The following is a 43,066-nucleotide window of genomic DNA, read 5'->3' on the forward strand; positions in this document are numbered from 1 at the left end:
TTTCCCAACTTCAGCAACTCCGCGTCTTCGCTTCGTTCCGTCCGCTGCACCGTGTCTGCTTGTCTGCGTCTCCGGTAAGGGGGCTTTTAGTGTTACCTCCCGAGAGCCGCAAGCAGTTTTTTGAAGAAAATCCAAAAACTTTCGTATTATTATTTTAACACATGAAAACAACGACTTACAGGAACACCCCAGTCAGCGCGTCACGAAAACATCGGCGAAGAACCAGACATCACCTCAACATATAGACTTATCCACAGATCTACCCACAATACTGACGAGACTCACCTTCGTTTTCCACCCAAATACGAGTCGCATCTGTCCCTCTTGCCCCCCGTTCGGTAGAACAAGGCACCAAAAAGAAAGAGAACTGACATGATCATTGGTCACATTGGCGCGCGCGGCGGCAGCAAGGGCGTTCCGGGCAAGAACTTCAAACAACTCCACGGCAAACCCCTGATCGATTGGTCGCTGGACCAATTGTTCGCCTCTCAAGACGTCGATCATGTTGTCGTCTCTTCTGATGATCCCGAAATCTACGAACACGGCCTGAAACGTGGCGGTTTGGATATTGGCATCCGCCCCGCCCACCTTGCCAACGATACCGCTGGTAAATGGGATGTTTGGCAGCATGCATTAGAAGAGGTTGAGAAGATCACTGGACCCGTCAGTACCTTTATCGATCTCGACTGCACGTCACCGCTGCGATTGCAGGAAGATCTGGAAGGCGCACTGACACTATATAAGACCGAAAAACCTGACATGGTGATGTCGTGCTGCGAAAGCCGGAAGAACCCCTATTTCAACATTCTGGAACTGGACGAGACCGGTAGCCTGCATGTGTCCAAACCATTGCCCGGCGGGGTCGTCGCAAGGCAGCAAGCACCGAAGGTCTTGGATCATGTCGGGTTGGTCTATGTTTTGAACCCCGACTATCTACGGAAGGCCAAGTCGTTATTCGACGGGCGTGTCATCCCTTACGAAGTACCAAACGAACGCGGCCTTGATGTAGATAGCCCCATCGACTGGGAGATCATCGAATTCCTGATGGGGCGTCAGATTGCGAATGGGCTGAAGGGCTAGGCTTACCAGCCTTCCCACAGTTTCTGTTTCGCCTTCATCGCGGCATAGCCCGCTTTGGTTTCGTCTTCGTCATATTCAGTCTCGACCCAAGTCCGAATATCAATCGGGTCTTGGGCGCGACGGGCAAGATAGGTTTCGAGTACATAGTCCAGAATGCCGGTCGAAGACTTGCGTATATGAAGGTAACGGAAACTCAGCTGCGCGCGCACCGTGTCGTCATCTACATCGCTATAGGCCAGCAGATAGAACGCAGACGCCAGACCGGTCCGGTCCGCGCCTGACTTGCAATGGATCAGAAACGGTTTTTCAATCGTCTCGAAGGCCTCAAACAACTGGATCAGCCGGATCTTCTGCGGGGCTTTGCGCGCGCTTAGCCCAACTGTCACGATCTTCAGGCCCAGCGCATCGCAGGCTTCTTTCTCAAACAGGTAAAACGGTTCTTTCAAACCGCCGCGCAGGTTCAAGATCGTTTTGATCCCCATTTCCGCGTAAGCCGCAAATCGATCCGGTGACGGCTGGTTCGACCGATAGACGCCATCGGCCACCGCTTCAAAATTGTGCCACTTCCGACGCAGGACGTCGTGGTCCTGCCAATCGAACTGGCGCAGCGCACGCGCGCGACCTTCTGGGGTATCGATTTCGTGGGGCCGCTTCGCCATGGTACCGTCCTTCGTTCAAGGTCTCGCTGATGCAATATTCCACGCTCTTTGACAATAAACGCCCCTCTCCTTCTTTTGGCCCTCAATATCCCGGGGGTTTGGGGGCTGGCCCCCAATTGCTCTACCCGCGCAAACCTCGTAGACCAAAGCAAAGCAGGATAAGTGAGAAACACACATGGATATCGCAGGCCGCAAAATCGGACCATCGCACCCGCCTCTCGTGATCGCAGAAATCGGGATCAACCACGGCGGTGATCTTGAGGTGGCCAAAGAAATGGTGCGCCTCGCCGCGGGTAGCGGATGCGAAATGATCAAGCATCAGACCCACATCGTCAGTGACGAGATGACGGAAGAGGCCAAGCAAATCTTCCCGCCCAATGCGGATGTGTCGATCTGGGACGTGATGGAGCGTTGCGCCCTGTCGTTGGAAGACGAAGCAGAGCTGAAACGCTACACCGAAGAACTGGGTATGATCTGGATTTCGACGCCGTTCTCACGCGCTGCTGCTGATTTTCTCGAAACGCTTGATGTTCCTGCCTATAAAATCGGGTCGGGCGAAGCGGACAATCTGCCGCTGATCCGCCATATCGCCGCCAAGGGCAAACCGGTCATCATGTCCACCGGCATGCAAACTATCGAAACGATCCGCGCATCAGTTCAAATCCTTGAAGATGCCGGCATTGAATACGCGCTTCTGGAATGCACGAACCTTTACCCGTCGCCGCCAGAAATTGTGTCGCTGCAAGGTGTCACTGATCTCAAGGCCGCCTTCCCCAACGCGATTGTCGGCTTTTCGGATCATTCAATTGGGCCGGAAATGGCGCTTGCCTCTGTCGCCCTTGGTGCGTGTATCTTGGAACGCCATTATACAGACAGCCGTTACCGCGCAGGTCCCGACATTATCAATTCCATGGACCCGTCCGAATTGCGTCACATCATTGACCGGTCTCGCGAAATTCACACGGCCCTTCATAACCCCAAACAACGCACCGATGCCGAACGTCCGGTTTATGCCTTTGCACGCGCCTCAGTCGTGGCCGACCGTGATCTGGACGCAGGCCGCGTGATCCGCGAATCCGATATCTGGGCACGCCGCCCTGGATCAGGTGAAATCGCAGGGTATGAGTTTGATAGGGTCGTGGGCAAAACGCTAACACGCGCAGTCACCCGCAACACGCAACTTAAGTGGAGCGATCTTTCTTGACCCATACCCGCGCAGATATCGGGGTTTGGGTCATCAATCTGGATCAAGACAGCGACCGCATGTCAGCGATGGCAACCCAGCTTGATGCGATGGGCCTGCCTTTCCAACGCTTTGCGGCTGTCTACGGGAAAGACCATTACGACACATTGATCCAAAACGCCGATGAAGCCGCTTACCAACGCAATATGGGGTCCAACCTATTGCCTGGAAAGCTGGGCGTTTTTGCGAGCCATACAAAGGTGTGGGAAGATTTCATCGCGTCCGATCACGAGATTGCGCTGATCTTGGAAGACGATGTCGTGTTTCACGATGATTTTTGCGACAGTCTTGATCTGGCTTTGGCGCAGTCTGGCAAATGGGACACTCTGCGCTTCAACTGCATTCGCGCAAAAATGCCCGTCGCGCAGGGCAAGATCGGGCCGTACACGCTGAACGCTTATGCCGGCCCATTTACGGGCAACGCGGCTTATCTGATCCACAAATCCGTCGCGAAACGTGTATTGCCGGGCCTTTGGCCGCAAACCCGCGCGTTGGACCACGAACTGAACCGGTTCTTCAAACACAACTTCCGTCAATTCGGGCTAGAGCCCTTCAGCAGTCACGTTGATGATGGCGGCACCAGTTCCATCACAGGCACAGCACATGGGTTGCGCCGGAAATTGCCGCCTTTGCAGCGGCTTCCCCATTACAGGTTGAAGGCCGCGAACTATTTCCGCCGCTTCTTTTGGCTTGCGAAGAATGGCTACATCTTGGGACGCAAGTCATGAAGCTGCATTTTCAACACCTGCGCGAAACTGACAATATCGGGGATCGATCCTGTTCCCCATTTGATTACTTCGATTGGGGCGATGCGACTGTTTCAGATGTGCGCAACGACGACACGCCTGACTACGATGTTGGGATTTATGGTGGCGGTAAGATATTTGGCGGTCTGTCAAAATACGCAGGCGTTCGGCGCGACAAGGGGTCGGTGAATATCGCATGGGGCGTGGGCACCGTGCAATCGTTCCCGCTGTCTTGGCGTTACATGAAATCGCGCCGATCCATGGACCTGATCGGCAGCCGCGACTTCGGTGACAAACGGTACACCTATGCGCCCTGCCCGAGCTGTATGGCCCACCAATTTGACGCGCCCGACGCACCAGAACACGACGTCGTCTTTTACGCGCACGGCGGCAAGACCGCGAAGATGGGCTTGGACATTCCGGACCATATCCCTGTGCTGACAAACGAATGCAAAGACTTGGACACCGCCCTGCGTTTTATTAGCAGTGGCGCGACAGTTATCTCGAATTCGTATCACGGTGTTTATTGGGGTCTATTGATGGGCCGCAAAACGTTGTGCCTCCCGTTTTCGAACAAGTTCGGCGGATATCGGCAATCACCGCATTACGCCACGCCAGAGAACTGGCAAAGCGAGATTAAAAACGCCATCGCCCGCCCCGAGATGCGTGATATCGTGCGTGATGCGACACATGCCTTTAAAGCCAAAGTAGATGCACGGATTGCTGAACATGTCTGACCCTAAATCAATCCTGTTTGTCACCGGAACCCGCGCTGATTTTGGTAAGCTTGAACCGCTCGCGATTGCTGCGCGGGATGCAGGTCTGACCGTTTCATTCTTTGCTACGGGGATGCACATGCTGTCCCGCTACGGTTTGACCAAGCTGGAAGTGCAACGCGTACCGGGCGTGACCGTGCACGAATACCTCAATCAAAGGGAAGGCGATCCGCAGGACATTATTCTTGCGAAAACCGTCACCGGCTTTTCCGACTTCGTCCGCGAAGCGAAACCCGATCTTGTTGTTATTCATGGCGATAGGGTCGAAGCATTGGCCTGTGCATTGGTTTGCGCCACAAATTACATTCGGTCTGCCCATATTGAGGGCGGCGAAGTCTCTGGCACGATTGACGAAATTTACCGCCATTGTAATTCGAAACTGGCCAGCCACCATTTCGTCAGCTCCGAGGACGCCGCCCGACGCGTGAAAGCACTGGGCGAAGATACAGGTGCGATCCATGTGATCGGATCACCAGAGCTTGATTTTCATGCGGGGCCGTCGGGTGTGTCATTGGACGAGGTCAAAGATCGCTACGCCATCCCGTTCGACGAATTCGGTATCTGCGTGTTCCACCCCGTCACATCCGAAGCGGATACAATGGCCGCCCAAGCCCGCGACATGTTCGGCGCATTGGACGCGTCGGCCCGAAATTTCGTCGTGATTGCACCGAACAACGACCCTGGTAGCACAGGCATTTTCGACGCAATCGCGTCACTGCCAACCGACCGTTTCCGCGTTCTACCTTCCATGCGGTTCGCCTATTTTTCGGAACTGATGAAGCACGCGGCATGTATGGTCGGCAATTCGTCAGCGGGAGTGCGTGAAGCGCCATTCTTGGGGCTGCCGTCGCTCGACATTGGCACCCGCCAAACCGACAGGGCCAAGGCCGCATCAGTGCATTTCGCCAATGCGAACGAAACCCAAAAGATCGCGGATTTCTTGCAAGATCATTGGGGCGAACGCCACCCGCGTGATGAAGGGTTCGGAGCAGGATCAGCCGCTGCGCGGTTCGCCGATATTCTGCAATCAGACACGTTCTGGTCTGGCGATCTGCAAAAGCGGTTCCATGACGGCGACTAAAATGCCCCTGAGCCTGCGGGCCTATCTGGGTGCGACGCGGGTTGTGCCCTTGATCGCGACACGGCACCTCAAACGACGGGTCGCGCGCGGTAAAGAACACCCGACCCGATGGACCGAAAAACGCGGGGAACCCAGCATCGCGCGGCCACGTGGCACCCTGATTTGGCTGCATGCGGTAGGTTTGGGCGAAGTTCTGTCGCTGCGCGGATTGATCACCGAAATGGCACAAAACTGCGACGCGCATTTCCTTGTGACGTCCAGTACACGGGCAGGCGCGCAAGCATTTGCCGACAATGCCCCCCCTCGCACGATCCACCAATTCCTGCCGTTGGATGCGCCCACTTACCGACGTCGTTTTTTGGACCATTGGCAACCTGATCTCTGCATCTGGGCGGAACAGGACATCTGGCCCGGTTTTGGCGTTAATTTGGCGGAACGCGGCATCCCGCAATGCCTGATTGCGGCGCGGATGGATGCCAAAAGCTACGCAAAACACGCGCAGTCGCAAACAACATTTGCATTTATTTACGAACAGATGCGGATGATCTCGGCGCAAGATGCCCAAACGGCCGATCATTTGGCGAAACTGGGTGCGAAGGCTGTGACGATCACGGGATCATTGAAATCAAGCGCACCGCCACTGCAGTGCGATGCGGCAGAATTTGAACACCTTCGCGAGATCACGGCAGGTCGTTTCATTTGGGCGACCGCGCCAGCACATCCCGCGGATGTGGTGCTTGCATTGGCCGCTCACGCCGACTTGATGCAGACAAGGCCCGACGCGTTACTGATTATCGCGCCGCGCTTTCCAAATGAACCCATCGACATCGCATTGCCGCACACCAATCGCGCGGCAGGCAAAGGGCCAACCGCTGCCGTTTGGGTCATGGATACGTTTGGCGAACTTGGGTTGGTTTACCGCTTGGCGCAAGCGGCCCTGATCGGCGGCACAAACGACGACACCGAAGGGCACAATCCGTGGGAAGCCGTAGCGCTGGACACCGCGGTCCTGCATGGCCCGCGCACCGCGAATTTCGCCTCTGACTTCAACGCGTTGGACGATAACGGCGCAATCAACGTCATGTCCGTCGGTGAAATTGTCGATGCCTTGAATAGTGACCTTCCCGCACTGGCCGCCGCATCAAATGATCTGCGTCAGACACTAGCAGACCAAACAAAAACCTTGTCGCATGCGCTTTCAGAAATGGTGTGTAATCATGTCTGATTTCCGAACACCTGCGCTACGCCGTTTCTTCGTTCTGTACAAATTGCTGTGGATTGTTGGGCTACCGTTCGCGATTGCCTATCTGTTTTGGCGCGGTCGCCGCGATCCGGACTACAGACGGCACGTTGCGGAACGCTTTGGTTTCTACCGCAAAAGCCTTGATAGCCCTGTTTGGGTGCATGCCGTTTCACTAGGCGAATTACGGTCCGCCGTGCCGCTGATCCAACGGTTGCTGGATGAAGGCAACACCATCGTCACGACGCATTTCACGCCCGCAGGCAGACGCGAAGCCGAACGGGTTTTCGCGACCGAAATTGCTGAGGGACGCGTGCAGGTGATCTGGATTCCGCTTGAGTTCAAATGGACCTTTCGCCGTTTCTTTTCCACCTTCCGCCCACGTTACGGGTTGGTCATGGAAATCGAAATTTGGCCAGAAATGATCCGTAGTGCTGCGGAAAACAGCATCGCCCTTTTTGCATGTAATGCGCAATATCCGCTTAAATCCTTCACCAGAGATCGTGAAAAATCAAAATGGCGTTTTGATCTACACAGCGGCGTTGCTGGTGCTTTCGTGAAATCCGATCTGCAAGCCGACCGCTTTGCGCAGGCCGGTTGCCCACACATTCATATCACCGGGGAGCTGCGTTTTGATCAGCCGGTCCCTGCGGATCACGTTTCAAAAGGTGTAGCGATCAAGGCGGACATCAATCGCCCCACCGTGACCATTACAAGCGTCGTGAAAGGCGAAGACGACACTTACGTCCAAGCCATCAAAGCAAACAAAGACCGCTTGTATATCTATGTTCCCCGCGCGCCCGAGCGCTTTGACGAAACCTACGACATGCTGACCGAAGCGGGCCTGAAGGTCGCGCGCCGCTCTGACCTATTTGATGATAATCTGACGCTTATCGGCGATCCAAATGTCGATGTCATTTTGGGCGACAGCATGGGCGAGATGTATTTCTACCTTGCCCTGTGTGACGCCGCGATCATCGGCGGCAGCTTTGTGACGAAGGGTGCGCACAACATTTCGGAACCCTTGGCGCTTGGCAAACCCGTCATTGTCGGGCCGCACACATGGACGATTGAATTCCCGATTGTCGAAGCGCTTGCCGCGGATGCCGCAGTTCAGGTTACTGATTCAGAGGCTTTGAATGCGCTCTTACGATCAGACGCAATTCCCACGTCGCAGGCCGCAACCGCCTTTTTTGCCAGCCAAAAGGGTGCAGTCGCCCGCACCCTTGCCGCGATCAAGACTGAGACGCAGCAGCCCGAATAGCGCGCATATTCTCGCCGTATGGGGCCGGATCAGCGACTGATCCACCACGGAACACCGCGGACCCTGCGACCAAAACATCGGCCCCGGCTGCTGCAACCAAAGGTGCAGTTGTCGGGTCAACCCCGCCGTCAATTTCGATGTGGATCGGACGGTCACCAATCATCGCCCGCAGTTTTGCAATTTTTGTGGTCATATCGATGAACTTTTGCCCGCCGAAACCGGGGTTTACGGTCATCACGCAGACCAAATCGACCATGTCCAACAGATCGGCGACAGCCTCTGCCGGGGTGCCGGGGTTCAGAGCGACGCCCGCTTTGCAGCCCAAGGCCCGAATGTTTTGCAATGTGCGGTGAATATGCGGCCCCGCTTCGACATGGGCAGTAATCACATCGGCACCAGCTTGCGCAAACCCTTCAAGGTAGGCGTCAACAGGTGAAATCATCAGGTGCACATCCATCACGGTTTTAATGTGCGGGCGCAATGCCTTACAGGTCTGTGCGCCAAAGGTGATCGCAGGGACAAAATGCCCGTCCATCACATCAACGTGGATCCAATCCGCGCCCTGTGCCTCGACCGCTTCGCATTCCGCGCCGAAGTTGGCGAAATCGGCGGCAAGGATCGAAGGGGCAATCTTGATGGAGCGATCAAAAGTCATGGCAATGTCCGGTCTGTGTCAGGTTCGCCCTGCCATAAACTGCGGCGTTTGAAATGTCATCGGTTCCGTTTGCGCAAACATCAATGGGCTTTGCGTTTTACAGTGATCTGCTAGGTTTACCTTATGACACATACCATGCGCCAAAAATCGATTCTCGCAGATGGACAAGCCGTTCATTTAACACGTGCAACCGTCCTACCACGCCGCCCGAAATCTTTGCATACACACGACTACGTCGAAATGTTTTGGGTGCAAAACGGGATCATCCGGCATCATGCGGAAGACGGCGTCGACACTCTTTCCGAAGGTACGCTCGTCGTCGTACCAAAGGGGCAAACGCATGCGCTGCAGGGGAAGGGTGAACATGCCATGGTCGTCATGCTATGTTTGTCGACAAAATTGACCAACGGCATCGTGAAACGCCATGCCCCCTGTGCAAACATCTTGCAGGTTCCGACGATCCGCACATTTTCGCGCGATACGCGCCAGTTGGCTGCGCTCAATCAAGCAGCCATGCGCCTTGAACGCAGCCCTTGCGATGCCTTTGCTTCAGAAGCATTTTTGCTACCTTTGCTCGTTGATCTGTTAGATGCGCCCGAATTCACGGATGCACCAGCGTGGCTGACCAAAGCCTATACCGACGCCCAAGATCCCGACGTTTTCCGGCAAGGGGCAGCGGGGTTTGTCGCACTGACAGGAAAGGCGCATCCGCACGTCAGCCGGACGATGAAGCACTTCAGCGGTTTGACACCTGTGCAATATATCAACGACTTACGTATGAAGCACGCGGCACGGTCTTTGACAGGCTCTAGCGATCCACTGTCGGAAATCGCATCGGAAATTGGCCTGCCGAACCTGTCGCATTTCCACAAATTGTTCCGCGCAAAATACGGTGTCACACCCGCTCAATATCGGGCAGACAAGCAACGTCACGTCGTCCAACCAGAATAGCATTTGACCAAAAGGTCAAAACTTGCCAAGACAGGACCTTCATGCAACGCTCGCATGACGTATCGGAGGCACTATGCAAACGCTTAGCCAAACACACACGACGCCCGATCAGCTCCCTCAGGTTCACGAACCCCGTAACGACGGTATTCCGTTGGATTTGGAATGGGTGAAATCTGTTCAGGCAAACACGTCCGCCATTGAACGCCGCGCAGCAACCTTGCCGGGGCGGCGGTCCGTCAAAAAAGATTATCAGGCCGCGTGGCTATGCAAAGCGATCAGCGTCATGGACCTGACCACGCTGTCCGGTGACGACACCGAGAACCGCGTGAAGCGTTTATGCGCGAAGGCCAAACAGCCCGTGTCCCCTGCCCTGCTGGAAAAGCTGGGAATGGAAGGTCTGACGACGGGTGCCGTTTGCGTTTACCATGATATGGTCGAAACTGCTGTGAAAGCGCTCGATGGCACGTCTATTCCTGTGGCTGCAGTGTCGACGGGTTTCCCTGCTGGTCTGTCCCCATTCCACCTACGTATTCAAGAAATCCGCGAAAGCGTTGCTGCCGGTGCCGAAGAAATCGACATCGTGATCAGCCGCCGTCATGTTCTGAACGGGAACTGGCAGGCGTTATACGATGAAATGGCCGAAATGCGCGAAGCCTGCGGTGAAGCACATGTGAAGGCGATCCTTGCAACGGGCGAACTTGGCACATTGCGCAATGTCGCCCGTGCCAGCCACGTTTGCATGATGGCCGGTGCTGACTTCATTAAAACATCGACAGGTAAAGAACCTGTCAACGCGACCCTGCCCGTCACCTTAACCATGATCCGCGCGATCCGTGCCTACCAAGAACGGACAGGCATCAAAGTGGGCTACAAACCTGCGGGTGGCATTTCCAAAGCAAAAGACGCGCTGGTGTACCTCGCCATGATGAAAGACGAACTTGGCGATCGCTGGTTACAACCCGATCTGTTCCGCTTCGGCGCATCATCTTTGCTCGGCGATATCGAACGCCAACTCGAACACCACGTGACCGGCGCATATTCCGCCCAATACCGCCACCCGATTGGATAAGCCGATGACCATCAAAGAAATTTTCGACACCATGGACTACGGCCCAGCCCCTGAGTCCTCAGCCGAGGCCTTGCAATGGCTGTCTGACAAGGGCGGTATCGCTGGACACTACATCAACGGGAAATGGGACGCGTTGCGTGATGATTTCGCGTCGACGAACCCCGCGACAGGCGAACGCCTTGCTGGTGTGACCAAAGGCACCGCTGACGAAGTCGCCGAAGCCGTCAAAGCAGCGCGCAAGGCCCAGCCTGGATGGGCCAAAGACGGCCACAAACGTGCGCGCGTTCTATACGCCATTGCCCGTTTGATGCAGAAACATTCCCGTCTTTTGGCGGTGATGGAGGTGCTCGACAACGGCAAACCGATCCGCGAAGCCCGCGACATCGATGTGCCGCAAGCAATCCGCCATTTCTACCACCACGCAGGGTTCGCCCAGTTGATGGATGACGAACTGCCCGACCGCGAAGCGCTCGGAGTTTGCGGCCAGATCATCCCATGGAATTTCCCGCTGCTGATGCTCGCGTGGAAAATCGCGCCGGCGCTTGCGATGGGCAACACGGTTGTGTTGAAACCTGCCGAATATACGTCGCTATCGGCGATGGTTTTCGCCGACATCTGCACCCAAGCGGGTGTGCCTGCGGGTGTCGTGAACATCGTGACCGGCGACGGCGACACGGGTGCGGCTTTGGTGAACGCAGATGTCGATAAGATCGCCTTCACAGGCTCCACCGCCGTGGGCCGGATCATCCGCGAACAGACGGCCGGCAGCGGCAAAGCGCTGTCTCTCGAACTGGGGGGCAAATCGCCCTACATCGTCTTTGACGACGCGGATATCGATTCTGCCGTCGAAGGGTTGGTTGACGCGATCTGGTTTAACCAAGGTCAAGTTTGCTGTGCGGGTTCGCGGCTTTTGGTGCAGGAAACTATCGCTGACGCGTTTTACGCCAAGCTGAAGGCCCGCATGCAAGGCCTGCGGATCGGCAATCCCTTGGACAAATGCATCGACGTGGGCGCAATTGTGGACCCGATCCAGTTGCAGCAGATCACCAAAATGGTCAGCGACAACACGGATGGGGAAACGTTCCAAACCACAGCACCCGAGGGCTGTTTCTACCCACCAACCTTGATCACCGGTCTTTCGCCCGCGTCCACCTTGATGCAGGAAGAAATCTTTGGTCCGGTCCTCGCGGCAACCACATTCCGCACGCCATCCGAAGCAGTCGAAATTGCGAACAACACCCGCTACGGGCTTGCGGCATCGGTCTGGTCCGAGAACATAAATCTGGCGCTGGACATGGCCCCCAAACTGGCCGCAGGCATCGTCTGGATCAACGGCACCAATATGATGGACGCCGCAGCAGGTTTTGGCGGCGTGCGCGAAAGCGGTTTTGGCCGTGAAGGCGGCTGGGAAGGCCTGGCTGGCTACACGAAGCCGAAAACAACCGCGAAACCGGTAAAAGCGATTGCTGCGTTTACTGGCGACGATGCACCTAGTGATCCGCTGGATCGGACTGCGAAACTGTATATTGGTGGCAAACAAGCACGTCCCGATGGCGGCTACAGCCAAGCGGTCTTTGCACCCAAAGGGGCGCGTCTGGGTGATGTGTCACTTGCGAACCGCAAAGATCTGCGCAACGCGGTTGAAGCCATGAATGCGGCCAAAGGCTGGTCCAAGACGACGGGCCATCTGCGGGCGCAAATCCTCTACTACATCGCCGAAAACCTGTCCGCGCGGGCTGACGAATTTGCAAACCGGATCAAAGCTATGACAGGCAAATCCGGCACGGCAGAGGTCGAAGCATCCATTCAAGCGCTGTTCACAGCTGCGGCTTGGGCGGACAAATACGACGGTCAGGTGCACGGAGTGCCTGTGCGTGGCGTGGCCATCGCCATGAAAGAACCGGTCGGCAAAATCGCAGCACTTTGCGACGACACACCTTTGCTGGGCCTGATCCAAGCGATGGCACCTGCAATCGCGATGGGCAATCGGATCACGCTTGTGGCCAGCGGCCCATTCCCGCTCGCGGCAACGGATTTCTACCAAATCCTGGAAACGTCTGATGTGCCAGCTGGTGTCGTCAATATCATCACGGGCGACCATGCCGAACTGGCACCGCATATGGGCAAACATATGGACATCGACGCGGTTTGGTCGTTCTCACCACAGGACCTTGCGGCGACGATCGAAGCGGGCAGTGCGACCAACCTGAAACGGACATGGATCACGCAGGCACCGACGACCAAAGAAACGTTGATGCAGGCGACGGAGGTCAAAAACGTCTGGGTGCCTTACGGCGAATAAAGCCAGCAGGTTTCAGCTAGATAAATAAAGGGGTGGGAGGCTGCAAAGCCCCCCACCCTTTTTTAATTATGTCGTAGGCGCAGCCTACATTAGGATCAACGCTGGTTGTCTTTGGACCGCCATGTGTTCATCCAGCGCTTTACCCCGCTTTGACGCTTGGCAACACCCGCTTGGACCTCGTCCAACCGATGACCCGCGCTATCCAGCAGTGGATCGACTGACCGTTCACGCAGTTGCATCCACATTGCCCGCACAAAGAAAAAGCCGATGATCAACGCGATGAAGAAGAAGATGTTAAACCACGGGATGACCTGATGATCCGGCCCTGTCGCGGGCTTTACACTGACCGCGTTCGGGAAGATCGACAGGAACGGAATACGCCAGCCGTAATGCGTGACCACCGACCAATTCCCGTTCTCTGATGATGCATCCCTACGCGCAAGGCTCGCCGCCTCAGCCTGCAGGTTAGAGCTGTCGAACTTGAAATACGGCGGCCAAATCCAGCCCGTATCTTCGTTCCGGTAGACGCTTACCCCGATGGAATCACGTTGGACGAGACCAAAGAGAAACGTCTTCTTGCGATCAGCATAAATGTAGAAAATATCGCGGTTTTCCAGCACGGCACTGCCGATGTCGGCTTGCGAATAGAACCATTTGTTAAAGCCACCAAAGTCGGTCCGCTTGGTTTCCACTTGCGTGATTTGCACCACGTCATGTTGCGGCAGCACGTAGTGGAAAAATGACCCAAGGATCACGAACAAAAGGACACGAAAGATGATACGGAAACGGCGCATATTGGACCTCAATTCGCGTTTGTTAAGTAAATGATTGTCGCCACAAAAAGCGGCGGGATCACAAAGACCAGAGCAATCAGTTTCGGCCGAAAGCTGTTGTTGTAGGCTTGAACGCCCTTATCGACAAATTCCTTGCGCGTCATGTTCGCAATCGGGTTTTCGTCGTATTCATTTTCAAGCTTTTCGCGGCGCACTGACCGTGAATAGACTGAAATAGAAAGATAAATAACGCCAAGCGCGATAAATCCAAAAACGACTAGCCTGACCAATCCCATTGTCTATTTCCTTCCCACACGGCCCCACGGGCTTACGCGTTCTATCACGTCGTGGCGGATTTCATACCCACCCTTGTTTGTCCATGGTCCCGCAGGTCGTGCGGGTGCGGCCTTCGGTTCTTCCATCGGCGCCTCGTGTCCAAACAATGCCTCGCGCGTTCCGGCCTTATCGACCTGATATTCACGAACCAAAAAGTCGACGACGTAGGCGCGTTTTTTGTCCGACCACGTGGCATAGGTTTGGTAGAACGCCTCTTTGTGGCAAATGAATAATTGCCGGATATCCAGTGGCGATAGTTCGGCAAGCAGCATGTTTACCAGATCAGCGTCTGCATGATCTTTGGCCCGCAGCGTGTAGAAATAGGCAGGATGATCCGCCGTGATCTTGGGCCAAGGCCCGTCTTCTTCGGCCCAACGTGCAAGTGCAGCAAGCCCCTGCCACGCCTCCGGCAACAGTTTGGCATAGCGTCGCCCCAAATTGCGCAGATCTCGGCGGGTCGCACCTGTCAGGTCCTCTTCCATGGTCGCCGCAACTTCAGCCACCATGAAATCCATTTTCTGGTGGAGGATCGCAGCCGCATCCACGCCGCGTGCTTTCACGATGGGTTCCACCAGATCATTCAGTTCGAGGAACTTCGCGATCCCGCGCCGTTCGTCGAAATCAAATTCAAACGCGATTGGGAGATCTTTGAGCGCCGTCTTATCGCCGTGAATGATCGCGGCTGGATGTTCGACGCCACGGAAAATGTACATCCCGCCGAAATGCGCTGTCCAAAAGTTATCCTGCCCAAATTCAGCAGAAGCCAGCGTGACCGGATTGCGCGTCACGTCACCTGTTTCCTTGGCCAAGCTGATCATCCGGCCGATCAGAACATCGTCAAACCACGCGTCTTGTTTGGTCTTAAAGTCGTCGATCATTTCGCGCAGCTTGTGCGCCGTTGCCACCGTCCCTTGGGTCGTATCCGCTTCGACAGTGACTTTGCGAATATCAAACAAGCGCGCAGGCTGTTCGACGTGATAAACCGAATTCACCAACTCGCCTGCGACCGCGTCCCGTGTCGTCAGGGCAAACAACTGGCTTTCGTTATCCAAAATGAATTGCTTGAGAATACCGCGCGACGTCGAAAACTTCGCGTTCAACAAAGGCGCGGTTTTCTGTTCAGTGGTCAGCAATATGAACTGACGGTTCACACCTGCGTGGTTCAGATATTGGTCATCACCCAACTCATCCCCGATCTCGGGTGAATAGCCCGATATGTCGATGTGAAAGTCCGTCAGCGTCGTCTCGAACCGCGTCAGATGTTTCAGCGCACGGTTATACCTTTCCACCAAAATCGGGCTATCCACCCGGATCAGGTTGCCGAACATCAGGCCATTTTCGATAAGTCTATGCATTGCTTAGTAATTCTCGTTGCACGTTACCATTCCACCGATGTCCATGTTCGCGGCAGTCCCGCAATCGACAGCACCATGATCGGTGCCCAGATGATGCCCGCCGAGACGGAAAGACGGACGAAAAACAACAGTGTCTGCCCGATGCCGCCCACTGTCAGCGCAGCCAGTGATGCCCCTTGGATCATGTAGAGCAGCAAGAATAGCCCGCTTGTCAGCGCCAACATGATGACGAACGACAGCAAGGATAAGATGACCAAGGGCTTCACCCCTTCGGCCATAACCGTCGATAGCAATTTCGGCACGAGCCATCCCATCAACGCCAAGAACAGCGCGGGGAATAAAAGACTGGAGCCGAATGCCTCTGCCATTATCCTTTGTCTTTCAGGTAGCGGCGCTTGGCTTCTTCTTGGCGGCCAAAGTCGCGCACCATGTTTTCAATCGCCACTTCGTCGGATTTATCAGCGTAGCGGAATTCACTGTCGGCGTAGCGGTTGATTTCTTGCAGCACCATATCCGTCGTAATCGGCTGACGCAGGTCCGCGATCATTGCCTTTTTGGCATCGTAGTCTTTGAACAGGAACAATTCCGGATTTTCCATCCATTCGTCCGGCAATTCAAAGTCCATCGCACGGACTTTGACCGCGTCCGTGATGTTCTTGATCGCCCGACCGGTAAAGCGTTCATCCGCCTCTTGGATGCCTTTAAGATAGGTGCCCATTTTCGCAATCGTATCAAGTTCACCGACCTGATCGCGCACGCGGTCGAACACCCGCATCAGGCCTTCTTCGTGCGGTTTTGCGTGGCCTTCGAATGACGCGGCAACCGCCTTTTTTATCTCTTGTGCGCTGAACACGTCGTGGTCGCCCACGGGAATGTCGTGGTTCTTACCCATCAAAAGGTAAAGAATATCGATGTAGTCGTCCCGCGTCTGCGGCCCGTCCACAAGGAACCGTGCCCCTGCCCGTTGGCGCAGCGCATCATCGACGTTTTCCGGATAGTTCGAAAACATCCCGAAGGTACAATTGCCGCGCACGACGGTATTGGCCCCCGCGAAGCTTTCCATCAGGACGGCGGTAATCTCAAGCTGACCCGCAGATGACTGCCGATCCCCGCGTTTACCGGCAAGCTGGTCGATGTCGTCGATTGTGCCGAAGCCAATCGCATTGGGGTCGAGCACGTTGTTGATGAACGCCTTTGCGTTCTGCCCCGATTTACCCTGATAGCTGTCGATATTGTCGGTGCTTAGGTTCTGGTAACGGAACGGATAACCCGCGACCTGACAGTAATCATTGATCAATCCGGCCATCATTTGGATCAGCGTTGTTTTACCCGTCCCCGGTTTACCGTCGCCCATAAAGGTAAAGATGAAACCGCCCAATTCGGCGAACGGGTTCAATTTACGTTCGAAATCATAGGCCATCACCATCTTGGCCAGCTTCATCGCCTGATATTTAGCGATGTGGTTACCAACGACTTCGTTCGGTTTCTTGAACTGCATCGTCAGCTTGGTGCCCTTCGCCTTTGTAGCGGGGCTGAATCCGTCGACGGTGAAATCATCCGCTTCAACGTGCCAGGACGCGGCGATGAACGGCTCTAACCGCGTGGCGGTGCTGGCGCGTGCTGCGACCTTGTCCATCAACGCCTCGGCGAAGGCGAGGATTGTGGCGACGAGTTTAGGTTCGGACGTCGCATGGGTCGCGATGTCTTGGTCTAACTCCCAAAGCACGCCGTGTAGCGCAAGCTGGCCGTTGTCGGTGAGAACTTCATCGACTTCGCCGACCTCAACGGTGTCTTCGGTCGCATGAGATGCCAGCAGAAACGCGGTTGCGGAGCCGAATACATAAAGCGTTACCAAGGCTTCCGCCGTCAGCAATTCGGAAAATTCAGCGCGGTTCGCGTCAGACAAACCACCTTCCAAATTCGCGCGTTTCAGGTCTTTTAACGCCGTGCGTTCTGCGAACTGATCAGCCACGCCCAGCGCAATCGCGATCGCGCGGCGCAGGCTTTGTAAGACCGTCGCTTGCAACGGTGACGTCAGGCCATCGCCGCCTTCAACCGCTTCAATGCGTGTGGTCAGTTGGATACCTTCGGCGCGCACTGTGCGGCGCGTAGCCAGACCGGGCGTGGTAGACCGGAACCTGCGGCGTGTCCCGACACCCGACGATTTTTCAACCGGCGCGTCAGCCGTTGCCGTCGCGATGCGCGGCGCGTGATCGAACCCGTCAATCAGGTCGAGTGCGGCGGCATAATGGCTGCGAATATCATCTTCGCGTAATTCCATCTGATCACTGGTTTGGCTCATCGGTCAAATACTCACTTTATCAAAATCTTAGCGGTGGCTCAGCACGCGACCGCGGTCGCTGACCACAAATTTACGCACGTCACGAAACCCCGGTGGGTTGCGTTCGGCAAGCGCCTGATAGGGCCGTTCGGGCATAATCAACGACCGTTCCATCCGCGTCGCCCCCGTATCCGCGCCCTGCCCCGCAAACGGATCAAGCGCGAAGATTTGCCGTTCAACCGTGCCGAACCAACCGGATTTCACGCGTTCCACACGGTCCGCGACCAGTTCTTCTTCGGTCCAGACCAGCGCCCAATCTTCGCCAACGGGGCTGTTCGCGGCGGCAAGGACTTCGCGCAATGGGCCCGTTTGCCGCGTGAACGCGTTCGAATACATCGGTCCAATATGAAAACGGCGCAACCGCACAGGATGCAGATCGTCAAAATCTTCGTCAAAGCCCTTGGCAATCGTCAGCAGTTTCAGATGCGCGACAGACTGCGCCATCAGATGCGCCTGCACTTCGGGCCAACGGCGTTCGTCTTTGGGCAAGCCGGTGCGCCCGCTGTCTTCGACATCCATCAGATAGATCGTCGGCAGGTTCACTTGGCTATCATAGACCGCCCAATGGATTTGGAACGTCCGCCTGTCGCCTTCATTGCCGATCCAAACAGCTTGTGGATCGTTGCGCGCCCAGAACTGGTGCCCCTTGAGCAGTTCTTCGTAATAAAGCCGCTGCGACAGCGCATATTGCAGCTTCGTCGGGATTTTCTGTTCGCCAACAATCGTGCGGACCATCTGGTCTTTCAGGTCCTCTGCAGAGGGCATGGTCGCGAGATGCCGTTCGGCCTGTAACGCATCATTCGCCATCTCAAGCAGCTCTTGATACACCGGAAAGCCGCTTTCGACGCGATCAAAGGTCAGCTGCCCCGCATGTGAAAAGCGACCCGAGAAATGGTATTTATGCGCGAGGGAGCGGAAGGTGATGTTCAACCCCACAAGGTAGCGGGCCACGGCATCAATATCGCGCTTAGACAAACTGCGTTCAGCCTGCATCGTTGCCGCAACCTTGTTGAGGTACTGCGTGATCCGTTCAAACTTGCCGAAGTAGCGCCGCGTGACGCGGGTGTCTTCGAGTTTGAAGTGGTCGTCGGAGAGGTCAGTCACAACCACCTCCGCCGTCTACACAACCTCCCCCGACGACGTTACTGCCAGCGGCTTGATCGTGGACGTTATTATTAGATTTGCTTGACGTAAAAATCATAAAGAAAAAGCCGACCACTACGCTCGCGACCCCAACCACGAGCGGAACGCCGAAACCAGTCCCGCGAAAAAAACACCATAAAAGAACAAATGCGCCAAACAACAACATCCAAAACGACCAACTTTCAGCTAGGTGCGCTTTGAAGATAGCCCAACGAATACTCATCAAGCCCCGTACTCATTGCTATCATGCTTCTCCACAATCTTCGCAAACCGCCGCACGAACCGCTCGTCCGCTTTCGCTTTCTGCTCGAGCACTTCACGCGCGAACACCATGTGGTCTTCGTGGGCTTCCAGCATGTCGGCCATCCGGTTGTTCGTCGCGGCGCCAATCGCGGCCATGGCTGTCTGGGCCTCTTGGTCCGTCTTCACGCCGATCTCGTTGATCTGGTGGGCGACGTCCTGCTGTTGGGCGGTCTTCAAGGACTTCGACAGGGCGTCATACAGCACAACCCGCTGCTTCGTGTCAGTCTCAAGCTTGTTGATCAGCACCATCTGGGTCGCGGCTTGGTTCTGTAGTGAATCGATCCAGGTCTTGCCCTTCTCGATGTAGCGTTCCAGCGTTTGGGATTTGGCGACCAGAACCTGTTCGGCCTGCACCAGTTCGTTGTATTTCTGGTTCGCAGCGGCCAGTTCGCTTTCCAGCTTTGTGCGTGCTGCGGCGTCTTGCTCCACGGAAATCTTGTTCTCAAGCGCGATGATGTCTGGATCCATCGCAAGGATATCCGCGCGGGCGGCTTCGAGTTCGCCAACCGTCACTTCACGTTCATCCAGCGTACCAGTCAGGTTGTTCTCAACGCTGACCTTTTGTTCGTTCAATTCCGCCAACTGCGTTTGCAGCAGCTTGGTGATCACGTCGGATTTGGAAATCAGGTCTTGCAGCTTGTCATCGACAGACGCGGTGCGCATCCGTTCCTGACGCATGCTGTCCGCCTTCGCTTTCGAAAAAATCCCGATGAAGGTTTCCATGCCCGTTTTGTTGCGCATTTCGTCAAAGTCTTTGGAAAACGCAGACGTCACATCATCCAAGCCCATGATCAGTTCGGCGATGTTGGCGTTCATCAATTCAGTGTGCGCGTGAACTTCGTCCAGCGACGCGTTTTCGATATCGACGGAAATGTCTGTCCCTGCCGCCATTTTCTGACGTGCAGTTTCAATCCGGCTGGTCAAAGCGGCAATCTTGTTTTGCGCCTCTGCGACCTGTTCTTGTGATTGTTGAATTTGCGCGTCGAAATCGGCCATCTGAAAATTCCCTGAGGTTAGTCTTGTTACAACTAACCTAGGAAATGCAGGACCGATTTACAAATGCAGATCACACGCTTGGCGCGATTTTGGGGGAATACCTTACCCCAAAAATCGGATCAGCTATCGATGAACAGTTCCACATCGTCCGCGTTCGGTTCTTCCGTGCCAAATAATTCCTCACGGGACAGGATTTTCGGCGGAAGTTCGACACCACGTTCGTAGTTTTCTGGATCAACCCGCAGGGATTCTTCGCGGCTGCGAATGTGGACTTTTGTCGGCACATCCACCTCTTCGTATAGATGGATGATGTCGTGGTTGAACATCCGGATACAGCCCGCAGATCCGGAATTACCGATTGATTCCAGATCGTTGGTGCCGTGGATGCGGTAATACGTGTCACGCCCGCCACGGTACAGATACAACGCGCGGCTTCCCAAGGGGCTGCTTAGACCACCTGGCACACCGCTGGCGAAAGGCCCGTAAACTTCGGGTTCGGTGCGCAGCATGTTCTGGGTTGGCGTCCAACCGGGCCATTCGCGTTTTAGCTTGATTGTCGCACCACCGTTGATGGATCGACCTTGACGACCAACACCAACAGGATACCGCACGGCGGATCCATCGGATTTAATGTTGTACAAAAACTTGGCGTAAGGATCGACGTCGATCGTACCCGGGCCTTGTTCACCAAGATATTGCCCCACCATCCGGCGGTTGATCCCTTGGGTGTACGTATCGGGGATGCCCGGCAGGCTATATTCACCGTCTTGGATCGGACCGTAGCCTTCCATGAAATTGATCTGTGGCTCAAAATCTTCGGCCGCATTCGATGCAGGAATACGTGGACCGCAGGCAGCCGTCGAAGCAAGAAGCATGGCGCCGAAAGTGCGTCGATTGAAAATAAAAGAATCGGGCATGGCAGCACCTTTTAGAATTAATTCAAGCGGTCTAGCACAATCACCGGTTAGCTTGAAATCACCATAATGTGGGCAGCCAAGAGTGGTGTGTGAACGCAACAGTCCAAGTCAGAACCAATTCCAAGGTAGAAAGTTCCCCCATAAAACCGGGGAAACTCGTGATGTTGGTGCGTCAGCCGATTACGTTGTGGTCAGGCCCATAGGGGTAGCCGGTGATGTTTTCTGCCCCGTTTTCGTCGATGATCAGGATATCATGTTCGCGATACCCGCCTGCGCCTGCCTGACCTTCAGGAATTGTCAGCATGGGTTCCATGCTGATCACCATCCCCGGTTCGAGCACTGTATCGATATCTTCACGCAGTTCTAATCCCGCTTCGCGCCCGTAATAATGGGACAGGACGCCAAAGGAATGCCCGTAACCAAAGGTCCGGTATTGCAGAAGATCGCGCTCCGCGAAGAAGTCGTTGATCTTGTGCGTCACCTCGGCGCAGCTAACGCTGGGTTTTAGTAACGACATGCCATATTCATGCGCCCCGACGTTGGCTTCCCAAATGCGGCGGCTTTCGTCGTCCACTTCGCCAACGAACAACGTCCGTTCAAGCGCGGTGTAGTAGCCGGAAATCATCGGGAACGTGTTCAGTGACAGGATATCACCATGTTCCAATTGGCGCGATGTCACCGGATTATGCGCCCCGTCTGTGTTGATCCCTGACTGGAACCAGACCCACGTGTCCCTGTATTCGGCATTGGGAAAGCGCCGCGCAATTTCAATCTCCATCGCATCGCGGCCCGCCATTGCGACGTCAATTTCGCGGATACCGGGCTTAATGGCGTCGCGGATGGCGTAGCCGCCAACGTCCGCGACCGCTGCACCCTGACGGATCAGGTCCAACTCTGCGGTAGATTTGTGCATACGTTGCTGCATTGTATCCAACGAGACATCCAGCAACGCAGCCGGAGCGAGAAAAGCCGACAGTTTTTCTGATTGCAGGATCGTCAGGTGATCCATTTCGTAGCCAACGACTTTGCTCGTGCCTGTGACCGACAAAATGGCGCGCCAGTAATTGTCGCGTTCCCAATCCGTATAGATAATATTATCGCCAAATCCGCGCCGCCATGGTTGCGCGGCATCAATGCCTGCACTGATCGTGACGACCTCTTGCTTGGTCACAACCAGCGCGTAAGGACGGCCAAACGCGCAATACAGAAAACCGGAATAATAGCCGATATTGTGCATTGATGTCAGAACGCAGGCATCAACGCCCTTGGCCGCCATGGTCTCGCGCAGGTTCACGAGGCGGGTTTCGTATTCTGCATCGTCAAAGGGAAGCGTGCGCTCGCCTTGCTGGAATCTGTGAAATTGGGTGCGGGTAGTCATCGTTTTAGACCTCATAACATAAGGTCCCGGCGTTCAGGACTTGTGGGTGTTATTGACCGCGACGCCATCGCGATCCCCATGGTCAAATCTTTAGGCGGCGCGGCTGGGCTTTGGCAAACGAAATTCGCGTGACACGATGTTCTTTCCACGGCAGACTATCCGGCATGTCTTTGTTTCGTCGCCTTCTTCCTGTTGTCTTTTCTGGTGCGGGTTTACCCTTTGGCCTAGGTTTTCTGCGCCGTGGTCGGTCGCGCCAGCCGAAACTTGGCAAGCCCCTGCCCGCAGATAAAACCCGCGTCCACTTTTTTGCTGGAAACTTCGCCGGCAAAGATGCCGCGCGGCATTATTGCTTTCACAGCGAACGCAATGTCCCCGAAGATCTGACCCGCGAATTGCCCGATGCCTTCATCGATATTGCACATGTCGAAGTCGTGTTTGGCGGGCATCGTGAACGTCTGTCCGACTTTCTGGACGTGGACGGGGTCGAGACATTGTTGCGCAAAATCGACCACAAAAACACGCTTGTCATGATCGCAGAACAGGCCTTCGGCGGTTTTCCTTACGCATTAAACGACACGTCCGTTCTGCACTACATTGGCGATAAGGTGGTCGACGTTTAGCCTGCATCGATAGGCCCAGTTCACTTTTGTCCTTTACCTACCCCACCATCAGCCCCAGATATGAGGCAACACGAATGGGGAGATCGCTATGCTTGACCAAACAACTGACCTCGCTGGGCGCCTGTCCCGCCCTGACCTGATTTGCACAAAGGCCTATGTGGGCGGCGAATGGGTCGACGCAAAAGACGGGAAAACCTTCGACGTCATCAATCCGGCCCGCGGCGATGTGATTGCGAAGGTCACTGATTTGTCGCGCGAAGACGTCGCGGACGCGATCAAGATCGCCGAAGCCGCTCAAAAAGGCTGGGCCGCGTTGGCCGCCAAAGAACGTTCCAAAGTCCTGCGCAAATGGTTCGACCTGATGATGGCCAACCAAGAAGACCTTGCCCAGATCATGACCGCAGAACAGGGCAAACCGCTGACAGAAGCACGCGGCGAAGTCGCCTACGGCGCGTCTTTTGTGGAATGGTTCGGCGAAGAAGCAAAACGCGTTTACGGCCAGACGATCCCCGGCCATATGGCCGACAAACGCATCCAAGTGATCAAACAGCCAATCGGCGTGGCCGCTGGCATTACGCCTTGGAACTTCCCCAACGCGATGATTGCCCGCAAAGTGGCACCGGCACTGGCGGCCGGCTGTGCATTTGTTGTGCGTCCCGCGTCGCTGACACCGCTGTCTGCCCTTGCCATGGCGAAACTGGGCGAAGAAGCGGGTATTCCTGCTGGCCTGTTTTCCGTTGTGACATCTGATGACGCATCCGGCGTCGGCAAAGAATTCTGCGAAAATCCAATTGTGCGCAAATTGACCTTCACAGGCTCAACCCCTGTTGGGCGCATTTTGCTGAAACAAGCCGCTGATCAGGTGATGAAGTGTTCGATGGAACTTGGCGGCAATGCCCCGTTCATCGTCTTTGATGACGCTGATCTCGACGCTGCTGTCGAAGGCGCGATTGCCTGCAAATTCCGGAATAACGGGCAAACATGTGTCTGTGCCAACCGGATTTACGTGCAGGCGGGCGTCTATGACGCATTCGCAGAAAAGCTGAAAGTTGCGGTCGAAAAACTGGCCGTCGGTGACGGGCTGGAAGACGGCACGGCACTTGGCCCACTGATCGAACCGAAAGCCGTCACAAAGGTCGAAGAACACCTGAAAGACGCGTTATCCAAAGGTGCCACTGTTCTGACCGGTGGCAAGCCGCATGATCTGGGCGGGCTGTTCTTTGAACCGACAGTCGTCACAGGCGCGACCAAAGATATGCAGGTCGCAACTGACGAAACCTTCGGCCCATTCGCGCCACTGTTCAAATTCGAAGATACGGATGACGTGATTGCGCAAGCTAACGACACGATCTTCGGGCTCGCATCCTATTTCTACGCCAACGACCTCAGCCGCGTGACCAAGGTCGCAGAAGCGCTGGAATACGGCATTGTGGGTGTGAACACAGGTATCATCTCAACCGAAGTTGCGCCGTTTGGCGGTGTCAAACAATCCGGCTTGGGCCGTGAAGGATCCAGCCACGGCATGGATGACTACATGGAAATGAAATACATCTGCACATCCGTCTGATCTGCATGGGCGGGTGCGTATGCCCGCCCTTCACCAATCTGTGATGCGCCTTTGCTCCCCTTTACGCATCATGCCCATTAAGGTGTCAGAAAACACCACGGCGGACCCAATTCATGTCAAAATCTCGTAAAGCGACCCAGCGCCGCAAGGCAAAACAGGCCGCAGCCCCCGCACCCAAAACGCGTCGTTCTTTCCTGGCGATGGCCCCTTACATCATTGGCGGGATCATCGTCGCTGGTGGCATCGGATATATGGGGATCAGCACCGTCAGGGCTGATTTGGCGGAACAGGACCTCAGCAATATCGGAAATGGTATCCCGACGATTGTACAGGTCCACGATCCGGCCTGTGGGTCGTGTATCATTCTGGAAAAAGAAACACGCGCAGCGTTTTCGGACATCGACGACGATGATTTGGCATACCGCATTGCCAGCCTGACCTCTGATGTTGGCAGTGAATTTGCAGCAAAACATACAGCGGGTTTCGCGACCTTGTTGTTCTTCGACGCGGACGGCGTTTTGACCGATCGGATACATGGCGAAACCGACCGCGCGGAACTGAAGACCGCGTTTCAGGCGCATATCGAAGAAAATAGCTAAAAATAATTCCAAGCTCGCCAAGGATTGACCATTCGCATCCGTCCTATAACCGTGATGCGTATGACAACCAGCGACGAAGACTTGGCTTTAGCGGCCGCAAATGGGGACGGACAGGCGTTTGCGAGCCTGCTCGACCGTCATTACGACCGCCTGTTTGCCTATTGTTTTCGCATGACCGGTCAGCGATCCGAGGCAGAGGATCTGACGCAGGACATCTGTGCCGCCCTGCCCGCGAAACTAGCCAGCTATCAACGCCGTGCCAAGGTCACGACTTGGCTCTATAAGGTCGCAATGAATGCAGCCCACGACCGGCGGCGCAAACAGGCAACCTATGCCAAGGCAAGCGACGGCTGGGGCGACTGGGAAACCGCACGCACGGCGGTAAACGATGAAACTGCCGAACAAATCGACTGGCTGACCCAAGCGATGCGCCAACTGGTTCCCGACCTACGGGATACACTCGCGCTTGTGCTCGACGATATGACTCACGCGCAGGCAGCCGAAATCATGGGCGTGTCGGAAGGCACGATCAGCTGGCGCATATCAGAAGCCAAAAAGGCGCTCAAAGCATTGAAAGAAAAGGAGGACGCCGCATGACTGACGATCTAGACGACCTCAAGTCCATGATGACGACGCCAAAACCCGACCCGACCAAACGGGCTGCTGATTTGGCGATGGCGCAAAAAAATTTCGAAAACCTCCAAGGATCACGCGATGCGCCGCGTCCTACCCCTGTAACCGGCCTGAATGGCCTCTGGACAGGAGTAACGACTATGCTTTCATCAATGACATCCAAGGGCGGGCTGACCGCGACAACCGCGATTGTGGCCTGCGGGTTCTTGTTTTTGACGCCTACTGGGCAGGACATGTGGCGCACAGATGTGAAGGGGCTGACAAGCAACGAACACCTGATCGACCCACTGCCAGAAGACATCGGGACGGTCGACGTTCCTACACCTGAGCTTGATAAAGCGCTGGCTGAAGCGCCCGCGAATTTCACGACGCCCGCGCCGGTCGAGCAGCAGGACTTCGATTTCGAAGTCGATGACAGTGTCTTAGCCGCGGCACCAGAGGCACGCGGGCGGGTGATTGACGCCCCCTTCGCAATGGACACCGTCGACGAAGCCCCCGTAGCGTCGCTTGCCGCACCAACCGTCAGGTCAAATGCGGTTAGAACAGCCACCGAGGAATCGTTCGTAACAGGCGGCCCCGAAATGGCCCCAGTTCTTGCCCCTGATACGGAAACCTTCGCCAACGCCGCTGTAAACCCGCTGAAGGTCACGTCTGAAGACCCCGTTTCGACCTTTTCCATCGACGTGGATACGGCGTCCTACGCGCTGGTCCGTAACACCATCATGCGCGGCCAGCTTCCTCTTGCGGATTCGGTACGAGTCGAGGAAATGATCAACTATTTCCCTTACGACTACCCAGCCCCCGAAGCAGGTGGCGATCCGTTCCAACCCACCGTCAGCGTGATGCAGACGCCGTGGAATGTGGACACGCAGTTGGTGCACATTGCGCTGCAAGGCGAAATGCCTGTCGTTGACGCGCGCCCGCCGCTGAACCTCGTTTTCTTAATCGACACATCCGGTTCAATGGCTGATCCGACCAAGCTGCCGCTGCTCAAGCAATCCTTCATGTTGATGCTCGACCAACTGCGCTCGGAAGACGAAGTCGCCATAGTCGAATATGCGGGCTCTGCTGGACAGGTGCTTGCGCCCACGCCTGCTGGTGAACGCGCCAAAATTCGCGCAGCGCTCAACGGCCTAGGCGCAGGCGGTTCAACCAATGGTCAAGGCGGGCTGGAACAGGCCTATACCGTGGCTGAAAGCATGGCCAAGGACGGTGAAGTCAGCCGCGTTTTGCTTGCCACAGATGGCGATTTCAACGTCGGCCTCAGCGATCCGTCAGGTTTGGAAAACTACATCGCCAAGAAACGGGATACCGGCACGTTCCTGTCTGTTTTGGGCTTTGGCCGTGGCAATCTGAACGATCAGACGATGCAAACGCTTGCGCAAAACGGCAACGGCACGGCGGCCTATATCGACACGTTATCCGAGGCGCAAAAAGTGTTGGTCGATCAATTGACTGGGGCGCTATTCCCGATTGCGAGCGACGTGAAAGTGCAGGTCGAATTTGATCCGACACAGATCGCCGAATACCGCCTGATCGGGTACGAAACACGCGCGTTGAACCGCGAGGATTTCAACAACGACAGGGTCGACGCAGGTGATTTAGGCGCGGGCCATACGGTGACGGCACTGTACGAAGTTACACCTGTCGGTAGCGCCGCCCGCATGACTGATCCGCTGCGTTACGGTGCGGCGCAGGTGGTCGCACCGCGCGACGAAATTGGATTTCTAAAGCTGCGCTACAAAGAACCGGGCGCAGAGACATCGCAACTGATCGAAACGCCCATTCTACGCGACACCGACGCGGGCGATGAAGCGTCATTTGCGGCAGCGATTGCAGGTTTTGGCCAGATTTTACGTGGGTCAAATTCCTTGGGCGCATGGTCCATGGGCGACGCAATCGCGCTGGCATCCGAAAGCAAAGGTGCCGATGAATACGGATACCGCGCAGAAGCGATCCAGCTGATGCGCCTCGCACAAAGCCTTGGGGCTGAGTAACGCGGAACAGCGGCTTGGCTTGGTTTTAACTAAGCCAAGCCAGACTACTGCCGGTCAGCCCGTCAGGCGTATATTCGCCTGATATCCACCCCTTGTAGCCGTCTTTTTTGATTTGCTTCACAAAGGCCGCCATATCGATATCACCATCTTCATCGGGGCTTTTGCGCCCCGGTGATTGGGCAAGCTGGACGTGGGTCACATGCTCTTTCACCTGTGCCCAGACAGACATCAGATCGCCATGGATTTGCTGCACGTGACAGGTGTCAAATTGCAACCCAAGCTGCGGCACATCTACTTCTTTCACAATCTCAACCGCTTGAATGCAGTCGTTCAGGAAATATCCCGGAACAAGCGATCCAGCCATCGGTTCGATCGTCAGGCTTTGATCAGGCGCAAATTCCGCAGCCCAGCGCAGGTTTTCAACAAAGGTTTCCAGCGCTTCAGGACCGGACGCAACACCCGCCATAATGTGGATATGTTTTGCACCAAGCGCCTTCGCATACCGATGTGTCCGGCGAAAATCTTGTTGAAACCGCGGACGACGCGTCGGGACAGCAGCAAAACCACGATCACCGCCGGTATAATTAGGTGGCGGGCATGTGATCATCGCAAGCGACAGTTCGTTGCGCCCCAACATATCCAGCATTTCAGGCACGGGATGATCGTAAGGGAACAGAACTTCGACCGCCTCAAATCCAGCCGACCGCGCCGCCCCAAACCGTTCCAAGAACGGAAACTCTGGAAACAACGTCGACAGATTGGCGCAGTATTTTGCCATTCGCTGGCCCCCTCATACAACCTTAAGCGGCATTAAGGGCGAAACCTGCCAGAAAATGCAACTCTTTATATGCGGGTCCGTACTTTAGCTTAATTCTGCTGCCGGGATGATAGGAAAGAACACATCATGCGACCGCACGCCGAACCAGGCGACGCCATCGACAAGGTCTTCCTCACCCAGATCAACAAGCCGATAAAACGATTTCCTGTCGATCAGCGCCTCCAGATTGGCGCGGATCAATACGTAGGGCGACGGCTCACCCGTTTCAGGGTCACGTACCACACGGATTGGATGATCAGGACCTGCAACAACTTCATCGCCCACGTTGGTCAGGAACTGTAAACCTGCGTAGGTCTTATCGAAATCAATGGCTACAAATGGCGCGTCATCCACCGTGATCCCGACTTTTTCGACAGGCGTGACGAGAAAGTAATCATCTCCATCACGCCGGATAATCGTCGAAAACAGGTTCACCAGCTCTTTACGGCCAATGGGGGTGCCCATGTAAAACCACGTCCCGTCGCGTGCGATCCGCATGTCAATGTCACCACAGAACGGCGGGTTCCACAGATGGACCGGCGGTAGACCCTTTTTGCCTTCTTTTGCCGCCGCACGCGCCGAAGATGCGAGACTTTCCGCCGAAGGGGTCACGATGATTTGTTCTGGGGTGCTTTTTGCCATTGGGGTTCTTTGGGTTATCTGCTGTTATACCCTTGATATAGCAAGTCCCGAGGAAAAGTCATGACCAATGCCACCGATCTAGTTGCAGATATCGAAACCCTTGGCGGTAAGCTGGCAGAGGCACGCGCCTCTATCGCGAAACGTTTTATCGGGCAGGACACTGTGGTTGACCTGACATTGACCGCACTGATCTGCGGTGGGCACGCGGTCTTGGTCGGCCTACCCGGCCTTGGGAAGACCCGCCTTGTCGATACACTGTCCACCGTGATGGGCCTGAATGGGAACCGCATCCAGTTTACGCCTGACCTGATGCCAGCCGATATCTTGGGGTCCGAGGTGTTGGACCAAGCCGCCGATGGCACCCGCGCGTTCCGGTTCATCGAAGGGCCTGTGTTCTGTCAGCTTCTGATGGCCGACGAAATTAACCGCGCGTCGCCGCGAACCCAATCCGCACTCTTGCAGGCGATGCAAGAAAAAGAGGTCACCATCGCAGGCGAACACCGTCCGCTTGGGACACCCTTCCACGTGCTCGCGACTCAAAACCCGATTGAACAAGAAGGCACCTATCCCCTGCCCGAAGCCCAGCTTGACCGCTTCCTCGTGCAAATCGACGTGCCGTATCCGGACCGCGACGCCGAACGTGATATCCTACTCGCAACGACAGGCACCTCAGACGAAGCCGTTAATGCCGTGTTCAGCGCCCAAGAATTGCTTGATGCGCAGACCTTGTTGCGCCGGATGCCTGTTGGCGAAAACATCGTTGAAATGATCCTCGATCTGGTGCGGTCGTGTCGTCCTGACGCCGATGCGCCCGACATCATCCGGCAAAACGTCGGCTGGGGTCCTGGGCCACGTGCAGCACAGGCCTTGATGCTGACCGTGCGGGCATCCGCCTTGCTCGATGGACGCCTAGCGCCTTCTGCCGAAGACGTGCGCCGCATGGCGATTCCCGTGCTGGAACACCGCATGGCGCTGACATTCGCAGCGCGTGCGCGCGGCGAAACGATCCAGAACGTCATCAATACAGCCGCCACATTGATCACAAAGGTTGAGGCGGCAGCGTGATCACACCACTCGCCCTCCGGTCCGAGGCAGAAAGCCTTTCCAGCGCCCTGCCGCCGCTTTTGGCAGAGGCGGAACAACTGGCTGCGACCGTTCTGCTGGGCGATCACGGACGCAGACGGGCGGGCACTGGCGACACGTTTTGGCAATACCGCCCCGCGCAGGACACGGACGAGGCGCGTAGCATCGACTGGCGGCGGTCCGCACGATCCGACACTAATTTTGTGCAGGACAAAGAATGGCAGATCGCACAATCGATTTTGCTGTGGGTCGATCAAACCGCGGCGATGTCGTTTACCTCTGACAAGAACCTCGCCAGCAAAGGGCACCGTGCGCGCACCATCGCGCTTGCCACCGCGATTTTGCTGATCAGAGGCGGCGAACGTGTCGGGCTGACGGGGCTGCGGTTGCCGCCCAAGCGCGGCGAACAGCAATTGGCGCAGATGGCGGCATTATTGGCCGAAGACAGCGATAAAGATTTTGGCGCCCCCGAAGCGCAAGGCATGTTGCCCCATTCACGTGCCTTGTTCATCAGTGATTTCCTCGGCGACATCGAACCCACCCGCGACGCTTTGTTCAAAGCGGCTGATCGGGGCGTGCGCGGCGCGCTTTTGCAAATCCTAGACCCTCAGGAAGAAGCGTTCCCCTTTGATGGCCGGACCATTTTCCAATCCATGTCGGGCACGATGCAGCACGAAACACTGAAAGCAGGCGATTTGAAATCCCGCTATCTTGATCGACTGGCCCAGCGCAAAGAAGACCTGCAATCGCTCGCGCGTATGACCGGTTGGCAGTTCCAAACACACCACACCAATACGGCCCCCAATACGGCCTTGATGTGGATTTACGGCGCGTTGGAGCGGCGCATATGACCCGACCGCCCCTTCTTTTGGTCTTAAATATCTCGGGGTTTGGGGCAGCGCCCCAACAGGCTCCGTCAGGAGACTTCGTAGCATGATGACTTTTGGCCCACTCGCGTTCACAGCGCCTTGGCTGCTTCTTGGACTGCTGGCCTTACCGATATTGTGGCTGGTTCTCAGGGCGGTCCCGCCCGCACCGATCAGACGCCGCTTTCCGGGCGTCGCGCTGTTGTTGGGACTGCAAGACACCGAAAGCCAATCGGACCGGACGCCGTGGTGGTTGCTTTTGCTGCGCCTTCTAGCCGTTGCAGCAGTGATCATCGGCTTTGCGGGTCCCGTTCTGAACCCGCAGACAAAGGCGACCGGCACAGGTCCACTGCTGATCATCGCAGATGGCACATGGGCTGACGCCCGCGATTGGCCTGCGCGCGTAGACCGGATGGATGCGCTTTTGGCAGAAGCAGCCCGCCAAGGTCGCACCGCCGCCGTCATGACACTGACCAATCTACCTGCGGATGGCGTCACCTTTCAGGCGGCCGATGTCGTGGCACAAACGCTGCCCAATTTGACACCCGCCCCATGGGAGCCGCAGTCAGACACACTGACCGACTTTGCCGCGACATTTGACGGCGGTTTTGAAACCTACTGGCTGTCGGACGGGCTGGCGCGGGACAATCGCGCTGATCTGCTTGACGCCCTCGAAGCCCAAGGTGCCGTCACTGTTTTCCAATCCCCGCGCCAAATCTACGGCGTCCGCCCACCGCGGCTGAACGACGGCGAAATCATCGTTTCCGCCACGCGCACGCCCGTAGGCCAGCCCGCGACCACCGATCTGATCGCCATCGGCTTTGATCCATCTGGCGTAGAACGGCAGCTGGCAACCGTGCCGCTGGACTTCGCCGCCGGTGAAGCCGTCGCAGAAACCGCGCTCGCCCTGCCGCCTGAATTGCGCAACCGCGTCACCCGTTTTGAGATCACAGGCGCACGGTCCGCAGCGGCGGTCAGCCTGACAGATGACAGCCTGAAACGCCGCGAAGTCGCCCTGATCGCCGGGCGCGACGACCGCGAAGGGCTGGAACTGCTGTCCCCGCTCTATTACCTGCGCGAAGCGCTGGAGCCGACCGCCGACCTGATCGACGGGACCTTGGACGATATTCTATTGGCCAATCCAGACGTGATTGTTCTGGCTGATGTCGCCACGCTCGCAGGCACGGAATCGGCGGATGTTTTGCAATGGGTTGAAAACGGCGGGTTGCTGTTACGCTTCGCAGGTCCCCGCCTTGCCGCATCTGACACAGGCCGCGCGGAACAAGATCCGTTGCTGCCGGTCCGCCTGCGATCCGGTGGCCGCAGTGTGGGCGGGGCTATGTCGTGGGGCGAACCCAAAGCGCTGGCACCGTTCAGTGAGACATCCCCTTTCTTCGGCTTGCCCGTGCCGGATGACGTCACTGTCACCGCACAGGTCATGGCCCAACCCGATCCGACGCTCGCAGATCGCGTGATTGCGCAACTGGCGGACGGCACGCCATTGGTCACGCGTGCAACGGCTGGTGAAGGGCAAATCGTTCTGGTTCATGTGACCGCGAACGCCGAATGGTCTTCGCTGCCACTGTCGGGCCTGTTCGTGCAGATGTTGGAACGGCTCGCGATTTCCACGAGTACACAGGCACCAAATGCCGAAGACCTTTCTGGTAGCACGTGGTTGCCGAACAGAGTTCTGGACGCGACCGGACGCCTTGAAGACGGCAGCACCTTGCCGGGTGTCGCGGGCGAAACGCTCGCCGCTGCGGAAACAGGTCCTGACCTACGGCCTGGTCTTTACACGGGCGACAACCGCCAGATTGCGGTTAACGTGATGCAAGCCGATAGCACGCTTGGGCCTGCTGCATGGCCTGCACGGATCGTTGTCGAAGGGATGAACGTCGCGCGCGAAACCGCCTTAAAAGGCTGGCTTTTGACGCTGGCGATTGGACTGCTTCTGATTGACGTGATCGCATCATTGGCGATCGGGGGCCGTCTACGCGGGCCGCGCGCGGATGCGATGGCGGCGATTGTTCTGGCGCTGCTGACGATGGGCGCGCCCGCAGATGCCCAGCAGGACGACGCATTCGCATTGCGCGCAACGTCCGAAGTTGTTCTGGGCCATGTCCTAACCGGCGATGCAGACCTCGACGCGGTTGCAAACGCAGGGCTGTTGGGGCTGTCCCAAACGCTGTTTCGGCGGACATCGATAGAACCCGCCGATCCGCTCGGTGTGAACATCGAAACCGATGAATTGGCGTTCTTCCCATTCCTATATTGGCCCATCACTGCAGACCAAGCCCTGCCATCACGCGAAGCTTATGCCAAGCTGAACCGCTATCTGCGGGGCGGCGGCATGATCCTGTTCGACACGCGCGATGCGGATACAGCAGGCTTTGGCACCGGATCACCCGAGGGGCGTAAATTACAGGCGATTGCGCGATCTCTCGACATCCCTTCAATTGAACCGATCCCTGAAGATCATGTTCTGACCCGCACCTTTTACCTGCTACAAGATTTCCCCGGTCGTTACGCGTCACGCGACATTTGGGTCGAAGCGGCCCCGTTGGTGACCGAACAGGCCGAAGGCGTACCGTTTCGCAACCTGAATGACGGCGTCACCCCCGTTGTCATTGGCGGCAACGACTGGGCGCGCGCATGGGCCGTGAACGAATACGGTGATCGGATGTTCCCCGTCGGGCGCGGTCAAGCTGGCGAACGGCAACGCGAAATTGCTTATCGGTTTGGCGTGAACCTGATCATGCATGTGCTGACAGGCAACTATAAGTCGGATCAGGTGCATGTCCCTGCCCTGCTGGATCGGTTGGGGCAATAACGATGAGCCATTTCCAAGCGGCACTGTCGGAGCCTCCGGCGGGGATATTTAAGACCAAAAGAAGCTGGGGGCAGCGCCTATGACTGCGATTGTTGTGCTTGATCCGCTGGTGCCGATGTTGGCGCTTTGGGGTGCGGCCGCGTTATGTGCTGTGGCCGTCGCACTTGCGTTATGGCGGCGATTGCCCGGGTGGTGGTTGCGTGGATTGGCGGGGCTTGCCCTGCTGGCCGCGCTTGCGAACCCGTCGCTGCAAAGCGAAGACCGCGACCCGCTGGCCGACATCATCGTGCTCGTTGTGGACGAAAGCGCCAGCCAACGCATTTCGGATCGCCCTGATCAGATTGCTGATGCGATTGCCAATGTGCGCGCCGAAATCGCCCGCCTGACGAACACCGAATTGCGCATTGTCCCGATTGGTGACAGCGCGATTGAAGGCGACAGCGGGACGCTGCTGATGACTGGACTGTCAGAAGCGCTTGCTGAAGAACCTCAAGGGCGGATCGCGGGTGTGATCCTGTTGACAGATGGACGGCTGCACGATGTGATCCGTGCGCCTGCGTTACCCGCGCCGCTACATACGCTTTTGACCGGACAACCTGACGATTGGGATCGTCGCCTTGTCGTCGCAAACGCCCCTGCCTTCGCCATTCTGGGCGAACCCGTGACGCTGACTTTACGCGTCGAAGATCAGGGGGCGGCCCCCGCGGACACCGCGTTTGTCCCGTTGACGATCGCGATTGATGGCGACGATCCTTTACCCTTTGAGATCCCCGTTGGGCGCGACGTTGAACTGCCGATCAATCTGCCGCATGGCGGGATGAACGTTCTGCAGTTCGAAATTCCGACCGCAGACGGCGAGCTGACAGACCGCAACAATAGCGCCGTTATACAGATCAATGGTGTGCGCGACCGTTTGCGTGTGTTGTTGGTATCGGGCGAACCCCATCCGGGCGAACGCACGTGGCGGAATTTGTTGAAATCAGATGCGTCGGTTGATCTGGTCCACTTCACCATTCTACGCCCTCCTGCCAAACAAGATGGCGTGCCGGTGAACGAACTGTCCCTGATCGCATTTCCGACCCGTGAGTTGTTCCTTGAAAAGATCGACGAATTCGACCTGATCATTTTCGACCGCTATTCGCGGCGCGGTATTTTGCCGAATGAATACCTCGATAATATTCGCCAATACGTGGAAAATGGTGGTGCGGTTTTGGTATCCTCTGGCCCTGAATACGGATCAGCGGAAAGCATTTACCGTTCCCCATTGGGCGCGGTCCTGCCCGGTGCGCCAACTGCGCGGGTTTTTGAAGAAGGCTACACGCCACAGATCACCGACATCGGCAACCGCCATCCTGTCACCGAAGGACTTGCCGCCTTTTCCCCGCCTGCGGACGATGGCGACGGTCCTGGTTGGGGGCGTTGGTTCCGGATGGTTGATGTGATCGCCGCACCAAATGCGACCACTGTAATGAGCGGTCTGGATGATCGCCCGCTGCTGACGCTTGAACGGATCGGGCTGGGACGTGTGGCGCTGATTGCGTCGGATCAATCTTGGCTGTGGGATCGTGGATACGAAGGCGGCGGTCCGCAATTGGAACTGCTACGCCGTCTAGCTCATTGGATGATGCAAGAACCTGAGCTGGAAGAAGAATCGCTTTGGGCAGACCCGACGGGCCAAACGATGCGGATCATTCGTCGTACGCTTGAGACTGAAACAGACGACGTGACCGTGACCCATCCGGACGGCACGGAAACCGTTCTGACGCTGGAAGAGGAATCACCGGGCCGGTTCGAGACCCTGTGGGAAGCCCCCGAAATCGGGCTGTACCGCCTGACGGACGGCACATTGGATGCGGTGATTGCATTGGGACCAGCAGCGCCCCGTGAATTTGAACAGACGATTGCAACGGGTGACCTGCTTGAGCCGCTTGTGAACAGCACGCGAGGTGGCATTTTGCGGGTATCAGACGGCGACATTGACCTGCGTGAAGTCCGTGCAGGACGCCCCGCTGCGGGTCGCGGATGGTTCGGGATCACACCGCGCGAGGCCTATCAAACTGCCGATATTTCTATCGCGCCATTGTTGCCAGCATGGGCATTCTTGCTGCTGGCGTCATTGCTGATTATCGGGGCGTGGGTCCGCGAAGGACGCCAATAAAGACGCGAGCCTAGCGCGGCAGTTCCACCAATGTGCGGTCATCGAACCAGCCGTCCACATTGTCGCGGGTGCGGATGTAGACTTCGGTCACGCCCTCTGGAATGACAATGCCGCCTTGCGACCGCGTGAACGGTTGTTCGTTCACATGTGGATGTGCCAAGGGCCGCAAACCAAGTTGGTTGCCGTCCGCGTCAATAACTTCCCAGCCATCTGCGTAATGATCCCAACCGGTATCAGGATGCAGAATAGCGACATCAAAGCGCCATGTCTCCCCTGTGCGAGTTACAGTGATATCGACGACCTCTGGGGCGTCGGCAAACGCAGCACCAGACATCAGGGCAAGGACAGTGGAAAGGGTTTTGAGTTTTTTCATGGGTACTTGCCTAACAAAATATCACGCGGAAGCGATGCAAATTCTCGTGACCAGACAAGCCAGATCACTGCCAGCGTGGCCAAGATGAAGGCGGTTGACCCGACTAGCCACGCCAATCCACCCAAAGCAAAGTACATCGACCGCAGCCCGCGATTAAAGTTGATTGCGGCGCGGATATTCAATTCCGCGGCCTGCATAGCACGTCCCATCGCGTCAGGATGGTTTGGATCGTTTGGAACAGCCGCCATCATGACCGAACAATAGCCGAAAATCCGGTTGGCCCAGACGAATTTCAAAAAGCCGTTGGTGAGCATAAGGGCCACAAGACCCAGCTTTACCTGCCAGACGACAATCGGGATGTCGTCAGTCGAAATTTCAGCGGCGACCCCCTGCAATGGGTCCGTATTCGCGATCAAAGCAAAGACACCACCAATGGCGAAAATGCAGGTCGATGCGAAGAACGCAGTGCCCTGTCGCAAGCTGCCCATGATCTGACTGTCGAAGATTCGCGGCTCTCTTCCGATAAAGACGCGCAACCATTCGCGTCGGTTTTCTGACATGATTTTCGTCACGGACGGGCGTGACTTCGGCGGATGTTCGATCATCCAACCCAATATAAAATAAGCAAAACCTAGGAATGCAGCGGCTGCGGCATCCCAATAGGTCAATAAGGCAAGGTGTTCGATCATTTGCATGGACAAACACTACGCCGAACCGGTTTTACTTGCCATGCCTGAAAATTGGTTATATTTCCTTACCAATCGTGCAAATGCCCGTCAGCCACCGATCAGGAGCCCACCATGCAAATGCCCACACCAAGTGCCACCGTCATCGCACGCAAATCGCAAATCGTTGACCGCCTGCGTCAGGTGCTACCTGCGGATGCTGTAATCGACGATGTTGCGGAAACACGGGCCTATGAATGCGATGGATTGTCGGCGTATCGCTGCCCGCCTTTGTGTGCTGTTCTGCCAGCCTCGACCGAAGAAGTTTCGGCAGTTCTGAAAATCTGCTCTGAAATGGGTGTGCCGGTGGTCCCCCGCGGATCGGGCACGTCGTTGGCCGGTGGGGCGATGCCAACAGCGGATTCGGTGATCTTGGGCGTGGCAAAGCTGAACGATGTGCTGGAAACGAACTACAACGACCGGATCATTCGAGTGCAAACAGGCCGGACGAACCTGTCCGTGACGGGTGCCGTTGAAACTGACGGCTTTTTCTACGCTCCCGACCCGTCCAGCCAGTTGGCCTGCGCGATTGCGGGCAACATCGCGATGAATTCTGGCGGGGCGCATTGCCTGAAATATGGGGTGACAACCAACAATCTGCTGGGCGTGACCATGGTGATGATGGACGGCACAATCGTCGAAATCGGCGGCGGGCATCTGGACGCAGGCGGGCTTGATCTGTTGGGCGTGATTTGCGGGTCCGAAGGACAGTTGGGCGTCGTCACAGAGGCGACCCTGCGCATCCTGCATAAACCCGAAGGGGCGCGGCCCGTACTGATGGGCTTTGACAGTTCTGAAGTGGCCGGTGCCTGTGTGTCCGACATCATCAAGGCTGGCGTTCTGCCGGTTGCGATCGAATTCATGGACCGCCCCTGCATCGAGGTTTGCGAGGCGTTTGCCAAGGCAGGCTACCCGATGTGCGAGGCGCTGCTTATCGTCGAAGTCGAAGGATCAGACGCAGAAATCGACGAACAGCTTGAAAAAATCATGTCAATCGCAAAGACGCACAACCCAGTGGAACTGCGCGAAGCGAAAAATGCGGATGAAGCAGGCCGCATTTGGTTGGGCCGTAAATCGGCGTTTGGCGCGATGGGTCAGGTCAATGATTACATGTGCCTCGACGGGACCATTCCTGTGTCAGCGCTGCCCGAGGTGCTGCGCCGCATTCAAGAACTGTCAAAGGAATTTGGCCTTGATGTGGGCAACGTTTTCCACGCGGGCGACGGTAATATGCACCCGCTGATCCTGTATAACGCCAACAAACCGGGCGATCTGGAACTTTGCGAAGCGATGGGGGCGGAAATCTTGAAGGTTTGCGTTGAAGTTGGCGGATGCCTGACGGGCGAACACGGCGTGGGGATCGAAAAACGCGATCTGATGAATGTTCAGTTCGATCCGGTTGATTTGGAACTGCAAATGGCGGTGAAGGATGTGTTTGATCCGCAATGGTTGCTGAACCCTGCCAAAGTCTTTCCGCTCGCCACGTCAGAAGACCGCCGCGCGGCGTAGCGTTTGCGGCGCATGACAGATTGGGGGCCAGCCCCCAAACCCCCGAGATATTTAGGACCAAAAGAAGCTATGCCAGACCAAGCCAAGACAGTGACAAACGAGACCGAGCTATCCGGCGCAATTGCTGATGCCACGGGGCCGCTGCGCATTGTCGGCGGCGGGACCCGCCCTATCGGGACACCTGCGGATGGCACGATTCTATCGACTGCGGCGCTAAGCGGGATCACATTGTACGAACCGGGGGCGCTGACCCTCGTCGCGCAAGCGGGCACCCCGATTGCTGAGATCGAGACGGCATTGGACGCCGAAAACCAGCGGTTGGCGTTCGAGCCGATGGATCACCGCGCGTTGTTGGGAACCAGCGGGACGCCGACAATTGGCGGCGTGGTAGCGGCCAACGTGTCGGGGCCACGCCGCATCGCCGTTGGGGCATGCCGCGACTTTATGTTGGGCGTCCGTTTTGTGGACGGCGCTGGTCAAATCGTGAAAAACGGTGGCCGCGTGATGAAAAACGTCACCGGATATGATCTGGTGAAGTTGCTGACCGGATCCTACGGCACGCTAGGCGTTTTGACCGAAGTGTCTTTGAAGGTGCTACCGAAGCCGGAAACATCCGCGACTTTGGCTATCTCTGGACAAGACATCACACAGGCTGTCGCTGCGATGTCGTCTGCACTTGGATCGCCTTTTGAAATCACGGGTGCTGCCTATCGGTCCGACAATGACGGTCAAACGCTATTGCGGATCGAAGGTTTCGAGAAATCAATCGCATACCGGACGGAGCAGCTGAAGGATCGGCTGAAATCCTTTGGAGACATTGACGTCGTCACCGAAGACCCGTGGTCAGACATCTCGAATGTGACCGCATTTGCCGGCAGCGACGCAGATGTCTGGCGGATATCCGTACGGCCAAGCGATGCGCCCGCAGTCGCCGCATCACTGCCCGGTCAAAGCCAGATCATGTTGGACTGGGGCGGCGGCCTGATTTGGGCAGCCGTGCCCTCGGGGTCCGACGTACGGTCTGGCCTTGGGGCGATCAAGGGGCACGCAACGCTGATCCGCGGTGTCGCCGAGGTACCAACTTTCCAGCCGGAACCAGCACCGCTTGCTGCAATCAGCGCAGGGCTGCGCGCAAAATTTGACCCTCGCGGGATATTGAACACGGAGATGATGGCCTGATGCAAACGACTTTTACACCAGAACAGCTGACTGATCCGGGCACACAGCGGGCCAACGAAATCCTGCGAGCCTGCGTGCATTGCGGGTTCTGCACTGCCACATGTCCAACGTATCAGGTTCTTGGCGATGAACTGGATAGCCCCCGCGGCCGGATCTACCTGATCAAGGATATGCTTGAAAACGAACGGGTGCCGGATGAGAAAACGGTCAAACACATCGACCGTTGTCTATCGTGTCTGGCTTGCATGACGACCTGCCCGTCTGGGGTTCACTATATGCACCTGATCGACCATGCGCGTGCGTATATTGAGGAAAACTATGATCGCCCGCTGTCTGAACGCGCCCTACGTTGGGTGCTGGCGCGGATTTTGCCGTACCCGACGAGGTTCCGCGTGGCGTTGCTTGGCGCTAAGATTGTACGACCCTTCGCACGGTTCGTGCCTGATCCGCGCCTGCGGGCTATGATCGCGATGGCCCCTAAACAGGTCCCGCCTGTCAGCAAGAACGACGACCCGCAAACCTTTGCGGTGGCAGAACCCAAGATGCGGGTGGCACTGATGACTGGCTGTGCGCAGCGGGCGTTGAACACCGATATCAACGACGCGACGATCCGGCTGCTGACCCGTCATGGCGCCGAGGTGGTGATCCCCGACGGCCAAGGCTGCTGCGGAGCATTGACCCACCACATGGGCAAAGAAACCGAAAGCCACGCGACCGCCGCCAAGAATATCAAGGCATGGGTGAAACAGATGGATGCAGGCGGGTTGGACGCCATTGTGATCAACACATCCGGCTGTGGGACGACCGTCAAAGACTATGGTCATATGTTCCGCAACGACCCCCTCGCCGCAGATGCAGCACGCGTGTCCGCGATTGCGATGGACGTGTCTGAGGTGCTGATGAAACTGGACCTGCCGAAGGGCGACGCGAAAGGCACGAAGGTCGCTTATCATGCCGCATGTTCGCTGCAGCATGGCCAACAGATCAAGACATACCCCAAAGACCTGCTCAAGAACGCGGGTTTCACGGTGCTCGAACCTAAAGACAGCCACCTGTGCTGCGGGTCTGCGGGCACCTACAACCTGATGCAGCCAGAGATTTCTGGGCAGTTGAAGGAACGTAAGGTACAGACGCTTGAAGCATTGACGCCGGACATCATTGCGGCAGGCAACATTGGTTGCATGATGCAAATCGGTAGCGCGACGGATGTACCAATTGTCCACACCGTGGAACTGTTGGATTGGGCCACAGGCGGACCGCAGCCCCCTGCCCTGACGGCTGATAAAAACGCCACACCTGCCGTGCCAATGCTACGCTGACGCCTTATTATCGCCGTACGGATCAATCACATTGCGACGAACCTCCAGATAGGGCCGTGTTATGATCCGTTCTCTTGTTTTGATCGCTGCAACCATTGTGGGTGGCTCTGTCGCCACTGCGCAAACCAACGCGGGGTCAGCGCTGGTCACGCTTGAGACGCGGCAAGACAGCCAAGGCTGGGAAGCGGTCGGTCGGCTTGATGTCATTGATAAGGGCTTTTGCACGGCTGCATTGATCAGGGACAAACTGCTGCTGACTGCGGCACATTGTGTTTACGATGACGATGATCAGCTGATTTCGGCAGATGAATTTATCTTTCAATCCGGTTTGAAAAACGGACGTGCAGAGGCCACGCGCGGGATTAGCCGACTTGTGGTCCACCCCGATTACGATCCGACCGGCGATGGTGCGCGTGTGAATAACGTCGCCCATGACATTGCGGTGCTTGAGCTGGACCAACCAATCCGCAGAACGCGCATCCAACCCTTTCCGATTGCTGCCAGACCAACAGCCGGAGACCAGATTTCCATCGTGTCCTACGGGAAAGATCGGTCAGAAGCACCAAGCCTGCAAGAAAACTGTTCGGTGTTGGGTCGCCAGAACGGGGCGATTGTCATGAATTGCGAGGCAGAGTTCGGATCAAGCGGATCACCCGTGTTTCGTGTGCAAAACGGACGCGCACAAATCGTATCCGTTGTGTCGGCCATCGCACAAGCGGGCGGAAAACAAGTGTCGCTTGGCACGTCGCTGCAAGACCCGCTGCAAGAATTGTTAGCACATTTCGCGAGCGTCGGTCCGGCCCAAGCCGGTGGTAGCCAACGTTTGATCACCTTGGGTGAACGCAACACAACAGGCGCAAAATTTGTGCGCCCCTAGGCGATACTGCGCCCCTTGAAATCCATTTTCGACGTCACCACATCTTTATCACGAGGCCGCCAATGATGGGGCCTTTGCCAAACCGCCTGTCCCCTATGGGAAGGCATCACATTGTTATCGCTTGATAAAGGATGACCCAAATGCGTCGACTTGATTTGACACCCCTGTACCGTGCCACTGTTGGCTTTGACCAAATTGCCGATCTGATGGATCGCGCGCTTGCCAATGACGTGAGCCAGAACAGCTACCCCCCTTATAACATCGAGAAGATCGAAGAAGACGGTTGGCGGATTGCCATTGCTGTTGCCGGTTTTTCTGACAACGACCTGTCGATCGAAGTGCGCGATCGCGCGCTTGTTGTGACAGCCCGTAAAGCGGACGACGAGGCCGAAAAGACCTACCTGCATCGTGGTATCGCGACCCGTGCTTTTGAACGTCGCTTTACGCTTGCCGACCACGTCCGCGTGACCGGTGCGTCCCATGTGGACGGCATGCTGAACATTGATCTTGTGCGCGAAGTGCCAGAAGCCCTGAAACCGCGTCAGATTGAAATTAGCAAAGCGCCGAAAAGCGATGCGAACCTCGTTGAGGCGAACGCTGTAAACTAATCGGATTGCGACGGGTGATGACCCGTCGCGCCACGGGGGGGGGGGGGGGGGGGGGG

39 protein-coding genes are annotated in these 43,066 nt (G+C 56.5%); 24 read left to right on the forward strand and 15 right to left on the reverse strand.

The features are described 5' to 3' along the window. The first annotated feature begins 372 nt into the window (after nucleotides 1-372). On the forward strand, nucleotides 373-1,080 hold the full coding sequence (locus MWU61_RS05230; protein WP_247127232.1) for an acylneuraminate cytidylyltransferase family protein: 708 nt from the start codon (nucleotides 373-375) through the stop codon (nucleotides 1,078-1,080). Nucleotides 1,081-1,082: 2 nt separating this feature from the next. Here the strand turns inward: MWU61_RS05230 and MWU61_RS05235 are convergent, their stop codons facing one another. After that, on the reverse strand, nucleotides 1,083-1,739 hold the full coding sequence (locus MWU61_RS05235) for a tyrosine-protein phosphatase (protein WP_247127233.1): 657 nt from the start codon (nucleotides 1,737-1,739) through the stop codon (nucleotides 1,083-1,085). Nucleotides 1,740-1,914: 175 nt separating this feature from the next. Between MWU61_RS05235 and MWU61_RS05240 the strand changes: the two genes are divergently transcribed. Genes MWU61_RS05240 through MWU61_RS05265 form a run of 6 tightly spaced genes read left to right on the forward strand, consistent with a single transcriptional unit; the run spans nucleotide 1,915 to nucleotide 8,089 of the window. After that, nucleotides 1,915-2,943, forward strand: a complete 1,029-nt coding sequence (locus tag MWU61_RS05240) for an N-acetylneuraminate synthase family protein (RefSeq protein ID WP_247127235.1) — start codon at nucleotides 1,915-1,917, stop codon at nucleotides 2,941-2,943. Then, entirely contained in the window at nucleotides 2,940-3,710 is a 771-nt protein-coding gene (locus tag MWU61_RS05245) for a glycosyltransferase family 25 protein (RefSeq protein ID WP_247127237.1), read from the forward strand. Before MWU61_RS05240 ends, MWU61_RS05245 begins: the two co-directional genes overlap by 4 nt. After that, on the forward strand, nucleotides 3,707-4,465 hold the full coding sequence (locus tag MWU61_RS05250; RefSeq protein WP_247127238.1) for a polysaccharide pyruvyl transferase family protein: 759 nt from the start codon (nucleotides 3,707-3,709) through the stop codon (nucleotides 4,463-4,465). The genes MWU61_RS05245 and MWU61_RS05250 overlap by 4 nt, the downstream gene beginning before the upstream one ends. Beyond that, nucleotides 4,458-5,585, forward strand: coding sequence for a UDP-N-acetylglucosamine 2-epimerase (gene neuC, locus MWU61_RS05255; protein ID WP_247127240.1), 1,128 nt, complete (start codon nucleotides 4,458-4,460; stop codon nucleotides 5,583-5,585). The genes MWU61_RS05250 and neuC overlap by 8 nt, the downstream gene beginning before the upstream one ends. Continuing rightward, nucleotides 5,572-6,810, forward strand: coding sequence for a glycosyltransferase N-terminal domain-containing protein (locus MWU61_RS05260; protein WP_247127241.1), 1,239 nt, complete (start codon nucleotides 5,572-5,574; stop codon nucleotides 6,808-6,810). The genes neuC and MWU61_RS05260 overlap by 14 nt, the downstream gene beginning before the upstream one ends. After that, nucleotides 6,803-8,089, forward strand: coding sequence for a glycosyltransferase N-terminal domain-containing protein (locus MWU61_RS05265; protein ID WP_247127242.1), 1,287 nt, complete (start codon nucleotides 6,803-6,805; stop codon nucleotides 8,087-8,089). Before MWU61_RS05260 ends, MWU61_RS05265 begins: the two co-directional genes overlap by 8 nt. On the opposite strand, the gene rpe is transcribed toward MWU61_RS05265, so the two are convergent. Beyond that, nucleotides 8,061-8,744, reverse strand: a complete 684-nt coding sequence (gene rpe, locus MWU61_RS05270; protein WP_247127243.1) for a ribulose-phosphate 3-epimerase — start codon at nucleotides 8,742-8,744, stop codon at nucleotides 8,061-8,063. The genes MWU61_RS05265 and rpe overlap by 29 nt on opposite strands. A 123-nt stretch (nucleotides 8,745-8,867) precedes the next feature. Here rpe and MWU61_RS05275 point away from each other — a divergent pair, with 123 nt between their 5' ends. The 3 genes from MWU61_RS05275 (at nucleotide 8,868) to MWU61_RS05285 (ending at nucleotide 13,066) form a co-directional block, all read left to right on the forward strand. Continuing rightward, complete coding sequence (locus MWU61_RS05275; RefSeq protein ID WP_247127244.1) at nucleotides 8,868-9,695, forward strand: AraC family transcriptional regulator; 828 nt, start codon at nucleotides 8,868-8,870, stop codon at nucleotides 9,693-9,695. Nucleotides 9,696-9,768: 73 nt separating this feature from the next. Beyond that, nucleotides 9,769-10,764, forward strand: coding sequence for a deoxyribose-phosphate aldolase (gene deoC, locus MWU61_RS05280; protein WP_247127245.1), 996 nt, complete (start codon nucleotides 9,769-9,771; stop codon nucleotides 10,762-10,764). Between the two features lie 4 nt (nucleotides 10,765-10,768). Further along, the gene (locus tag MWU61_RS05285) at nucleotides 10,769-13,066 is read left to right on the forward strand and encodes an aldehyde dehydrogenase family protein (RefSeq protein ID WP_247127246.1); all 2,298 of its coding nucleotides are present in this window, start codon (nucleotides 10,769-10,771) and stop codon (nucleotides 13,064-13,066) included. A 95-nt stretch (nucleotides 13,067-13,161) separates the two neighbouring features. Here MWU61_RS05285 and MWU61_RS05290 read toward each other — a convergent pair whose 3' ends face one another. The 9 genes from MWU61_RS05290 to MWU61_RS05330 all read right to left on the reverse strand — a co-directional run bounded on the left by MWU61_RS05290 (nucleotide 13,162) and on the right by MWU61_RS05330 (nucleotide 22,608). Next, on the reverse strand, nucleotides 13,162-13,860 hold the full coding sequence (locus MWU61_RS05290; protein ID WP_247127247.1) for a DUF1523 family protein: 699 nt from the start codon (nucleotides 13,858-13,860) through the stop codon (nucleotides 13,162-13,164). A gap of 8 nt (nucleotides 13,861-13,868) precedes the next feature. After that, the gene (locus tag MWU61_RS05295; RefSeq protein WP_247127248.1) at nucleotides 13,869-14,135 is read right to left on the reverse strand and encodes a hypothetical protein; all 267 of its coding nucleotides are present in this window, start codon (nucleotides 14,133-14,135) and stop codon (nucleotides 13,869-13,871) included. Between the two features lie 3 nt (nucleotides 14,136-14,138). Further along, nucleotides 14,139-15,530 (reverse strand): DUF6638 family protein, encoded by a 1,392-nt coding sequence (locus MWU61_RS05300; protein WP_247127249.1) that lies wholly within the window; start codon nucleotides 15,528-15,530, stop codon nucleotides 14,139-14,141. Nucleotides 15,531-15,553: 23 nt separating this feature from the next. After that, nucleotides 15,554-15,898 (reverse strand): hypothetical protein, encoded by a 345-nt coding sequence (locus MWU61_RS05305; protein WP_247127250.1) that lies wholly within the window; start codon nucleotides 15,896-15,898, stop codon nucleotides 15,554-15,556. Next, nucleotides 15,898-17,832, reverse strand: a complete 1,935-nt coding sequence (locus MWU61_RS05310) for an ATP-binding protein (RefSeq protein ID WP_247127251.1) — start codon at nucleotides 17,830-17,832, stop codon at nucleotides 15,898-15,900. Before MWU61_RS05310 ends, MWU61_RS05305 begins: the two co-directional genes overlap by 1 nt. Before the next feature lie 27 nt (nucleotides 17,833-17,859). Then, nucleotides 17,860-18,975, reverse strand: coding sequence for a hypothetical protein (locus tag MWU61_RS05315; RefSeq protein WP_247127252.1), 1,116 nt, complete (start codon nucleotides 18,973-18,975; stop codon nucleotides 17,860-17,862). Nucleotides 18,976-19,236: 261 nt separating this feature from the next. Further along, nucleotides 19,237-20,313, reverse strand: coding sequence for a hypothetical protein (locus MWU61_RS05320; protein ID WP_247127253.1), 1,077 nt, complete (start codon nucleotides 20,311-20,313; stop codon nucleotides 19,237-19,239). A 119-nt stretch (nucleotides 20,314-20,432) separates the two neighbouring features. After that, entirely contained in the window at nucleotides 20,433-21,230 is a 798-nt protein-coding gene (locus MWU61_RS05325; RefSeq protein ID WP_247127254.1) for a L,D-transpeptidase, read from the reverse strand. A 172-nt stretch (nucleotides 21,231-21,402) separates the two neighbouring features. Then, nucleotides 21,403-22,608, reverse strand: a complete 1,206-nt coding sequence (locus MWU61_RS05330) for an aminopeptidase P family protein (RefSeq protein ID WP_247127255.1) — start codon at nucleotides 22,606-22,608, stop codon at nucleotides 21,403-21,405. A 128-nt stretch (nucleotides 22,609-22,736) separates the two neighbouring features. On the opposite strand from MWU61_RS05330, the gene MWU61_RS05335 reads away from it, so the two are divergent. From MWU61_RS05335 to MWU61_RS05355, 5 genes are all read left to right on the forward strand, one after another. Continuing rightward, complete coding sequence (locus MWU61_RS05335; RefSeq protein ID WP_247127256.1) at nucleotides 22,737-23,228, forward strand: hypothetical protein; 492 nt, start codon at nucleotides 22,737-22,739, stop codon at nucleotides 23,226-23,228. An 88-nt stretch (nucleotides 23,229-23,316) separates the two neighbouring features. Continuing rightward, nucleotides 23,317-24,795, forward strand: coding sequence for an NAD-dependent succinate-semialdehyde dehydrogenase (locus MWU61_RS05340; protein ID WP_247127257.1), 1,479 nt, complete (start codon nucleotides 23,317-23,319; stop codon nucleotides 24,793-24,795). A gap of 113 nt (nucleotides 24,796-24,908) precedes the next feature. After that, nucleotides 24,909-25,394 carry a thioredoxin family protein gene (locus tag MWU61_RS05345; protein WP_247127258.1) on the forward strand — a complete coding sequence of 162 codons (486 nt, stop codon included), beginning with the start codon at nucleotides 24,909-24,911 and terminating at the stop codon, nucleotides 25,392-25,394. A 60-nt stretch (nucleotides 25,395-25,454) separates the two neighbouring features. Then, on the forward strand, nucleotides 25,455-25,991 hold the full coding sequence (locus tag MWU61_RS05350) for an RNA polymerase sigma factor (protein WP_247127259.1): 537 nt from the start codon (nucleotides 25,455-25,457) through the stop codon (nucleotides 25,989-25,991). Then, nucleotides 25,988-28,024, forward strand: a complete 2,037-nt coding sequence (locus MWU61_RS05355) for a VWA domain-containing protein (protein ID WP_247127260.1) — start codon at nucleotides 25,988-25,990, stop codon at nucleotides 28,022-28,024. The genes MWU61_RS05350 and MWU61_RS05355 overlap by 4 nt, the downstream gene beginning before the upstream one ends. 25 nt (nucleotides 28,025-28,049) lie before the next feature. Here MWU61_RS05355 and MWU61_RS05360 read toward each other — a convergent pair whose 3' ends face one another. Beyond that, nucleotides 28,050-28,802: a TIM barrel protein gene (locus tag MWU61_RS05360; protein ID WP_247127261.1), complete on the reverse strand. Its 753-nt coding sequence runs from the start codon at nucleotides 28,800-28,802 to the stop codon at nucleotides 28,050-28,052. 84 nt (nucleotides 28,803-28,886) lie between these two features. Next, nucleotides 28,887-29,483: a DUF1285 domain-containing protein gene (locus MWU61_RS05365; protein WP_247127262.1), complete on the reverse strand. Its 597-nt coding sequence runs from the start codon at nucleotides 29,481-29,483 to the stop codon at nucleotides 28,887-28,889. Between the two features lie 60 nt (nucleotides 29,484-29,543). Between MWU61_RS05365 and MWU61_RS05370 the strand changes: the two genes are divergently transcribed. From MWU61_RS05370 to MWU61_RS05385, 4 genes are all read left to right on the forward strand, one after another. Then, nucleotides 29,544-30,548 (forward strand): MoxR family ATPase, encoded by a 1,005-nt coding sequence (locus tag MWU61_RS05370; protein ID WP_247127263.1) that lies wholly within the window; start codon nucleotides 29,544-29,546, stop codon nucleotides 30,546-30,548. Next, nucleotides 30,545-31,417 carry a DUF58 domain-containing protein gene (locus MWU61_RS05375; protein WP_247127264.1) on the forward strand — a complete coding sequence of 291 codons (873 nt, stop codon included), beginning with the start codon at nucleotides 30,545-30,547 and terminating at the stop codon, nucleotides 31,415-31,417. Before MWU61_RS05370 ends, MWU61_RS05375 begins: the two co-directional genes overlap by 4 nt. Nucleotides 31,418-31,499: 82 nt before the next feature. Continuing rightward, nucleotides 31,500-34,262 (forward strand): DUF4159 domain-containing protein, encoded by a 2,763-nt coding sequence (locus MWU61_RS05380; protein WP_247127265.1) that lies wholly within the window; start codon nucleotides 31,500-31,502, stop codon nucleotides 34,260-34,262. 79 nt (nucleotides 34,263-34,341) lie between these two features. Continuing rightward, entirely contained in the window at nucleotides 34,342-36,420 is a 2,079-nt protein-coding gene (locus tag MWU61_RS05385; protein ID WP_247127266.1) for a hypothetical protein, read from the forward strand. 10 nt (nucleotides 36,421-36,430) lie between these two features. On the opposite strand, the gene MWU61_RS05390 is transcribed toward MWU61_RS05385, so the two are convergent. Together MWU61_RS05390 and MWU61_RS05395 are read right to left on the reverse strand one after the other, a co-directional pair. Next, nucleotides 36,431-36,793 (reverse strand): hypothetical protein, encoded by a 363-nt coding sequence (locus MWU61_RS05390; protein WP_247127267.1) that lies wholly within the window; start codon nucleotides 36,791-36,793, stop codon nucleotides 36,431-36,433. Continuing rightward, the gene (locus tag MWU61_RS05395; protein WP_247127268.1) at nucleotides 36,790-37,488 is read right to left on the reverse strand and encodes a DUF599 domain-containing protein; all 699 of its coding nucleotides are present in this window, start codon (nucleotides 37,486-37,488) and stop codon (nucleotides 36,790-36,792) included. The genes MWU61_RS05390 and MWU61_RS05395 overlap by 4 nt, the downstream gene beginning before the upstream one ends. 105 nt (nucleotides 37,489-37,593) lie before the next feature. On the opposite strand from MWU61_RS05395, the gene MWU61_RS05400 reads away from it, so the two are divergent. The 5 genes from MWU61_RS05400 (at nucleotide 37,594) to MWU61_RS05420 (ending at nucleotide 43,010) form a co-directional block, all read left to right on the forward strand. Further along, nucleotides 37,594-39,027, forward strand: a complete 1,434-nt coding sequence (locus MWU61_RS05400) for an FAD-linked oxidase C-terminal domain-containing protein (protein WP_247127269.1) — start codon at nucleotides 37,594-37,596, stop codon at nucleotides 39,025-39,027. 69 nt (nucleotides 39,028-39,096) lie between these two features. Beyond that, nucleotides 39,097-40,206: an FAD-binding protein gene (locus tag MWU61_RS05405; RefSeq protein WP_247127270.1), complete on the forward strand. Its 1,110-nt coding sequence runs from the start codon at nucleotides 39,097-39,099 to the stop codon at nucleotides 40,204-40,206. Then, nucleotides 40,206-41,525 carry a glycolate oxidase subunit GlcF gene (gene glcF / locus MWU61_RS05410; RefSeq protein WP_247127271.1) on the forward strand — a complete coding sequence of 440 codons (1,320 nt, stop codon included), beginning with the start codon at nucleotides 40,206-40,208 and terminating at the stop codon, nucleotides 41,523-41,525. The genes MWU61_RS05405 and glcF overlap by 1 nt, the downstream gene beginning before the upstream one ends. Before the next feature lie 61 nt (nucleotides 41,526-41,586). Continuing rightward, the gene (locus MWU61_RS05415; RefSeq protein ID WP_247127272.1) at nucleotides 41,587-42,402 is read left to right on the forward strand and encodes a trypsin-like serine protease; all 816 of its coding nucleotides are present in this window, start codon (nucleotides 41,587-41,589) and stop codon (nucleotides 42,400-42,402) included. A gap of 140 nt (nucleotides 42,403-42,542) precedes the next feature. After that, nucleotides 42,543-43,010, forward strand: coding sequence for an Hsp20 family protein (locus tag MWU61_RS05420; protein WP_247127273.1), 468 nt, complete (start codon nucleotides 42,543-42,545; stop codon nucleotides 43,008-43,010). Nucleotides 43,011-43,066: the final 56 nt, after the last annotated feature.

It is taken from the genome of Loktanella sp. F6476L, from assembly GCF_023015725.1.
Taxonomy (GTDB): domain Bacteria; phylum Pseudomonadota; class Alphaproteobacteria; order Rhodobacterales; family Rhodobacteraceae; genus Yoonia.

Bases quoted from the DNA above. Each gene is read 5' to 3' on its own strand.
- MWU61_RS05230 (WP_247127232.1), top strand. From the start codon at position 373: ATGATCATTGGTCACATTGGCGCGCGCGGCGGCAGCAAGGGCGTTCCG.
- MWU61_RS05235 (WP_247127233.1), bottom strand. From the start codon at position 1,739: ATGGCGAAGCGGCCCCACGAAATCGATACCCCAGAAGGTCGCGCGCGT.
- MWU61_RS05240 (WP_247127235.1), top strand. From the start codon at position 1,915: ATGGATATCGCAGGCCGCAAAATCGGACCATCGCACCCGCCTCTCGTG.
- MWU61_RS05250 (WP_247127238.1), top strand. From the start codon at position 3,707: ATGAAGCTGCATTTTCAACACCTGCGCGAAACTGACAATATCGGGGAT.
- neuC (WP_247127240.1), top strand. From the start codon at position 4,458: ATGTCTGACCCTAAATCAATCCTGTTTGTCACCGGAACCCGCGCTGAT.
- MWU61_RS05260 (WP_247127241.1), top strand. From the start codon at position 5,572: ATGACGGCGACTAAAATGCCCCTGAGCCTGCGGGCCTATCTGGGTGCG.
- MWU61_RS05265 (WP_247127242.1), top strand. From the start codon at position 6,803: ATGTCTGATTTCCGAACACCTGCGCTACGCCGTTTCTTCGTTCTGTAC.
- rpe (WP_247127243.1), bottom strand. From the start codon at position 8,744: ATGACTTTTGATCGCTCCATCAAGATTGCCCCTTCGATCCTTGCCGCC.
- MWU61_RS05275 (WP_247127244.1), top strand. From the start codon at position 8,868: ATGACACATACCATGCGCCAAAAATCGATTCTCGCAGATGGACAAGCC.
- deoC (WP_247127245.1), top strand. From the start codon at position 9,769: ATGCAAACGCTTAGCCAAACACACACGACGCCCGATCAGCTCCCTCAG.
- MWU61_RS05285 (WP_247127246.1), top strand. From the start codon at position 10,769: ATGACCATCAAAGAAATTTTCGACACCATGGACTACGGCCCAGCCCCT.
- MWU61_RS05290 (WP_247127247.1), bottom strand. From the start codon at position 13,860: ATGCGCCGTTTCCGTATCATCTTTCGTGTCCTTTTGTTCGTGATCCTT.
- MWU61_RS05295 (WP_247127248.1), bottom strand. From the start codon at position 14,135: ATGGGATTGGTCAGGCTAGTCGTTTTTGGATTTATCGCGCTTGGCGTT.
- MWU61_RS05300 (WP_247127249.1), bottom strand. From the start codon at position 15,530: ATGCATAGACTTATCGAAAATGGCCTGATGTTCGGCAACCTGATCCGG.
- MWU61_RS05305 (WP_247127250.1), bottom strand. From the start codon at position 15,898: ATGGCAGAGGCATTCGGCTCCAGTCTTTTATTCCCCGCGCTGTTCTTG.
- MWU61_RS05310 (WP_247127251.1), bottom strand. From the start codon at position 17,832: ATGAGCCAAACCAGTGATCAGATGGAATTACGCGAAGATGATATTCGC.
- MWU61_RS05320 (WP_247127253.1), bottom strand. From the start codon at position 20,313: ATGGCCGATTTCGACGCGCAAATTCAACAATCACAAGAACAGGTCGCA.
- MWU61_RS05325 (WP_247127254.1), bottom strand. From the start codon at position 21,230: ATGCCCGATTCTTTTATTTTCAATCGACGCACTTTCGGCGCCATGCTT.
- MWU61_RS05330 (WP_247127255.1), bottom strand. From the start codon at position 22,608: ATGACTACCCGCACCCAATTTCACAGATTCCAGCAAGGCGAGCGCACG.
- MWU61_RS05340 (WP_247127257.1), top strand. From the start codon at position 23,317: ATGCTTGACCAAACAACTGACCTCGCTGGGCGCCTGTCCCGCCCTGAC.
- MWU61_RS05345 (WP_247127258.1), top strand. From the start codon at position 24,909: ATGTCAAAATCTCGTAAAGCGACCCAGCGCCGCAAGGCAAAACAGGCC.
- MWU61_RS05350 (WP_247127259.1), top strand. From the start codon at position 25,455: ATGACAACCAGCGACGAAGACTTGGCTTTAGCGGCCGCAAATGGGGAC.
- MWU61_RS05355 (WP_247127260.1), top strand. From the start codon at position 25,988: ATGACTGACGATCTAGACGACCTCAAGTCCATGATGACGACGCCAAAA.
- MWU61_RS05360 (WP_247127261.1), bottom strand. From the start codon at position 28,802: ATGGCAAAATACTGCGCCAATCTGTCGACGTTGTTTCCAGAGTTTCCG.
- MWU61_RS05365 (WP_247127262.1), bottom strand. From the start codon at position 29,483: ATGGCAAAAAGCACCCCAGAACAAATCATCGTGACCCCTTCGGCGGAA.
- MWU61_RS05370 (WP_247127263.1), top strand. From the start codon at position 29,544: ATGACCAATGCCACCGATCTAGTTGCAGATATCGAAACCCTTGGCGGT.
- MWU61_RS05380 (WP_247127265.1), top strand. From the start codon at position 31,500: ATGATGACTTTTGGCCCACTCGCGTTCACAGCGCCTTGGCTGCTTCTT.
- MWU61_RS05385 (WP_247127266.1), top strand. From the start codon at position 34,342: ATGACTGCGATTGTTGTGCTTGATCCGCTGGTGCCGATGTTGGCGCTT.
- MWU61_RS05390 (WP_247127267.1), bottom strand. From the start codon at position 36,793: ATGAAAAAACTCAAAACCCTTTCCACTGTCCTTGCCCTGATGTCTGGT.
- MWU61_RS05395 (WP_247127268.1), bottom strand. From the start codon at position 37,488: ATGCAAATGATCGAACACCTTGCCTTATTGACCTATTGGGATGCCGCA.
- MWU61_RS05400 (WP_247127269.1), top strand. From the start codon at position 37,594: ATGCAAATGCCCACACCAAGTGCCACCGTCATCGCACGCAAATCGCAA.
- MWU61_RS05405 (WP_247127270.1), top strand. From the start codon at position 39,097: ATGCCAGACCAAGCCAAGACAGTGACAAACGAGACCGAGCTATCCGGC.
- glcF (WP_247127271.1), top strand. From the start codon at position 40,206: ATGCAAACGACTTTTACACCAGAACAGCTGACTGATCCGGGCACACAG.
- MWU61_RS05415 (WP_247127272.1), top strand. From the start codon at position 41,587: ATGATCCGTTCTCTTGTTTTGATCGCTGCAACCATTGTGGGTGGCTCT.
- MWU61_RS05420 (WP_247127273.1), top strand. From the start codon at position 42,543: ATGCGTCGACTTGATTTGACACCCCTGTACCGTGCCACTGTTGGCTTT.